Genomic DNA, 57,671 nt, shown 5'->3' on the forward strand with positions numbered 1-57,671 from the left:
TCGGCGTTGAGATCGATAAAGCGGTAGTCCTGGGCGATGCGGCACTGCGCATCCAGCGGATAGGTTTCGCCAATCCCCACGGTGCTGCCAAAAACAACGTTGCTGAGCATTGCCCCGGGATCCGGGCTCTGCTTCTGCAGGGCGTGCACCAGCTGGGCATAGGGCAGCTCGGCGTACGGCTTGGTCGCCTTATTAAACTGCCTGATCTGCGCCCAATAGGCGCTGAGCGTGGCGATGCTGCGCAGGTCGAAGAGATCCAGACGGGTATTGACGAAGCAGCCGAGCTGTCGCCGCATCGCTTTGCTGCGCCTGTCCATTGGCGAGCTGATGGCAATCATGCGCTGATTTGCCATGCGGCCGACGAGAAGGGCATATAGTCCTTTGAAGAACAGATTTGGCGTTAGTCCGCTGCGTCGGCAGTAGGCCTTGACCCGCTGGCTGAGCTCGGTGCCCAACGCGCATTTCTCTGTGCAGGCGCGGCGCTGCTCTGAGTTAATGGCGTGGTTAAAGTCGGTGCGCACGGGCTGCCCGTCGAGGGCGCGGGTCCAGAATGCCAATGCCTCCTGCTGCAGGGCGTCGGACAGCGGCGGCGCCTGCTCCTGGGCTAACGGGGCGGCGATGGGGGCCAGCGTCTCGCCCCGGCGCAGCCGGCGATAGCTCTGGGTTAACTCGTCGAAAAATCGCTGGAAGCCCGTACCGTCCAGGCAAATATGGTGAACCATGATAATCGCCCGGTGATGGGCCGGTGCGATTTGGCAGAGGCAGGCCTTAAAGAGCAGGGAATCTCCGAAGGTTAGCTTTTCACTGTAATAGGTCGTCAGTAATTGTTGGAACGCTGATTCGGGATCACGCTGTGTGGTTAAGTCAATGAGCGGTATGGTGTACTCTTGGCGATTGGCGAATTTATACAGATGTTCACCCTGCAGCTCGTAGCGCACATGGAATTCAGGGTGGCTGAATACATGGTGCATGGCCTGCTGCATTAATGCGGGGTCGCACGCGCCCTCAATGTCCAGGGTCAGGAAGGAGTTGGATATAACGTTATGGCTTTCGGTCAACGCTTCAATATAGAACGACTTCTCGTAGCGCGAAGCTAACAATTTCATAAGGGGAGCCTTCAAATAAAGAGATTATATTTTAAAAATATGCTGCAGCATCTGAGCGACGCCATCGTCAGCATTACTCTGCGCGATGGGTCGGGTCTCCAGCTGTATTTTTAATTCGTGCGGCGCATTGTCCATGACAATCCCTAAGCCCGCCTGACGTAGCATCTCCGTATCATTATGCCCATCGCCGAATGCGATGGCCTGACGCTGAAAGTCGATCCCTTTCTCTGCGAGTAGCGCCGTGACGGCGCTGGCTTTGGAGATACCTCTGGGGCCGATCTCCAACTGCTGCGCAGAGGTGCGATAACACGCTAAATGCTGCCCGAACTGCTGTTGCAGTCGCTGCTCCAGCGGCGCGATGTCGCTGGGACTCCACAGTAATAATTTATTAATTTTTAATGAAAAAATATCTGACGGTGCGATCTGCTGGTAGCGGAATCCGGAGAGCTTGACGTAGTCGTCGGCCATGTCGTTGACTTCGTAGAGCTTCCAGCCATGGCTATCGAACGCACTGAGATGAATGTGATATGGCGCGCTGCAGCGCATTATGTCGGCGATAATATCCTGCTCGATAATATGCTCGCAAAGGATGGCGTCGCTCTGCGGACATAGCGTCAGCGAGCCATTAAGTCCGACAATATGGGGGCGCGGCTCCAGCGCCTGCGCTATTTTTTGGGCATCCCGGGGATGGCGTCCCGTGGCGAATACCAGCGTTATTCCTAACGCGCTGAGCTTTTTTAATATGACGAGGGTATGCGTAGAAAGTTGGCCCTGCGGATTCAATAACGTACCATCTAAATCTGTAACGACAGCCTTATATTTCAATATGGGGTCCTCCATGACAATATTCGGCGCCTAGTATGCAAGCACTTCGCTGTTAAATCCATCGACTTTTGTCTTTTTAGTACCAACCAATAATTATTATTTATATTGATTCTATTACTAATAGATTTATAAGATGGGTTACGGCCACGTCCGTCATCGTGTCTTGCGGATGATATTTCCCCGCCGGTACGCTATTGGTGTGATAATAATTTGGCGCGCCGCTTCCGTGCGACGCCTATTGGCAGGTAAATGATGTCGGGCTCCTATACTGTCGCGGCAGAACGCTTTCTATTTAACCCTATATCGTCAGTGATTGAAATATTAATTGCGAATTTCGAAGCTAAATGAAAATAATTGGCGGCGAGGGCGTAGTTTATTCTATATTCCCCGCCATGGTCTATTTTTCCCAAACCGCGCCGGCCGCGGCGATGGCGAAGTGGATTGCGCCCGCGCGGGGTGGGCGTCCGGTGACGCTCCCCCTGCCGGCATACCCGCTTTGGGCCACCCGCTTTTTACGGTGTCCGTGGGTTTAGCCTCACTGGCGCGCCGCTTCCGGCGCCGATCTATTCAGTGATTTCTCATGGGATTATAGGTTACGGCTGGCTTTTGCGTTTGCTCGGTGTTCTCTTTCAACGCCCGATTTTCAGGGCCCTGAAAGGCAACCTGCTGTCTGAATCATCGCCTTTCATTCGCAGGCTCTTTCACGCTGTTGATCACCGCGGCCGCCATTCCCACGTATGCCCGCTGTCCGTGGATGAGCGATGGGCGCAGGCTATCATTCGCTCACGGATAGCGATACGGCTCCCGTAACGGTGCAAGCCTGATACAACCGGCTCGCCTCGGGTAGCGCCAGGCGTGGATTAACCTTATCGATGACAAAAGGGACCACCCATAAGCGCAAAGGCTGCTTACCTGACGTAGGGAACGCAAAATGCTGCGCGATAGGCGCGGTAAAATTGGCATGTGCCGGGTAGACCAGGAACATCTCCCGCACCGTAATGTGCTGATCAAAATAATGATGACCATAGGCAAACATCTGATAGAAATCGCCCTGCTGCAGCGCATATTTATCAGAGCCATTGGCCAAGGTGGGATCAAGCAGCTTCCACTTGGTATCCAGAACGGCGATCACCTGCTTATCCTGTATCATCACCATGTCGGGTTTAAGCCTGAACCACTGCGCATTCGCATGGGTGACCAGGCTCTTGCTCTGAACCTGTGCGTGAACCGCGACCTGCGGCGCATACTGCTCACGCAGGGTCTGCGCCACGTAGCTTTCAAATACCTTCTCCATGGGAAACAATAGTGAGAAGGCCCGGTTATCGCCTTTCATGGTTTGTGGTGAAAAGCCATCTAAAATCAGCTTTGCCCATGCTAACGGCGCCTGATAGTGGTTCATGCCTCTATCAATACGCAAACGCGAGAAATCGCGGTTGTAATCGAGGCTCAGTGGCACATTGTCGAAAAAATGGAGTAGCTCTTGCAGGCGCTTTTGATTCGCGGCATGCCGCGTGATCCTCACTACGCTATTGAGCGCCGAATGCAGCAAACGATTCGCCGGTCTGTCGGTCAGAAACGCATCATATTCGCAGAAGAAGCGCTGTTTATGGATGATGTTCTTGCGCAGGTGCCGGGTGGTGTTGAGCTTACCCTTTAAGTAGTTAATGTTATCTTCGCGGCACAGGTAATCGCTGCGGATCCCCTTTTTGACCAGCGTATTGACCGAGTCCAGAAACTGGCTGATAAACACATCGAGCAAAGGCATCTTCTGACGGCGGATATTGGCCGAGTCAGTCTGAATATGCGCAAACGCTTTTAGGGCCCGCAGCATGATCAGCAGGGCATTACGCGCATCAGCATAGCCCGCCTTGTCGCCGGAGGCGTGATTTAACGCACCGTTGGGCGAGGCGTCGGCGGGTGAGGGGAGACCCAGCTTGGGCAATACTTCAATCTGCGTACCGTCAGGGGTAAAAATCACTCCGGCGTAGTTCTGCGCCTGCAGGGCTTCTACGCCATATTTTGAGCATAAGCGAAATAATTGGCGCTCTTTTGTCGAGCTGAGCGCCATTTTCTTCAAGTAGGCAAAGGCCGCCGCTGATATCACGGCGATCTGATGCGGGGTTGGCGTGATATCACTCTCTTGGCTGACCAAATAGGCGTACTCAAACAGCGTAATATCTTTATACACGGATCGACACATTCTATTCTGCATCCGCTTGGTCGGGGGCGCCGGGTACTTGCTGCTGGCTGCGTTGGTTTGCCTCCTGCGGGGCGTAGATGGCCAGATACGCCAGCGCGTTATCCCACACGGCGGCGGCGTTATCCATCAGTACATATTGCTGCTCAGAGGTAACGTCATCCGCCTGATAATGGCGGCCGAATAACGCGAGGTAATCCACGCTCTGCTGGTGGATAAACTGCAGCGCCTCCGGCTTTTGATTATCGCCCAGCACCAGACGGATCTTGCTCCAATCGTCATAGAAGTACTCTTGCAGCAAGGGTAGAATTTTGGTCTGGAATGCCGCCTTTAGCGCGTGGAACGCCTGAGCATAATCGCCGCTTTGCGCTGCATGATATGCCGGAAAGAAGAAGGCGTGGCCCAGGGTGTGCTCCCGGTCATACAGCGCCGCAATCCGCGCATTTAGTGTGCTGAGCAGTCGCTGCAGATCGATCGTCACGCTATTATCGCACTCAATGCCGGGGGATTTGGCGAACAGCGCGGGGTCGGGCATCATCTCGATAAACTCAAAACGGCGACGTAGCGCGGTATCCATCAGCGCCAACGAACGATCGGCGGTATTCATCGTGCCGATAATATCGACATTCGACGGTACGCTGAATAATTGCTTACTGTAGGCCAGACTAATGGCCATCGGGTGTTTGCCCTGTGCCCGTTTATCAATCTCAATCAGCGAGATCAGCTCACCAAAAATTTTGGAGATGTTGCCCCGGTTAATTTCATCAATGAAGATAGCGTACTGATGCTCTGGATCCTGCTCTGCCCGGCGACACAGCGTTAAAAATGCCCCGGCCTCTAGCGAGTAATGGACATTCCCCTCATCATCCGTCGCCGCCTTTAAACCCTCGATAAACTCTTCATAGCCATATGACTGATGGAAGGTGAGCGTGCTGTAACGCTTAACCCGCATCCTCGATTGTGGGCCGCGCTCCAGCTCGGCATACAGCTGCACCAGATCGTCCACCAGCTCTAACTTATCATCGAGTAAAATCCATACAGAATCGGCCGTTTTGTCGAAAACCGCCGGCTCACCGTGGGTTTTATAATTAACGGTGGCGGAGTCTGGCACCGTGAATTTTTGCAAACAGCCCCATGCGATGGGGCCCAGTTTGCCTTCGCATCTGTTGATTGTGGCTTTCGTCTGAAAGTACTTGTTGTTCACGATGTCTGTAACCTTGGCCTGTCTGCCAAGGTCGAGTAATGACAGCACCAGCACCTGCATCCAGGTCAGGGGGGCTATTTTTTCCTGCAGCCACAGCGAATTATCAGAATGTGCCGGTGTACTGGTATATTGTTTCTGTAACGCTTGCAGTGTATAGGTTTTGCCGGTGCCCGGCGGGCCGTAGAAAATAATATTTCGGGGGCGCTGGGTCCGTTTCGGTTTCTCGTTTTGAGACGCTGGTGTGGTCTGATATTCAGCGTCATCTTCATTAACGTGATTCATGGCATGCGTAACCTGCCGTGGTATTTCCACAGACCACTCGTATAAATTCCATAGCAGAATATTGCGGGTAAATACATCCCACTCTGGTGGTATCAGAGGGTTCACGGCCTGGAGGAGATTCTGATTATCATGCAGCCAGTGCCCTGTTGACTGAACATCAATTTGAAACTGTGCTTGTAAACAGCGGCACAGGGAGGGCAGGCAAGAACCATTTGCAATACTGGTATAACGCTCGGGATCGGCGGCGCTAAATACACGGTTAATGACGACCTGACGAAAGCGTTTAAATGTTCCATCAACTTTCCAAATATCAAAAACATGCTGATAGGTCTCTACTGTCGGAGCCTGAATGATCTCCACGGTCAGCTGGCGCAGTAATTCAATATTGGTGTTGAACTCCTCGTTAGGTATCATCCCTTTCCCGGCACTGGCTACGCCGTTGGCTTTCATGCGCCATAACCGGTTGACATCATCATCAGTTATCGCTTTACCGCCCTTAATTTCAGCGGCTAACTGGCAGACCTCTTGATACTGGTGATACCACTGCTGATTAAAATTATGCTGCTGATCCCAGCGCATAAACTGTGTCAATGCATGTGTATTGGCGCCGTCACGCCATAAACTGGCCAAGGTGCTGGCATGGTCAGCCTCAATCACTATGCCTGAATATTGCGGGTGCCACTCCTGCTCCGGCAGCGCCGCATTCAGTAATAACAGCGGTAGCATACCCTCTGCGGCCGTTTTTCGGATGCTTTGTACTTGGAATTGAATATAAGTACTGGAATTTGCTTCGTCGTTCTCATTTGTGCCGACCAACGCTGACTGCGTCACTACCCCTTGAGCAACGATCCCTTGGGGATCATCGCCTAAACGCGTTACATAAACCGTGTCCCCCGATGTTGGCTGTTTACTCTGGCAAGGCCAGCGAATTTCATCGCCTACCTGGCAGTGTAACAAGCTGTCCTGACTGCCATCATTCTGTGTCGGAGACTGCGTTGTATTCCACGTTAATAAATAGGCTGACACCGTTCTTATCCTTTAAAGCTATCACTGATGATTAGCGGTTGAATATGAAGATCATACCTATCATTTTACGCGCTCAATATATAACTGTCGTTGTAACACGTCACGCCTGCTGATATTTCTTAAAATTCTCCGCCTGCTCCAGCACGCTTTTATACACCTCATCATTGGCGACGGGCGGGAAGCCGAAGCGGTGCAGCAGCAGGATCAAATCCACCTTCAGCTTGGCTTTGATGTCATCGCGGTTGCTCCAGTCCGGATACTGGGTGGAGTCATCGACGGTGACCTTCATGGCCTTGGCCAGCGCCAGCATCTTTGCCTCATCATAGGTGAATTGATACTTCTCACACATATGATTCAAGATATCGAGAAAGGCCTTCTCCTCCATATCGATGCCGAGATCGGTGAATGACAGCATTTCCGTTTTAATGTCATAGATCATATCGGTGACCTGCTGGGTAAAGGCATCAAACTCTGCGCCATTGAGCTCGTCATTTTCCTTGCGCTCATTGTACTGCTCCACCAGCGCGGCGAAGCGCTTGGAGAAGTTAATCCCCCGTAGCTGGTTTACTTTCTTGAACTCACTGATGGCCTTGGCCAGCATCTTTTGCAGCAGCTGCATTTTGGTGTTGGGCAGTTTGATTTTGTCGATGCGCGCCAGATAGTCATCATCAAAGATATCAATCGACTCGGCAGCGCTATCGCCCAGCGTAAAAATGGCCTCAACCCCATCGGCGCGGAGCGCCTCGGCAATCATTTCGCGTACCCGTTGGTTCATCTGCGCGGTGTCCGGCGCATCGCCTTTGGTGAGCTTGTAGACGATGGAGCGCACGGCAATATAGAAGTGAATATGGTCCCGCTGCGCTGCGCTGCGCTGATCGACTCACTGCCGACACAAATGTCATAAGCCGCTTTGAGGCGCTTCACCAGCCCCATATAGCGCCGCTCCCGCTGTTTGGTTTGCAGTACAAACTCCGCCGCGCGGTTGAGGCAGGCCAACTGCCGCGTCGGCTCACCGCTAAAGTAATCGCCGCTGTCAAAGGGGTGAAACAGCGTGGCCAACAGGTCGAGGTGATTACGCACTTCAATCAGGGATTGCCCAATATCTTCGATATTGGCCTCATCCGCCTTCGCGTACATCGCCAGCGCCATGTTCATGCGCGATTTAATCCCGATGTAATCCACCACCAGCCCTTTCTCTTTCCCTTCAAACTTGCGGTTGACCCGCGAGATGGTCTGGATCAGGTTATGCTTTTGCAGCGGTTTATCGATGTAAAGGGTATCGAGCTCCGGCACATCAAAGCCGGTCAGCCACATATCCACCACAATGGCGATTTTGAAGTTGGACTGCGGGTTCTTGAACTGCTTATCCAGCTCCTTGCGGTACTCTTTGCTGCCAACCAGGTTATACAGCTGCTCGTCGTCATCCTTGCCACGGGTCATCACCAGGTTGACCATCGGCAAGGCGAGCAGCTCTGCTTGCTCTTTGGCGCTAAGCTTAACCCCGTCCATGGCCTGTTTCTCTTCAAACCACGCCGGGCGCAGCGCCTTTATGCACTGGTAGAGGTCATAGGCAATTTCCCGGCTGGCACAGACAAACATCGCCTTGCCGGTCACGGTGGCGCCTTCGCGCACCCGCTCCTCGTAGTGGGCGACAACGTCATTGGCCAGCGCCGCCAGCCGGTCAGGATCGCCTAGAATGGCGTGCATACTGGCCGTGGCCTTCTTGCTCTCCTCTATCTGGTACTCGCTGGCCCCCTGTGCCTCGCACGCCTGGTAGTAACGCTCTATCTCCTCCAGCTTGCCGTTATCCAGCGCCACTTTGGCCGCGCGCCCTTCATAGACAATGCGCACCGTGATACCGTCATTGACCGATTCGGTCATGGTGTAGCTGTCGATGGCCGGGCCGAACACCTCCAGCGTGGCATCAATCGGGGTGCCGGTGAACCCCACATAGGTGGCGTTGGGCAGAGAGTCGTGCAGGTATTTGGCAAAGCCGTAGCTTTTTTTGTAGGTATTGGCGTTAAGGTCCAGGCGCACCTTCTGATCAAGGTTGACCTGGCTGCGGTGCGCCTCATCGGAGATACAGATGATATTGCTGCGCTCAGAAAGCCGTTGGATATCTTCGGTAAACTTATGAATGGTGGTGAGAAAGACCCCGCCGCTGGCCCGTCCGGCCAGCTGTTCGCGCAGATCCTGACGGCTTGCCACCTTCACGATGTGCGCATCGCCGATATAGCCGCTGGCGTTGCAGAATTGCCTGGCCAACTGATCATCCAGATCGGTACGATCGGTGATCAGAATTAAGGTGGGGCTTGAGAATTCGACGCTTTTCATCAGCAGGCGAGATAAAAATAGCATGGTGTAGCTCTTGCCACAGCCGGTGGCGCCAAAGTAGGTGCCGCCTTTACCGCTGCCGCCGAGATTGACGCCCTGCGCATTGAGCTGCTTACGCTCTTTCTTGATGTTGTAGTAGAGCTTACGGGCGGCGTAATACTGCGGATAGCGGCAGCAGATTTTGATCTCGCGCTTAGCGCTATCCGGGAAGAAGATAAAGTTTTTCAGCACATCCAGCAGGCGTAGGGGCTGGAACAGCCCCTGAATCAGGGTGTACAGGGCGTTAATCCCCTCTTTCTCGTTCGACTCGCTGCCGCTGATTTTGCGCCAGGCGTAGAAAAACGGATACGGGGCAAACAGGTTACCCTGCTTGGAGTTCACCCCGTCACTGACAATACACAGGGCGTTATAGACAAACAGCTGCGGGATATCGCGCCGGTAGCGCACGCACAGCTGCCGCCAGGCATCATGGGTGGTCGCCGCCGCTTCACGCACCGCCGATTTAAACTCAAACACCACCAATGGCAGTCCGTTGACATACAGAATCGCATCGGGGATGCGGGTCTGGGCACCGCCGTCGCGGCTCTGGCCCTCAATCTCCAGCTGATTCACCAAGCGGCAGCGGTTGTCGGGGCCGACGGGGGGCAGGGGCGCGCCACAGAACAGCGCCGCCAGCCCGGCCTCCAGCGCGCGGGTATTCAGCAGCTCGATATAGAGATCTTTTTGTTCAGCGTCATCGCGCTTAAACAGAAAGCCATTGCTGAGCCACTGGCAGAAGGTTTTGTTGCTGGCGTAGAGGTCACTGGCCGACAGGCTTTTAAGCTGCCTGAGGATGCGGGTGATTTCGCTGTCGCTGATGCCGTCATCCTGATAGCGGCAGGCCAGATAGTGACGCAGGTCGGCCTCAATCAGTACCTCTCTCTTGCTGCTGCGCGGCACCGTCTCACCAAGGTGATGCGGGTAATAGGCCTTACCCTGCGCATCCTGGTGCTCGCCGAGCAGGTCGATAATGGCCTGTTCCAGTTTTGCTTCCGTGAAAATATGGCTCATGGCGTTGTCTTTCTATCGTAAGGTCAGAAGGCTGCCATACGCTGGGGATGGCAGTCTGACAGGGTTAACAGTCGGTATCGCCGTCGGCAAGTGTGCCGTCATCACTGAGGCGCAGTTCGCCGGAGATCAGTTTAGGGAGTAGCGTGTCACGGATATTGGTTAATTCGGCATTTTGTTCATCATTTTGCTGTGATTTATGCTCATTGAGATCAATGAAATTATTGAATTTAGATAGCACTTCAATGTTAGGGAGAATAAACGATATGTTTCTAAGCACTTTAAGTGATAAATACCTTTGGGTTGTTCCTGCGGATCTTGATTCAAGGTACTCCTGCATTCCCTTTGACTTTAGCAGCTCAAAGAAATACATTTTTATCTGAGGTGTTTTAGATGTCTTAAATAACCCAACGTTTTTGATCGCAAAGCACACATTTTTTGTACTAACAAGACATGGAATGCCTAAAGTCCCAATCATTGTGAGCAAGATATCCCCTTGTTCAACATTACTGCGCTTATTTACCTCGTTATAATCCATCTCTGAAATAAGGTAAGCATTGGCCAAGTCAAGGCGACCAGATGTTAAATTTTTAGATGTGACTAATGGAAAACCAAATTCTGATTTCTTTGGCGAATCATGAGTGCCATCTCGGACATCAATTTGTTTACCTGATGATGTGATATTCCACCCCTTAGGCACCCATCCACCAAGCCCTAATGAGGGCTCGTCGCACGCTTCAAATGCGGCAGGGAATAACTGACGGGTTTCAGCCGGTAATGGCGTAAAATCAGGGTGCTCACACACAACTTTGCGCTGCTCGGCGCGGCGCAGCAGCGCTTCGGGCAGATCGCTGTTTTGCTCAAAGAAACCGGCATCCAGTGCGTTATCAATCACGGGGTCAAAGTCGACAAACCATGACTTAAACAGCGCCTGCGCCATTTGTTCAAGGGTTTGGTTGATTTGGCGATTGATGTGCGCTTTATCGTCAAGCCTTTTAATCACTTCCCCAATGACCTTTCGAACATTTTTGGGAGGAAGCCTGAACTCAAAGTTTTTAATTTGTTTACCACTAATGTGCGGAACTGCAGTACCTGTCTGAATTAGTTTTACATACTGAACAAAACTATAAGAAGAAATAATATATCGGATAAAATCCTGATCTGATGAATCTTCACAACGTAGACAAGCTACTCGTTGAACCAATAAGCAAGGTAAGTCATTTTCATTAATCTGAGCTGTTTTCAATCCAGCTTCTATCCAAGGGCGATCCATAGCTAAAATGACGTCACCAGTGCGAAGATAATAATTTCGCTCTTTAGAACCTATTTTATCGTCTGGAAGCATTTTGACGTTTTGCCAGTTCAATGTTCCTTGCGCAATATTATCTCCACGAAGAAGCTTGACACCATCAACCTCGGAGTAATCTTTACTTTTAAATGGATGCCCAGTAACGATTTGAACAAAATCACCAAGCTTAATTAAAGGCCACTTACTCCCCATAACCCAGCGCCTCCATATTGGCGCGGATCGCCGCATCCAGTGCCTGCGCCTCATTTATCTGGCGATACAGGGTTTGCGTCAGCTCTCGCATCTTGGTTTCAAAGGCGACGCCATCATCTGCCACCTCGGCGGCACCCACATAGCGCCCCGGGGTCAGCACAAAGTCATTGGCCTTTATCTCATCCAGGGTGGCGACCTTGCAAAAACCGGCGTGATCCTGGTATTCACTGATACTGATTTCGCCCGCCTTAACGCGACGATTCAGTTCACTTGCGGAGCAGCGCCAGGCATGGAAGGTATCGGCAATACGGGCGATATCGGCGGCGGTCAGCTCTTTGTTGGTGCGGCTCACCATGGTGCCCAGCTCGCGGGCATCGATAAACAGGGTTTCACCGCTGCGGGCACGGTAGCCGTAGCGGGGGTTGGCCTGTTTGCTTTTGCTGATAAACCACAGGCACACCGGAATCTGGGTGGTGTAGAACAGCTGCCCCGGCAGGGCGATCATGCATTCAATGCGGTCATCTTCAATCAGCTTTTGGCGGATTTCCCCTTCGCCGCTGGTGTTGGAGCTCATTGAGCCGTTGGCCAGCACAAAACCGGCGGTGCCGTCGACACTCAGCTTGGCGAGCATGTGCAAAATCCAGGCATAGTTGGCGTTGCCGGTCGGCGGGGTTCGAAAGCCGGCAAAACGCGGATCATCGGTTAGCTCGGACTCGCTGCGCCACTCCTTGAGGTTAAACGGCGGGTTGGCCATGATAAAGTCGGCCTTCAGATCGGGGTGCTGATCGGCAAAGAAGGTATCCGCCGGGCGTTCCCCCAGATTACCGATCAGCCCGCGGATCGCCAGGTTCATCTTGGCCAGCTTGTAGGTGGTGGTGGTCAGCTCTTGGCCATAGATGGCAATATCTTTGCTCTTGCCCTGATGGCTTTCGACAAACTTGAGCGACTGCACGAACATGCCGCCGGAGCCGCAGCAGGGGTCATAGATTTTGCCCTCATAGGGCTCCAGCATCTCCGCCAGCAGGGTGACCACCGACTTGGGCGTGTAGAATTCGCCGCCGCCTTTTCCCTCGCTGGCGGCAAAGCGGCCGAGGAAGTATTCATACACCCGGCCCACCAGGTCCTCTTCGCTTAGCTGGCATTCGCTGGCCAGCGTATCGATATTCTCGATGGTGTCGATCAGCGAGGCCAGCTTCTTCACCTCTAATCCCTGGCGGGAGAAGTAGTTATCCGGCAGTGCGCCGGTCAGCGCGCTGTTGCTTTTTTCAATGGTGGCAAGCGCGCTATCAATAATCACCGCGATATCGTCCTGCTTGGCGCGCGCCTTCACATAGGACTAGCGCGCCACCTCCGGCAGGAAAAACACGTTATCCTGCTGGTAGAACACATCCATATCGACAAAGGCTTCTTGCCCGTTGGCAATCAGCTGTTTCCGCTTGGCCTCAAACTTATCGGTGATAAATTTAAGGAACACCAGGCTGAGCACCACGTGCTTGTATTCGGAGGATTCAACGCTGCCGCGTAGCTGGTTAGCGGTATCCCACAGGGTCTCTTCAAAGCCTTTCTTATTGGCGTTTTTTTTGGCGTTGTTTGCTGAAGCTTTAGCCATCACTCAGTATCCACGATGAATCAGTCAATTTGCGGTTTATGATACCAGATAGCGCTCGCCTGTTGCAGGGGACGTGCAGGTAATCCATTGACAGATCACTCTATCTTGAACTAGGGCACGCTACGCCCCCGGCGCGGAGGCGCGGATAGCGCCGCCCCGGGCGGCCAATGGCGGCGGGCCGGTTAGGGGCAAGGGCGGGGGTAGGCTAGGGGCCGTGCTCTTGAAGCGTATGACCCTCTTGGCGGGGTGGCCCCGGGCCGCAGGGGGGGCGTTCTTTGGTGCGGCAATGTGCGGCCGCGGCGATGGCGGCGTGGGGCGCGCCTGCGCGGGGTGGGGGGCATCCAGGCTGAAGCGTGTCGCTGGCTGGGGGATAACGGGCAGGCCGATGGGCGCGCCGACGCGCGCCCGCTCCGGTTTTAGCCGATCCTCTCCACGATCAGGGCGATCCCCTGGCCGCCGCCGATGCACAGCGTCGCCAGCCCCAGGGTTTTGTCCCGGGCGGCGAGCGCGTGCAGCAGGGTGACCAGGATCCGGGCGCCGCTGGCGCCGATGGGGTGACCCAGCGCGATGGCGCCGCCGTTGACGTTGACCTTCTCGGCATCCAGCCCCAGCGTCTTGCCGACGGCCAGGAACTGCGCGGCAAAGGCTTCATTGGCCTCGATCAGATCGATGTCGGCTATCTGCAGCCCACACTGGCGCAGCGCCTTCTGGGCGGCGGGGACCGGCCCCATCCCCATCAGCGCCGGCGCGACGCCCGCGCTGGCATAGCCCTTAATCCGCGCCAGCGGCGTCAGCCCCGCCGCCCGGGCGGCGCTTTCCTCCATCACCACCAGCGCCGCCGCGCCGTCGTTGATCCCCGAGGCGTTGCCGGCGGTGACGCTGCCGGCTTTATCGAACGCCGGGCGCAGGGTGGAAAGCCCTTCCGCCGTGGAGTCGGCTTTAGGGAATTCGTCGCGCTCAAAGAGGGTGGTTTTTTTACGCGATGTCACGCTGACCGGGACGATCTCGGCTTGAAACGCGCCGCGCTGGAGGGCGCGGGCCGCCTTTTGCTGGGAGTGCAGGGCCAGCGCGTCCTGCATCTCACGGCTGATGCCGTATTCGCGGGCGATGTTTTCGGCGGTGATCCCCATCGGGTAGCCGTGGGTGGCGCACAGCAGACCATCCTGCAGGATGACGTCGGTCAGCGTGCCGTCGCCGAGGCGGTAGCCCCAGCGCGCCTTTGCACTCAGCAGGTACGGCGCCTGACTCATGTTTTCCATGCCGCCGGCGACCAGCGCCTGCGCTTGCCCCGCCTGAATGGCCTGGGCGGCCAGCGCCACGCTCTTAAGCCCCGATCCGCAGACCTTGTTGACGGTAAAACCGCAAACCGCCTCGCTGAGGCCGGCCCGCAGCAGCGCCTGGCGCGCCGGGTTTTGCCCCAGGCCGGCCTGCAGCACGTTGCCCATGATCACCTCATCCACCCGCTGCGGGTCGAGGCGGGCGCGTTCCAGGGCGGCCCTGATGACCGTGGCACCCAGATCGACGGCACCCATCTGAGACAGGGCGCCGTTGAAGCTGCCGATGGCGGTGCGTACCGCGCTGACGATGACACAATTTTTCATCTTCTGTTCCTTAAAAACGGGGAGAGGGCGCGGTCAGAACAGGGTCAGACCGATGACAAAAATGACGCCGGAGAACAGCAGGGCGGTGATGCAGTAGCCCATGATGTCGCGCACCCCGAGCCCGGCGATGGCCAGGGCGGGGAGCGCCCAGAAGGGCTGCGCCATGTTCATCCACTGCTCGCCGTAGGCGATGGCCATCACCGATTTACCGAGATCGGCCCCCAGGGTTTGCGCGGCGGGCAGGACGAACGGCCCCTGAATGACCCAGTGGCCGCCGCCGGAGGGCACGGCAAAGTTGATCAGCGCAGAGCTGAAGAAGGTCATCAGCGGGAAGGTGTCCTTATTGGCCACGTTGATGAAGAACTCGGTGATCAGGCCGCCGAGGCCGGAGTGCTCCATCATCAGCTGGATCCCGGCATAGAACGGGAACTGAATCAGAATGCCGGCGGTGCTACGCGCGGCGGCGCTGATGGCGCGCATATAGGCCATCGGCGTTTTGTGCAGCAGCAGACCGGCGATCATAAACATCATGTTGACGGTGTTGATGGTGATGTTGAACCCCTTCTCGACGAAGTAGATCCCCAGATAGGCGATGCCCAGCGCGCCGATGATCAGCGCCAGCGTCCGGCTCTCTTCCAGCTTCTCCGACGGGGGGGCGTCGGCCGGTAATCTTTTTTGGAAATCGGCCTCCTCCTGCAGCAGGGCCGGATCGATGCTGACGACCTCCGACGGCCTGGGGGTCATCAGGCGGGTAATAAAGGGCATCACCACGATCAGGGCGAGGGTGATAAACAGGTTAAAGCCGGTGAAGAGGGTATCGCTGACCGGAATTAACCCGGCGACGTGCTCCACCGGGTTACCCGGGGTGGCCGCCAGCAGGGGCATCGAGCCGGAAAAGCCGCCGCCCCAGGTCAGAAAGCCGATGTAGGCGCAGGCGATCAGCAGCGGGTAGTCGGAGCCCGGCACGCGGCGGGCGACTTCGCGGGCAAACATCGCCCCCACTACCAGCCCAAATCCCCAGTTGATGACGCAGGCTACGGAGCCGAAAAAGGTCACCAGCATCACGCCCTGGGCGGGAGTCTTGGCGGCCGACGCGGCGGTGCGCAGTAGGCTTTTCACCGGGGCGGAGCTCGCCAGCGCGTGGCCCGTCACGATGATCAGCGCCATCTGCATGCCGAACGCCAGCAGGTTCCAGAAGCCGTCGCCCCAGAAGCGCACCATGCTGAGCGGCGTTTGCGGCGTCAGCCACAGCGCGATGCCGAAGGTCAGCAGGGTCAGCAGCATGGCGAAAATCAGCGGATCGGGCAGCCAGCGGCTGACGAAGCGCGCCATAAAGCGTGAGATGCGGCCAATCATGCGTCACCTCGCATGATCAGCAGATCGGCGGCGACGTCAAAATGGGCCTCGGTCTTCGCGCGCAGGGTGGCCAGATCGCACCCTGCGGCGAGTTCGGTCAGCCACATTTTACCGTCCGTAAAGCGGAATACCGCCAGCTCGGTAACCAGCACATGCACCGCATGGCGGGCGGTGAGGGGCATGGTGCAGCGGCGGAGAATTTTGGCCGATCCATCCTTGGCGCAGTGCTCCATCGCGATGATCACCCTGCGTGCCCCGGTGACCAGATCCATCGCCCCCCCCATGCCCGGCACCATTTTGCCGGGAACTACCCAGTTGGCGAGGCTGGCCTGTTCATCGACCTGCAGCCCGCCCAGTACGCAGGCGTCCACGTGGCCGCCGCGGATCAGGGCGAACGACAGCGCGCTGTCGAACATGGCTGCGCCCGGCAGGATCCCGCAGGGCTGTCCCCCGGCGTTCACCAGGTCGGGGTGGGCGGCGGTGACCGGCCCCAGCCCCAGGAATCCGTTTTCCGATTGCAGGGTGATGTGGATGCCCTGCGGCAGATGGTTGGCGACCATTGTCGGCAGGCCAATGCCCAGATTGACGATGTCGCCATCGTGCAGCTCTCGCGCCACGCGGCGCGCAATACGCAGTTTCGCATCCATTATTTATTCTCCTGAGGCAGGACGATATGGTCGATGACCGCGCCGGGCGTCACGATGTGGTCAGGCAGCAGCGCGCCGGTTTCCACCAGCTCGTCCGGCTCAGCCAGGGTGACGTCGGCGGCGAGGGCGATCAGCGGGTTAAAGTTGCGGGCGCTGAGCTGATAGGTCAGGTTACCCAGGGGGTCGGCGCGATGGGCGCGGATCAGCGCCAGATCGGCGCGCAGCGGACGCTCCAGCAGCCAGGTTTTGCCGTCGAGCTCTAGGGCCTGTTTGCCCTCGGCGACGACGGTGCCGACGCCGGTGGGGGTCAGAAAACCGCCGAGTCCGGCGCCGCCGCAGCGGATCTGTTCAATCAGGGTGCCCTGTGGAACCAGCTGAACCGCCATCTCCCCGGCAATCATGCGCCGCCCGGTTTCCGGGTTGGTGCCGATGTGGGAGGCGATGACGCGGCTGACCCGCCCGTTGACGATCAGCGGGCCGATGCCCGTATCGACAAAGGCGGTATCGTTGGCGATCAGGGTCAGGTCCCTGACGCCGGACTCCAGCAGGGCCGAGATCAGGCGGGGTGGGCTGCCTACGCCCATAAAACCGCCCACCATAATGGTCATGCCGTCGCGAAACAGCGCGGCAGCACTCTGTAAGGTAATCAGCTTGGTTTTCATTATTGTTCCCTGTTACGTACTTTAATTTAGGTACCTAAAGGGAATAGCAAGCCGGATGCCAGAGTGGCCGGAGGAGAGGGTTATTGAATATCTTTTTGAATAATATGAATTATGTTTGATGTCGCCGCGCGGCGGTGAGCAGAGGTACTGTGCAGCGCTTTGCGCACTGTGCAAAATTCTGCATAGCAGATTCTGGTCGCGCTCGGCGCGCCGTCGCTATGGGCGGCGCCTAGGGCGAGTCCCGTAACGGGTCGTGAGCGTCGATGCCGCGCACAGTGACGGGTCACGTCCTAGCTCCCGGCCGGATCGATGCCGTACTCCTGCAGTTTGTACATCAGGGCGCGGCGGCTGATGCCAAGCATGAGGGCGGTGCGGGTGCGGTTTCCCTCCTGCTGCTCGAGCACTTCGCTGATGATGCGCCGCTCCTCGCGCTTGATCTCCTCTTTCAGATTGCGTTCGCCGGGCGGGGGAGTGTTGGTGCCGACGCCGATGCTGCTGACGCCGCTGAGGGGCCGCTGCAGCAGGGACGGCAGATCGTCGGCAAAAATGACCGCGCCGGTGCTCATCACCACCGCGCGCTCAATGACGTTGGAGAGCTCGCGGATATTGCCCGGCCAGAGCCAGTCGTTGAGCAGCGACAGGGCGGCAGGATCGATCTCAATCATGTCGCGCTGATTCTCCGCGCTGAACTTTTGTAAGAAATGGTTGGCGAGCAGGGCGATGTCCTGCCGCCGTTCGCGCAGCGGCGGCAGCTGCAGATGAATGACGTTCAGGCGATAGAAGAGATCGTTACGGAAGCTGCCCTCGCGCACCATTGCCTGCAAATCTCGGTTGGTGGCGGCCACGATGCGGATATCCACCTGAATGGTTTGATGTCCCCCCACGCGCTCGAACTCCCTTTCCTGCAGGATCCGCAGCAGCTTGGCCTGCAGCGGCAGCGGCATTTCGCCGATTTCATCCAGTAGCAGGGTACCCCGGTGGGCGCGCTCAAACAGGCCCTGGCGCAGGGCCTGTGCGCCGGTGAATGCCCCCTTCTCATGGCCGAACAGCTCGCTTTCCAGCAGCGACTCCGGCAGGGCGGCGCAGTTGATTTTGATAAAGGGGCCGTTTGCACGGCGCGAGCCATAGTGAATGGCGCGGGCAATCAGCTCCTTGCCGGTTCCGCTCTCTCCGCTGATCAGAACGTTGGCCTGCGAAAGGGCAATTTTCGCGGTGTCTTTGCAAATCTCCATCATGCGCGGGCTGTTGGTCAGGATATGCCCCCACTGCCAGTGGGTACTCAGGGCCTGATGCAGGCTGCGGATCTCCTGCTTCATCGCCTGCAGCTGCAGCGCGCGCTGGATCAGTAAGTTCAGCTCATCCAGATCGAAGGGTTTGATCACATAATCGAATGCGCCGCTGCGCAGCGCCTCGACGGCGGTCTCTACCTCGGCGTAGGCGGTCATCAGAATGACGGGCGTGCGCGGCTGCCGGGTGCGCATGACTTTCAGGGCGTCGATTCCGTTCATGGTCGGCATGCGGATATCCATCAGCACCACGTCCGGCGGCGCGTCGGCAAAGCGCTGCAGCGCCTCGGCGCCGTGGCTGGCGGTGAGTGCTTCATGTCCCTGGAGCGTCAACGCGGTGGTGAGCATGCGGCGCACATTATCTTCGTCATCCACGATGAGAATACGGTAGTGGGCTTTCATTCTGCTGGGCTCTCCGGTGGATTGAGCGGTAACGTGAGGATAAAGGTCGAACCGCCTCCCGGCGTGCTGACCACGTCAATATCCCCCCGGTGGGCGTTGATGATGCGCTGGCTCAGCGCCAGTCCCAGGCCGGTCCCCGAGGCCTTGGTGGTGAAGAAGGGATCGAAGATTTTCTTCTGTAGCGCGATATCGATGCCGCAGCCGCTGTCCTCTATCGCCACCGCCTGCTGCGCGGGGGTGGGTTGCCAGGTGCGTATGCGAATCTCGCCGCGCGCGCTGATGGCCTGCACCGCATTGATTAAGATGTTCAGCAGCACCTGCTTGAGCAGCTCGCGATCGGCCACGATCGCCGGCAGCGTCCTGTCTAGCGCGCAGTGGAAGGCGACCCGCGCCTGAACCCCGGAGGTTTGCACCAGGATCAGCGCCTCTTCGATCAGCGCATTGAGCGACACCCGCTGCCACTGGCTTTGCCGCGGCCGGGAGAAGTCGAGCAGCTGCTGAATGACTTTATTAATGGAGTCAATCTCTTTCAGTACCACGGACAGGTACTCCTGATGCGCAGGCAGGGCGGTCTGCGAACGGATGATCTGTACGTAGCCGCGGATGGCGGTCAGCGGATTGCGCACCTCATGGGCGACGCCGGCCATCAGCTCGCCCAGCGTGGCAAGCCTTTCGGTTTGCGCCAGGCGGCGCTGGGTCTCTTTGCGGGCGGTCAGGTCGGAAAAAATCACCAACGCCCCCATCAGTTCGCCATGGGGATTGTGGATGCGGCTGGTGGTAACGCTGAGTTCGATGGTTCGATGACGCGCCGGGAAGCTGACCTCTTGCGCCAGGTGTGCGGTACCGTGCGCCAGGGTATCCAGCACCGGACTGGCGAAATGAGAATCGGAGAACAGGGCGGCGTAGGGCTGCCCGACCAGCTCATCCAGCGTATAGCCGGTGATGGCCTCTGCCGCCGGATTGATGGTGGTGACCGCGCCCAGCCTGTCGATGGCGATCACCCCGTCGGCGGCGTTTTCAATGATCAGATCGTTAAGGGTCTTGGTCTCACGCAGCGTTTGCGCCAGCGCGTTGACGCTGCGACTGATTTGCCCCAGTTCGCCGGGCAGCTCGGGGAGCGGCGCCGGCGTTTTATGCGCCAGCGTCGAGAGCCCCTCGGTGATGATGTCGATATTGGCGCTGAAGCGCCGTGAAAAGAGGACGATCAGCAGCAGGCTACACAGCAGGCCCGTCGCCAGCGCCGCCATGATGCGCAGATCCATTTGCCTGGCCTGACGGTGAATATCCTGCGTCAGCTCGTTGGCCCAGATGTAGCCCGTCACCTCGCCGTCTCGCCGAATGGGACGCATCGAGTTGAGAATATCGCCGCGCACCTGGCGGCCGGAAAAGACGAGCGGTATATCGCTGCGCATCACTTCGCGCCCGGGGTGGTCGGCGGCAATGGTCACGCCGACGTTGCTTTGATACAGCGTGAACGGGGCATAGGTAATAATCGCATCCAGCGTTTTGCTGTAGTAGCCCGCGCCGATGCCGGGAAACGCCTGGGTGATGTGCTCGGTGATGGGGCTAAGCTCGACATTCAGCGCCCGGATACGCTCAGCGCGCGGCAGCGCCGCGAAAGAGTCTAGGCGTTCGCCCAGCGCCTGGTCGAGCAGCTGGACGACGGCGGCCAGCTTTTTCTCTTTTTCGGCCAGCACCGCGGAGCGCCCCTCGATCTCGACGATATAGCCAATCGACAGCGTCGGCACGATGACCATCAGGATCGCCATGAGTATCATTTGATTGCGTAATCGTCGTGGGTATAACCCTCTTAAAAAGCGCATGCAGGTATCCCGGTGGCTCGGCGTAGGCAAACCCCCATTATCGACGTTTGCGCCGGCGGTTTCTCAGCGGCGCATCATGTTCCGGCAAGTGCGGCACATATGTGCGGCGGCGCCGCGCCGCGGGGATGCCGCGATGGCAGGGGGAGAGAGGCGGCCCGCCGGCCGCTGGGGATTGCTGGGCGGGTGCGAGGCGCCGCAGCCGTCTCGGCGTCGGCGTCAAGTCTCTGAGCGATGGCCATCAGACGCTCAGCGTGGGGTGGCCTGTGTCCCGTAACGGGTCGTGAGCGTCGACGCCGCGCACAGTTACGGGACACGCCCTAGGTGGCGATCGTTAGAGCGCGCCCCGGCGCTCCCCCGAATTGATGAGCTCATCCATGGTGTCGATGACGTGTCGCAGCGCCGTTGCCGCCGGCGGCGTCTCGCCGGGGGGAGAGTAGAGCACGCAGAGGTCGGCGGGAATGGCTTGTTGGAGGCGGATAAAACGCACATGGGGCCATTTCTGGCGGCTGTAGCTGGCCGGTACCAGCGCCACCTGCTGGCTGGTGGCCACCACCGCCATCAGGGTGTTGGGTTCGACCACCTCCTGATTGAGCCGGGGGTAGAAGCCCTCCATCAGGCAAGAGTTGATGATGAGGTTGGTCGAGGCGGAGTTGGCGCGACTCATCAATACGAAGGCTTCCTCCGCGAGCTCGGTCAAGGAGACGCGCTTGCGATCGCGTAGGGGATGCTCGTCCGATACCACTACTATCATCGATTCGCGATAGAGGCTCTCGGCCAACAGCGGGTGAATATTGATGGTGTCGGCGAAACGGGCGAGGCCGAGATCGATCTCTCTGCTGAGCAGCGCCTGCTTTTGCCGCTCAGGAGAGAGCTCGGTAAAGCTGATCTGCAACTCGGGGTAGCGTTGGTGACACTGGCGGATCACCTCACCAAAGCCGGCCCAGAAAACGGTGCTGATCAGCCCGATGCGGATCTGGTTGCGCTCTCTGCGACCCGCCTGTACCACCCGGTTGAGGCTACTCTCCAGCATGTCGAACAACAGGGTGCATTCGGCCAGCAGCAGATGGCCGGTCGGCGTGAGGCTCACCTGGCGGGTATGGCGATCGAACAGCGCCGCCCCCAGCAGGGATTCGAGCTCCCGGATCTGGGCGCTAAGCGGCGACTTGGAGACATTGAGCCGCTCGGCGGCACGGCTGAAGTGGCCGTGGCTGGCCACCGCGTGAAAGTAGCGTAGCATCTTGAGGGAGACGCGATCGCGCCAGTGGTTGTCGAGGGACAATGGACGGCTCTCCTGCTCTCGTGGATGGGGGACGCCGGTGCGATCCCGGTCAAAGATCGCAGCGCCGAGGGCGTCGGTTCGCGGATCGGTGCGCGGGCGATTCCCGCTCCGCCTCACACCGTTGCCTGCGTTTTTTACTTAACTCTTTCTGCAATCCGGGGATAAATGGCCGCCAAACGGCCCCCATCAGCCCAACCTTGGCGTGTCAATCCCATTTTCGGCCGCTCTCCGTGGCTTTATTGTGCCGAAAATCAGGATAGTTAGACCGATTTTAGCGATTTTTATCTGCCAGTACCTCTCCTAGAGTGAGCTCAACGTCTCATTTACACCCTCAAGAGGTATAGCGCATGTCACACGATCCGGTTCTCAACGCCGTCGCCACCATTCTCGAGCATAAACCCGGCTTCGCCCCCCGCGCGGCCATGATCCTCGGCTCCGGCCTCGGCGTGCTAGCCGATGCGCTAGAGGAGAAGGTCGTCATCCCCTACGAGGCGCTGGATGGCTTCCCGGTCAGTACCGTCGCCGGACATAGCGGCGAACTGGTTCTGGGTAAGCTGCACGGGGTGGAGGTGATCTGCATGAAGGGGCGCGGCCATTACTACGAACACGAAACCATGAAGGTGATGACCAGCCCGGTGCGCACCTTTAAACGCCTCGGCTGCGAGTTACTGCTGGTGACCAACGCCGCCGGCTCTCTGCGGCCGGAGCGCATCGGCGTCGGTTCGCTGGTCATTTTTAACGATCATATCAATACCATGCCGGGAACCCCGATGACCGGCGCTAACGACGAGGCCTACGGTCCACGCTTTTTCAGCCTGGCTAACGCCTATGATAAGACCTTGCGCGGCGAGGCCTTGGCCCTGGCCGAGCGGGAGGGGATTGCCGTCAATCAGGGCGTGTTCGTCTCCTACAGTGGCCCCTGCTTCGAGACCGCCGCCGAGATCCGCATGATGCAGCGGATGGGCGGCGACGTGGTCGGCATGTCGGTGGTGCCCGAGGTGGTGAGCGCCGCCCATTGCGGTTTAGCGGTGTTGGCCATCTGCGCCATCACCAACATGGCGGAGGGGCTCGGCGACGTGCAGCTTTCCCATGAGCAGACCCTCAGGTGCGCCAAGCTGGCGGAAACGGATTTTATTCGCCTCATCGATGCGTTTATCCGCCACCATTTCCAGTAGGTAGAGCAAGACAAGGAGGCCAGCTATGTTTGCAGCAGGATTTCTCGGTATCGCGGCGCTAATCCTTATCGCCGTGCTCGCATCGACCAACCGCCGGGCCATTCGCCTGCGCACGGTGGGGCTGGCCCTGCTCTTGCAGGTCGCCATCGGTGCTCTGGTGCTGTACGTGCCGCAGGGACGGCGGGCGCTGGAGGGGATGGCGCATGGCGTCGAGGCGGTGTTGGCAAGCGGCAAGTCGGGCATTCACTTCCTGTTTGGCAACCTGGTCAACTTCTCGGTAGAGGGCATCGGCTTTGTCTTTGCCCTGAATGTGTTGCCGCTGGTGGTCTTCTTCTCGGCGCTGATTGCCGTGCTCTACTACCTGGGCGTCATGCAAATGGTGATCCGTTTCATCGGCGGCGCCATGGCTCGCCTGCTCGGCACCTCCCAGACCGAATCCATGTCGGCGGTGGCCAACGTCTTCGTCGGTCAGAGCGAGGCGCCGCTGGTGGTCAAGCCCTACATGTCCAAAATGAGCGACTCTGAGTTTTTCGCGGTGATGTGCGGCGGCATGGCCTCGGTCTCGGGTACCGTGCTGGCGGGTTACGCCATGATGGGCGTGAACATGCAATATCTGCTGGCCGCCTCCTTTATGGCGGCGCCGGGCGGGCTGCTGTTTGCCAAGCTGATCGTTCCCGAGACCACGCAGCCGAACTATGCCTTCGACAACAGCATCCAGTTTGATGGCCATAAGCCGGAGAACCTGCTGGCGGCGGCGGGCGAGGGGGCCAGCAGCGGCCTCAAGCTGGCGGCCGCCATCGGCGCCATGCTGATCGCGATGATCGGCTTGGTGACGCTGGTCAACACGCTGCTGGCGGGGGCGGGGGAGATGGTGGGTATGCCGCTCTCGCTTGAGCTGATCCTCGGCTGGATCTTCTCGCCGCTCGCGTTCCTGCTCGGGGTACCCTTGGCGGACATCGGCATCGCCGGGGCCATGATCGGCAAGAAGCTGGTGGTGAACGAGTTTGTGGCCTACAGCGATCTCGCCCCCTATCTCAAGGAGAGCAGTGTGGTGAGCGCGGCCGGCCTGCAGGTGCTGGAGGAGAAATCCAAGGTGATCATCAGTTTTGCCCTATGCGGCTTTGCCAACCTGGCCTCCATGGGGATCCTGATCGGCGGCCTCGGCACGCTTTGCCCCTCCCGATCCGCCTTTATCGCCCGTTACGGCCTGCGGACCGTGCTGGCCGCCACCTGCTCCAACCTGATGAGCGCCGTCATCGCCGGCATCTTCTTCTCCTTAAGCTAGGCGCGCCATCCTGGACTTTGGGGCGCCTCGGCGCCCCTGTTTATCCGCCGGCGGCGGCGGTCTGGGGGAGCGCGGCAGTATGGATCGCCGTGACCCTGCCGGAAGTGACGAAATGGTGGAAAGATAACGTCGGCACGCAGGATGAATCCGTATACACCCGCAATATCATCAGTCGTTTCGATAGTGATGATAAGCGTCACTTGCTGATCGTCGTTGATAAACTGCTCACCGGGTTTGATGAGCCGAAGAATAGCCTGCTGTATATCGACGGGCCGCTTAAGTCCCACAGCCTTGTTCAGGCGATTGCCCGGGTGAACCGGCTGCATCCCCTGAAAAAGTTTGGCCTGCTGATTGATTATTGCGGCATTTTGGCCGGGCTGGACACGACTATCGGTAAATATCAGGATCTCGCCTCCCGGACGCAGGGGGATACGACATCAAGGATATTGCCGGGCTGTACCGCGCCATGAGCTCTGAATATAAGCGGCTGCCGCATCTGTATCACCAGCGGTGAGCTATCTTTGCCGGTGTCAAAAACAATAATGATACTGAACAGCTGCGTGCGGTGCTGCGAGCGTAGGGGTCACGGGCAGGGCGGCGATCAATGCTCCGCGAGCCACCGCTCCGCTTTCTCTCTGACCAGCGCTAATACCTGCGCCACCGGCGTATAATGCTGTTGCTGCAGGTGCTGTTGACCGATCTCGGGGTGAGAGACGATGGCGTCGTAGGTGAGATCGCAGATGAGCGGCGTGATCTCCTTAGTTAAATAGTTGGTTTCCCGGCTGGTTAACGATAATTTTTGGCCGGCCAAGCTATTTATCTCGGCGGTTAGGCCGGGTCTGGCAAAGCTCAGTAATTTATCATCGCTTTTTTCTTCCGCGATTTTTTTGTAGCCGCCCTCGATCATCGCAGATCGCACGATCTCTGCGCGGGCGCTTTTGGGGATCTCTCTCTGTCGCTGGTGTCGCACGTCGTCGAGCACTGCATTGGCGCGTGAGCCGATATAGGAGTCAATATCCTGCTGCAGCCGGATATTCACCGCATGGCGGGCATGAGAGATAGACGTGGCCTCCATAATCAGCCTGTTAGCTAAATCGGTGCCGATATCGCAGAGCACCTGGATTTTATCCAGGGGCTTATGGAAGCCGAGCTTTAGCAGGTCATCGCACTGGCGCATGCTGAGATCGAATGTAATGCGAACATCATGGCTCTCTTCTGCTATTTTTCTAAAGCTGGCCAGATTCACCCCGTCGACGTGGCTGGGTTCATTTCCTTTTATATCATAACTATGGTTTTTCTGAAAAAAATGCAGCAGGCTGTTAATGTTCATTGCGTACACTCGTTATATGCCGAAAGTGAAAGGGAAATATTTTTTTTCGATATGACTATGATCTTCGTCAAATAGTCATGTATCGCTTCAGCGTTATCGCTTCAGCGTTATCGCTTTATATAGGTGATTGTATCTGTGTATTGCTTATTTGATAGCATGTATCGCTATTTGTTTAATTATTGTTGATAGAGACCGGACCATCTGTTTTTTGTGGCTGCTGCGCGTGGCGATGCGCTGTCAGAGAGCCCTAAGGAGGGAATGCGCACGGACGCGCGGTTTTCTGGTGCGTTCAGAAGGCGAGCGGCCTCGCACCGCCTATTACTGGTAGCTTATTGGCGCCGGCGCGGCGTGGCATAAATAGGATGATCCGATAAGCGATATATACGCATATTGCGTCGCAGGATAACGATAGGCTGCGTTTTTATTTTCTCACCAGTCAATGTGATATAATTCTATTAATATATATTATAAGATTATTCTGTACATGAATAAATCGCGCCGGCGGCCTCCATTTTTTATTGGTGGCGAAAATGTATGTCGTGGCAATCGGTATTATTAATCCCTTCGCGGCGGATCTGCGAATTTTATCCGAGGATAAGGAGATGAATAACGGAAAAGTTTGGCTCGTCGGCGCCGGCCCCTGCGATGCGTCGCTGACTACGGTAAAAGGTTTACGCTGTATTCGCCGGGCGGAGGTGATCGTTCGCGATCGCCAGGTCAACCCCGAGCTCCTTGAGCTGGCCCCCGCCGACGGTCTGGTTATCGACGTCGGCCAATCCGCGAACCTTCATCCGCTACCCCTGGCGCAAATTAATGCGCTGCTGGTCAATTACGCCGTCGCACCGTGAGGCCAGGGCAAGGTAGGGAGGGCGCCCGCTACAGTAGGGTGACCCCTCCCGGCACCGTGCTGAGCAGATGCTGGGTGGGCCAGTGGCGCGTTAACCCGTGCTGCATGAGGTGGCGCCTCAGCGCCTCGACATCGTGCCGGCGACGATCCAGCAGCAGTCCCACCACGCTGCCGCTGTGCGCCACGTTGACGCCAAATAGGCCAAACGTCTCCACCATGGCCAGCAGCGCGGGGAAATCCGCCTTCGGCAACAGCCGCTGGCTGGCGATGGCGCTGAGGGTGGCCGCCTCTCCCAGGCGGTAAGGATCTTGGCGCTGGCATCCCTCCTGCAGCCGTCGCCAGGCGCGTTGCAGCGCTGGCGCCTCCGCCAGTAACGCCCTCTGGCGCGCGCGGCGGTGGTAGTCGGCGGTGCGCAGGGTCAGCGGGCTTTCGAGCAGCAACACATCCAGTTCAGGCGCGCTGCCGCAGGCTACCTGGGTGGAGGCATCGTTATGATCGAACAGGGTCAGCTGGCGAAACAGGGTGCTGTCGGTGGGCTCCAGCGAGACACACAGCGCTGCCAGCGTCGGTTCGTCCAGCCGTCGCCCCAGATGGTGCGCGGCCGCTACGGCGGTGGCGGCGATGTCCGCCGTGCTGCTGGCCATTCCCTTGGCCTGGGGGATGGTCGAGTGAGTCTCGATGCGCAACGCTTGGCTCATCTGCGCCGGGTAGCCCCAGTGGTGCAGCAGGCGTTCGATCATCATTCGGGAGAGCGGGCGCTCCTGCGCCCGCGGCGCGCCGTCGCAGACTTCGACCGTGCTGTACCAGGCGACGGGGCAGGAGACCAACTTCTCGCTGCCTAAAATCCAGCCTTGAATGAGCTCTCCGCATGATGCGGGGCACTGCGCAACCGCCACGCCTTCACCTTTTGAACCGATAATTTCGCCGCATAGTGGCATGACGACGGCAGGAAAGCCACGCTTTTCACCCTAGCCCTGCCGCGCCGGAGGGATTGCGGGAGAAAAGCGTGCTATGGTGATAGTCTGATGATCGGTGGCGAATCTATTGGCATGATAATAACGGGTGGAATGACGTACCATCATGCTGTTTTTATGCTAAATTGCGCCGTCTTTTCTTCTGCGACGGGCGACGAGGGCCGCGCAGGAGTGAGTATGAATATCTATTTGTGATGATGGGCGAGCGTTGCCCGCTCATCATTTAAGCCGACAGGTTTGCCATATTAATGGTAGGGAAGGGGGTGTAAATCCCCCGCAGCCCCCGCTGCTGTGATGCTGACGACCCCGTGTACACCACTGATCGCAAGATTGGGAAGGACGGGCGAGGAGGACGCTAAGCCAGAAGACCTGCCCGTCGGTAACTACCAACAACTTCGGTGGGAAGTGGGTTGATCTGATGCATACAGTCGCAAGACTGGGTAGCGGTGTATCTATACCCTCCAACCACCCTGAACAGGATCAGGGGCATGGCGGCACAGCAGTACGCGTTCGTTCTGGCGGGCACCGGCAGCGGCTGTGGCAAAACCACGCTGACGCTGGGGTTGCTGAGTCTATTGAAACAGCGTGGGCTGCGCGTTCAGCCGTACAAAGTGGGGCCGGACTACCTCGATACCGGCTGGCATACGGCCGTGTGCGGCAGCGCCTCCTGCAACCTCGATAGCTTTATGCTACCCGAACCGCCGCTCAACGCGCTGTTTAGCGAACGGATGCAGCGGGCCGACGTCGCGGTCATCGAGGGGGTGATGGGGCTGTATGATGGCTACGGCACCGATCCGGACTACTGCAGCAGCGCGGGGATGGCCAAGCAGCTGCGCTGTCCGGTGATCCTCCTGGTGGATGGCAAGACGGTCTCCACCTCCATCGCCGCCACGGTGATGGGCTTTCAGCGCTTTGATCCCACGTTGAATATCGCGGGCGTGATGGTGAATCGCGTCAACAGCGAGGCGCATTTCGCGCTGCTTAAAACGGCCATCGAACGCTACTGCGCCATTCCCGTGCTCGGCTATATCCCGCAGATGGCGGGGATTTCCTTGCCCGAGCGCCACCTCGGCCTGGTGACGGCCCGAGAGTCCGTCGTGCGGACGCAGCCCTGGCAGGCGTTTGCCGCCGCGCTCGAACGTACCCTGGATATCGATCGTTTGCTCTCCCTGTGCCAGATGGCGTCGCTGCCGCCGGGCGCCTGGCCTGCGCTGCCCGCCGCCGACGCCGGCCGCGGCTTGACGCTGGCCATGGCCGAGGACGAGGCGTTCAACTTCTACTACCCGGACAACGTGGCGCTGCTCGAACGCACGGGCGTCGAGATCGTCCGCTTTAGCCCCCTGCATGACGCCCGGCTGCCCGACTGCCAGATGGTGTGGCTGGGCGGCGGCTACCCGGAGCTGTATGCCGGGAGGCTGGCGGCCAACGCACCGATGCTGGCGAGCCTGCGCGCGGCGCACCGGCGCGGCGCGGCGATCTACGCCGAGTGCGGCGGGCTGATGTATCTTGGCAGCACGCTGGAGGATGCCGACGGTGAGATCCACCCCATGGCCAATATTATTCCCGGTCACAGTAAAATGGGGCGGCGGCTGACCCGCTTTGGCTACTGCGAGGCTCAGGCGCGCCAGCCGACGCTGCTGGCGGAGCGCGGCGAAACGCTGCGCGGGCATGAATTCCACTACTCTGACTTTTCACCGCAAACCCCCGCGCTGCTGGCGTGCCGCAAAGTGCGCGATGGGGTGACCACCCAGGCGTGGGAGGGGGGATGGCAGGCAGGCAGCGCCTTTGCCAGCTATCTGCACGTTCATTTTGCCCAGCGCCCGCAGATGCTGAACCGCTGGCTGGCGGCCGCCAGGGCGGCCCTATGACGCTCCTGGCCTGGTGCCTCGCCTGGATCCTCGACGCCGCGATCGGCGATCCGCCGCGCTGGCCGCACCCGGTACGCTGGATGGGGCTGCTGATCACCACCCTGCAGCGGCGCGTACGCCGTCGCTGCCGCAGCGAGGGTGCGCTGCGCATCGGCGGCGGCCTGATGTGGCTGACGGTGGTGGGGGGACGTGGGGCGTGGCCTGGGGGGCGTGACGCTGGCGCGGGCGATCCATCCGTGGCTGGGGTGGGCGGTCGAGGTCTGGATGATCTTTACCACGCTGGCCGGCCGCTGCCTGGCGGACGCCGCCCGGGAGGTCGAACGGCCGCTGCGCGCCGGCGCGCTCGCCGAGAGCCGCGAAAAGCTCTCCTGGATCGTGGGCCGCGATACCTCGCAGCTGCAGCCGCCGCAGATCAACCGGGCGGTGGTGGAGACCGTTGCCGAGAATACGGTGGATGGCATCATCGCGCCGCTGTTCTTCCTGCTGCTGGGCGGCGCGCCGCTGGCGATGGCCTACAAGGCGGTCAATACCCTCGATTCGATGGTGGGCTACAAGCATGAGAAGTACCGAGCGATCGGCATGGTGAGCGCCCGGATGGATGATGCGGCGAACTACCTGCCCGCGCGGCTGAGCTGGCTGCTGCTGAGCGCGGCGGCGTGGCTGTGCCGCGACGATTTTTCCCGCGCGCTGCGCATCGGCTGGCGCGATCGCCGCTGCCACAGCAGCCCCAACTGCGCGTGGTCAGAGGCGACCGTGGCCGGCGCGTTGGGGATCCGGCTGGGGGGCCGAACGACTACTTTGGCCAGCGGGTGGAGAAGCCCTGGATCGGCGATGCGCGCCGCGCGGTTACCCCGGACGATATTTCCCGAACGATTCGACTGATGTGGGTCGCGTCAGCCCTGGCGCTGGCGCTGTTGATGGCGGTGCGCTGGCTGGTGGCCGGCGCGGCCTGAGGAGACGAGAGCATGCAATATATCCAGCAACCCCGGGCGATTGAGGCCAAAAGCTTCGACATCATCGGCGAGATCATCCGTGAGACGCGCCCGGCGTATCGGTTCGCCAGCCCGCTGCACGAGGCGATCGTCACGCGGGTTATCCACACCACCGCCGATTTTGACTGGCTGGATATCCTCTGGTTTTCCCCGGATGCGCTGACGCAGCTGTGCGCGGCGCTGAGCCGCCCGTCCGTCATCTACACCGATACGACGATGGCCCTCTCGGGGATCAACAAGCCCCTGCTGGCCACGTTTGGCGGCGAGTGCCGCTGCTATATCAGCGATGCGCGGGTGGTGGCGCAGGCGCAGGCGCAGGGGATCACCCGCTCCATGGCGGCGGTCGATCGGGCGGTGGCGGAGGCGGAGCGCCCGGTGTTCGTCTTTGGCAATGCGCCGACGGCGCTGTTCCGCCTGCTGGAGCACGATATCGCCGTCGGCGGCGTGGTGGGGGTGCCGGTGGGGTTTGTCGGCGCGGCGGAGTCGAAAGCGGCGCTGACGCACAGCGGCTTGCCCGCCATTGCGGCGCTGGGGCGCAAGGGCGGCAGCAACGTGGCGGCGGCGATCGTTAACGCCGTGCTGTACCACCTGCGGGGGGCAACATGAGCGATCGGGCCTTTGATACGCCGGTGTGGCACCACGGAAAGGCGCTGCGCAAGGGCTATACCACCGGCTCCTGCGCCACCGCGGCCGCCAAGGTCGCCGCGCTGATGGCGCTGCGCCAGCAGCTGATCCATCAGGTCGCCATCGTGACTCCCTCCGGCGTCACGCTGAACCTGAGCGTTGAATCCCCGCATATCGAGGGAGAGCAGGCCATCGCCGCCATTCGCAAAGACGGCGGCGATGATGTCGATGCGACCCACGGTATGCTGATTTTCGCGCGGGTCACGCTCAACGACAGCGGCGCGATCTCGCTGTCGGGGGGCGAGGGGATCGGCACCGTGACGCGCAAGGGCATTGGCCTGCCCATCGGCAGCGCGGCGATCAACCGCACGCCCCGCCACACCATTGAGTCGGCGGTGCGCGAGGCGATCGGCCCGACGCGCGGCGCCGCGGTCGAGATCTTTGCGCCGGAGGGCGTCGCGCGGGCGCAGAAAACCTATAACGCCCGCCTGGGTATCCTGGGCGGCATCTCGATTATCGGCACCACGGGCATCGTGACGCCGATGTCGGAGGAGAGCTGGAAGCGTTCGCTGGCGCTGACCCTGGAGATGAAGCGCGCCGCCGGGATGACGCGGGTGGTGCTGGTGCCGGGCAACCACGGCGAGCGCTTTGTGCGGGAGCAGATGGGGATCGCGGCCGATGCGGTGGTGACGATGAGCAACTTCGTCGGCTATATGGTCGAGGAGGCGGTGCGTCTGGGGTTTCGCCAGATCGTGCTGGTCGGCCACCCGGGCAAGCTGATCAAGGTCGCCGCCGGGATCTTCCACACCCACAGCCATATGGCCGATGCGCGCATGGAGACGCTGGTGGCGCATCTGGCGCTGCTGGGCGCGCCGCTGGCGCTGCTGACGCGGGTGCGCGACTGCGACACGACCGAGGCGGCGATGGAGCATATCGACGCCTACGGCTTTCAGTCGCTGTATGACCATCTCGCCGCTCGCATCTGCCAGCGCGTGATAGAGCGGCTGCGTTTTACCCAGAATCTGCCGATCTGCGACGCCATTCTGTTCTCGTTTGATAACCAGACGCTGGGCAGCAACCGCCCGGTCGCCGCCATCGTGGCGGATCTGCGGTGTTGACGGTCGTGGGGGTGGGCCCCGCGGGCGTCCATCTGATAACTCCCGCGGCGCGCGATGCGATCGCGCAGGCGGAGTGCCTGGTGGGCGGGGCGCGTCATTTACGGCAGTTTCCGGACTTTCGCGGCGAGATCTTCGCCCTCGGCGCCAACGTCGCGGCGCTGTTGGCCTGGCTCGAGGCCCGGCGCCTGCGCCGCGTGGTGATCATGGCCTCCGGCGATCCGCTGTTTTACGGCATCGGCACGCGGATCGTGGCGCACTTTGGCATTGAGCATGTGCGTATCATTCCCGGCATCAGCGCGGTGCAGTACCTCTGCGCGCAGGCGGGCATCGACATGAACGAGATGTGGCTCACCAGCAGCCACGGCCGCCGGGTCGATTTTGATCAGCTGGCGCGCCATGACAGGGTGGCGATGGTCACCGACGCGCGCTGTGGACCGAAAGAGATCGCCGCGCAGCTGGTGGCGCGGGGGAAGGGGCATCGCTGGATGGTGATCGGTGAAAACCTGGCGATGGAGAGAGAGCGGATCCACTGGCTGCCCGTCAGTGAGGTTCGCGCCGACTATGAGATGAACGCGGTGGTGATCCTCGATGAACGATGAGCTTTTTCTGCGCGGCGAAACGGTGCCGATGACCAAAGAGGCGGTGCGCGCGCTGGCCCTCAGCAAACTTGAGCTGCACCGTGCCAGCCATCTGATCGATATCGGGGCGGGAACCGGCAGCGTATCGATTGAGGCCGCGCTGCAGTTTCCCTCTCTGCGGGTGACCGCCATCGAGAAAAACCCCGCGGCGCTGCGCCTGCTCGAAGAGAACCGCCGGCGCTTTGCCTGCGGCAACGTCCGCATCCTGCCCGGCAGCGCGCCGATGCCGGTGGCGGAGCGGGCCGACGCCGTGTTTATGGGCGGCAGCGGCGGCCACCTGACGGCGCTGATGGACTGGTCGATGGCCCAGCTGCATCCCGGCGGGCGCCTGGTGATGACCTTTATCCTGATGGAGAACCTGCATAGCGCGCTGGCCCATCTGGCGCAGCGGGGAGCGCCGGGCGTGACGTGTCAGCAGATACAGACGGCGTCGTGGGTTCCGCTCGGTCAGGGCCACTACTTTAAACCGAATAATCCCGTTTTTGTTATCGCCTGTCAGAAGGAGGAACATCATGTCTGAGACCTTTGATGCCCGCTGCGTGTGGTTTGTCGGCGCGGGGCCCGGCGATCGTGAGCTGATTACCCTCAAGGGCTATCGGCTGCTGCAGCAGGCGCAGGTGGTCATCTATGCCGGCTCGCTGATCAATCCTGAGCTGCTGGCGTACTGTCCGCCCGGGGCCGAGTGCCACGACAGCGCGGCGCTGCATCTGGCGCAGATCCTCGATCTGATGGAGGCCGGGGTACGGGCCGGGAAAACCGTGGTGCGTCTGCAGACGGGCGATCTCTCCCTGTACGGATCCGTGCGTGAGCAGGGGGAGGCGCTGACCAAGCGCGGCATCGCCTGGCAGGTGGTGCCGGGGGTCAGCGCCTTTCTCGGCGCGGCGGCGGAGCTCGGCGTGGAGTACACCGTGCCCGACGTCGCGCAAAGCCTGATCATTACCCGCCTCGAGGGGCGTACGCCGGTGCCGGCGCGTGAGCAGCTGGAGTCGTTCGCCCGCCATCAGACCTCGATGGCGATTTACCTCTCCGTCCAGCGGATCCAGCGGGTGGCGGAGCGGCTGATCGCGGGGGGCTATCCGGCCACCACGCCGGTGGCGGTTATCTATAAGGCGACTTGGCCGGAGAGTCGCACCGTCCGCGGCACGCTGGCGGACATCGGCGACCGGGTCCGCGCTGCGGGGATCCGCAAAACGGCGCTGATCCTTGTCGGCAGCTTCCTCGGCGATGAGTATCACTACTCAAAGCTCTATGCGGCGGACTTTAGCCATGAATACCGTAAAGCCTGAATCCATCGCGCTGTTTTGCCTGACCCCCGGCGGCGTGCAGCTGGCCAAGCGGCTGGCGACGCGGCTGCCGCTGACCTGCTTTACCCGCGAGGCGCTGTGGGAGCCGGGGTTTACCCCGTTCGAGGGTGGCTTCGCCCAGACCGCCCGCCGTGCGTTCACCCGCTATTCGGCGCTGATTTTTATCGGTGCGACGGGGATCGCCGTGCGGGTGCTGGCGCCGCTGATCAATGACAAGTTCAGCGATCCGGCCGTGGTGGTGATCGATGAGCGCGGCCAGCACGTGATCAGCCTGCTCTCCGGACATGCGGGGGGGGCGAACGCCCTGACCCGCGATCTGGCGGGCATGCTGGGGGCCGATCCGGTGATCACCACCGCCACGGACGTGAACGGGATGGCCGCGCTGGATACGCTTGCGTTCCAGCTTGACGCTCGGATGAGCGACTTCCGCTCGGCGGTCAGGGAGGTCAATCAGATGCTGGTCAGTCAGCGGCGGGTCGGGCTGTGGTGGGATCCGGCGCTGGCGGCAGAGGTCAGCCGCTGCGATCGGCGGGGATTTATCACCGTGACCGACCTGCAGGATCTGCCCGCGCTGGATGCGCTGGTGTGCATTACCCTGCGCCGCGATCTGCCGGAAATTCCACTGCCGCACTGGAAGCTGGTGCCGCAGCGGGTGGTCGCCGGCATCGGCTGTCGGCGGGGTACCCCTTTCCCGCTGTTGGTCGCGCTGCTGGCGCGCCAGCTGGAGGCGCAGCGGCTCGATCCGCTGGCGCTGAGGGCGATCGGCAGCGCTGCGCTGAAGCGCGATGAGCCGGGGCTGATCCAGCTCGCCGCCCGCTGGTGCATCCCGTTTCACACCTTTACCACCGACGCGCTGCGCGCGCATGAGCACCGCTTTCCGATCTCACCCTTGGTACGCCGCACGGTCGGCGTCGGGAGCGTCTCGGGACCGGCGGCCTGGCTGCTGAGTCATGGACAGCTATTAGGCGACACCCTGCGGGAGCAGGGCGTCACGATTACCTTAGGAGTTTCATCCGCATGTTAACCGTTATTGGGATCGGCCCCGGCTCACAGGCCATGATGACGATGGAGGCCGTAGAGGCGCTGCAGACGGCAGAGATCATCGTCGGCTACAAAACCTATACCCACCTGGTGAAAGCCTTTACCGGCGACAAGCAGGTGATCAAGACCGGCATGTGCAAAGAGATCGAACGCTGCCAGACGGCGATTGACCTGGCGCAGGCGGGGCATAACGTCGCCCTGATCAGCAGCGGCGACGCGGGGATCTATGGCATGGCGGGGCTGGTGCTGGAGCTGGTCAGCCGGCAGGGACTGGGGGTCGAGGTGCGCCTGATCCCCGGGATGACCGCCAGCATCGCCGCCGCCTCGCTGCTCGGGGCGCCGCTGATGCATGATTTCTGTCATATCAGCCTGAGCGATCTGCTGACCCCTTGGCCGGTCATCGAAAAGCGCATCGTCGCCGCCGGCGAGGCCGACTTTGTGATCTGTTTCTACAACCCGCGCAGCCGCGGTCGCGAGGGGCATCTGGCGCGCGCCTTTGCGCTGCTGTCCGCCGTCAAAAGCGCGCAAACCCCGGTGGGGGTGGTGAAGTCCGCCGGGCGTAAAAAGCAGGAGAAGTGGCTGACCACCCTGGGCGGGATGGATTTTGCGCCGGTGGATATGACCAGCCTGGTGATCGTCGGCAATAAAGCCACCTACGTACAGGATGGCTTGATGATCACGCCGCGGGGCTACGCGCTGTGAACCAGGGCGAGGTGCTGGTGATCGGCGGTACCAGCGACGCCCGGGCGCTGTGCCAGCAGCTGGATGCGGCACAGGTGGCCTACACCCTGTCGGTGGCGACGCCGACCGGCGAGGCGCTCGCCGGCGCGATCCGCGGTCGGGTGCGCTGCGGGCGCATGACGCAGGCAGAGATGGTCGCCTGGCTTGTCGCGCACCGGACCCGCTGGGTAATCGACGCGTCGCATCCCTATGCCGAGCTGGTCAGCCGCAGCATCATGCAGGCCTGTCAAACGGCGGGGGTGCTGCTCAGCCGCTATCAGCGCCCGGAGCAGCTCGGCGATCTGACCCATCCGCTGCTCCACCGCGTCGCCGGTATTGAGGCGGCCAGCGCGCTTGCGCGGCGCTTTGGCGAGCGGGTATTGCTAACTACCGGCAGCAAGGATTTGGCGCGCTGGCGCGCGGCGCTGCCGGAGAAAACGCTGCTGGTGCGCGTGCTGCCGCTGGCGGAGGTGATGGCGCAGTGCGCCGAGCTCGGCTTTGGCGTCGGGCAGATCTTCGCGCTGTGCGGCCCCTTTAGCGCGGCGTTTAACGCGGCGTTTTATCGCCACTGTCGGGCTGACGTGGTGATAACCAAAGCCTCCGGCGCCGAGGGCGGCTATCAGGAAAAGGTGCAGTCCTGTCTGGATGCCGGTATTCCCTGCATCGTTATTACACGTCCGGCGCCGCTGGTGACGGGCGCGGAGTTACTGGAGAGTCTGGCCGACTTTCAACGGCGTCTGGCGCGCTGGCTGGCCACGGCTCAAGGAGAATGAGATGAAAAAGGCGCTTCTGGTGGTCAGCTTTGGCACCAGCTACCGCGAGACCGGCGAGAAGAATATCGCGGCCTGCGAACGTGAGCTGGCGGGCCACTGCCCCGATCGCGATCTGTTCCGGGCATTTACCTCCGGGATGATCATCCGCAAGCTCAGGCAGCGCGACGGCATTGAGATCGACACGCCGCTGCAGGCGCTGCAGCGGCTTGCGGAGCAGGGATATCAGGATGTTGCGGTTCAGTCGCTGCACATTATTAACGGCGATGAGTATGAGAAGGTGGTGCGCGAGGTGCAGAGCATGCGTCCGCTGTTCTCCCGCCTGACGCTGGGGGCACCGCTGCTGAGCAGCCATGATGACTACGTGCAGCTGATGCGGGCGCTGCGGCAGCAGATGCCGCCGCTCGGGGCGCAGGAGAGGGTGGTGTTTATGGGGCACGGCGCGACGCACCACGCCTTTGCGGCCTACGCCTGCCTCGATCACATGATGCGGGCGCAGGGCTTTCCGGCCTGCGTGGGCGCGGTGGAGAGCTACCCGCAGGTCGAGATTCTGATCGAGAGCCTCGGCCGGGAGGGGGTCAGCGCGGTGCATCTGATGCCGCTGATGCTGGTGGCCGGGGATCATGCGATCAATGACATGGCCTCAGAGGAGGCGGACTCCTGGCGAACGCGGTTCAACGCCGCCGGGATCCCGGCGACGCCGTGGCTGAACGGCCTGGGCGAGAATCCGGCCGTGCGGGCGATGTTCGTGGCGCACCTGCAGCAGGCGCTGCGCGGCGCCATGGAGGCGGCGGCATGAGCGGCACACTCTACGCCCTGAGCACGGGGCCGGGCGCCGCCGATCTGATCACCGTCCGCGCCGCGCGGATCCTCGGCTCGCTGGATATCCTCTACGCCCCGGCGGGACGCAAAGGCGGCGACAGCCTGGCGCTCTCCATCGTCCGCGACTATGTCGGCCCGCAGACGGAGGTGCGCTGCTGCCACTTTCCCATGAGCGGTGACGACGCGGAAAAGGAGGCGGTCTGGGATGCGGTCGCGGCGGCGCTGGCGGGCGCGGTGAAGGCCGGCAAGCGGGTTGGATTTATCACGCTCGGCGACGCCATGCTGTTCAGCACCTGGGTCTTCCTGCTCCAGCGTCTCGGCAACCCCGACTGGCTGGAGATCGTTCCGGGCGTGACCTCGTTTGCCGCCATCGCCGCGCGCGCCGGGACGCCCCTGGCGATGGAGCAGCAGTCGCTGGCGGTGATGGCGTGCACCGCGCCGGAGGCGGAGATCGCGCAGGCGCTCTTGCACCATGACACGCTGGTGCTGATGAAGGTCTATGGCCGGTTTGCGCGGATTAAGGCGCTGCTGGCGCAGGCCGGGCTGCTGGAGTGCGCGCTGATGATGTCCGACGCCACGCTGCCCGGCGAGCGGTGCTGGCGGCACCTGAATGAGGTCGACGATGGGCAGGCGCTGCCCTATTTTTCGACCATTTTAGTCAATAAACGCTGGGGGGATCGCGATGGCGCACGAACACCAGCTTAAGCGGCGGTCATTCAGTGGTCTGGCGGCGCAGCAGGCGTTTGCGATGCGCATCATGGAGGGGGGCTGCCGGTGGATTGGCTGACCGACTTGGTGACCCCGGCACAGCCGAGGCTGGCCTTTCCGGCTCGCGGCGCAGGGGAACCCTGTGGCGATCTCCAGCCATGACATCGATCTGATCGACGGCGTCAGCGATACCGTCCATGTGCTGCGCCAGGGCGAGGCGCTGGCGCAGGGGCGCCGGGCGAGGTCTTCGCCCGCGCCGATCGGATGAGGGAGGCCGGGCTGATGCAGCCCCGGCGGGTGAAGCGGCACACGCAGCTGGCGCTGCCGCGGTGTAAGCGTGAAGATACGTTTTTCCGACGTATGCGACACAACGCAATAGCAATAAAGGAGGCCCGATGACGCAGGCGATGGCGATTATGCTGCAGGGGACCGCCTCTGACGTAGGCAAAAGCGTACTGGTGGCGGGGCTGTGCCGCATTTTTTATCAGGACGGTCTGCGCACGGCACCCTTTAAGTCACAGAATATGGCGCTGAATTCCGGCATCACGCCGGATGGCAAAGAGATGGGGCGCGCGCAGATTTTTCAGGCGCAGGCGGCGGGCATCGCGCCGGACGTGCGGATGAACCCGGTGTTGCTCAAGCCGACCAGCGACCGCAAAGCGCAGGTGGTGCTGATGGGGGAGGTGGCGGCCGACATGGACGCCGTCAGCTACCACCAGTACAAGCCGCGTCTGCGCGAGCGCATTCTGGCGGTCTACCGGAGCCTGGCGCAGCAGTATGAGGCGCTGGTGCTGGAGGGGGCCGGCAGTCCGGCGGAGATAAACCTGCGCGATCGCGATATCGTCAACATGGGGATGGCCGAGATGGCACGCTGCCCGGTGATCCTGGTGGCGGATATCGACAAAGGGGGCGTCTTCGCCTCTATCTATGGCACGCTGGCGCTGCTGCGCCAGGACGAACGGACCCGGGTGAAAGGGGTGATTATCAATAAGTTTCGCGGCGATGTGGCGCTGCTGCGCTCCGGCATTGAACAGATTGAGGCGCTGACGGGGGTGCCGGTGCTGGGCGTGATGCCGTGGCTCGATGTGGATCTCGACGACGAGGATGGCGTCGCGCTGCAGAAAGGCAAATACCGGCAGACGGCGCCGCGCGATATCGATATCGCCGTGGTGCAGCTGCCGCATATCTCGAACTTTACCGACGTTAACGCCCTGGCGGCGCAGCCGGATGTTCGGGTGCGCTATGTCAGCCACCCGCAGGCGCTGGCCGGCGCCGATCTGGTGATTTTGCCGGGCAGTAAAAATACGCTGGGCGATCTGGGCTGGCTGCGTGAAAGCGGCATGGCCGCTGCGCTGCTGCAGGCCCATCGCCAGCGCGTGCCGGTGATGGGGATTTGCGGCGGCTACCAGATGCTGGGCCGCACCATTATCGACGAGGTGGAATCGGGGCTGGGGACGCAGCCGGGCCTCGGCCTGCTGAATATCGTCACCCGCTTCGCGCCGCGGAAAACCACCGCGCAGTGCGTGGCCCAGGTGACGATGACGCCGCCGGCGTGGCTGCACGCCGCCGCCGGTGTCACGGTGAAAGGCTATGAGATCCACATGGGGGAAACCCAGCGGGCGGCCGACTGCTGCCCGGCGCTGTTTATCGAGCGGGACGGCGGGCGGGTGGCGGATGGCGCCATCAGCGACGATGGGCTGGTGATCGGCACCTACCTGCATGGCGTGTTCGACAGCGATGCCTTTACGCACGCGGTGCTGGACAGTCTGCGTCATCGCAAGGGGCTGGCGCCGCTGGAAAGGACGCTGGACTATGCGGCCTACAAAGCCCAGCAGATCGATATTCTGGCCAGCGCTATGAGAGAGCATATTGATATTAAAGCAATTTATAAAATAATGCGCGAGCATAGGGAGGCGGAGGCATGATTTTGGTTACCGGAGGGGCGCGCAGCGGAAAGAGCGCGCACGTCGAGCGGCTGGCGGCTCAGCGCTGCGCGCGCATTCTGTATATTGCGACCTCCACCGTCACCGATGACGAGATGGCGGCGCGCATCGAGAAGCACCGCGCACAGCGGCCGGCGCACTGGCGCACCTGGGAGGGGTACCGCGATCTGGGCGAGGTGATTCGCCACCGGGTACGGCCCGGCGAGGGGGTGGTGCTGGAGTGCATCACCACCATGCTGGCCAACCTGCTCTATGAGGCCAGCGGCGGCGCATCGCCGGAGACCCTGGACTTCCCTGCGCTTGAGGCTGTGCTGCAGCGGCAGGTGGACGATCTGATCGCGGCGTGCCGGCAGTCGGCGGCGCCGGTGTATATCGTGACCAATGAGCTGGGCATGAGCATCACCCCGGAGAACCGACTGGCGCGCCACTTTGTCGATATCGCCGGCCGGGCGAACCAACGGCTGGCGCAGGCGGCGCAGGAGGTGTGGCTGGTGGTGTCCGGGATCGGCATGCAGATTAAAGCGGGATAGGGCCGCTCGTGGACAGCGTGGGCGCGGTGGAGAGACTCAGGGGGCAGGCGCTGTGGGATGGCGCGTGTGTAGGCGTTGACGGCGGCCATCAAACCGCTGAACACGCAAAAAGGGAGCGGCCGCCCGGCATATCGACGGGCTGGTGAGGCCGAGCAACAGCCTAGGTCGTCTGGCGCGTGGGGATCAGGGGGCTATCTGCAGCGTGAAGCGGTACGGCTTCACCTCTTTGCGCCGGGCCTCCGCGCGGCTTTGCAGTATCCGAAGCTCATACTTTCCGCTGGCGGGCAGGGTATAGCGCCCCTGGCTATCCAGCGCCGATGAGTATTTCCCCAAGTCGATCGCATCGTCGATCCCCGGGCCGAATAAAACCGCCGCGACCGTCTCTTTGGGCAGGGTGAGGCGCAGGCGCTGATCCCGGCTGGCCCGGAAGAAATAGGTGTCGTAATCGTACCCCCTGATGGTGCCGGAGTAGCGTGCGCTGTCATGCCCCTTGGGGAAGACGACGTCGATCTGCCTGCCGGCGGCGGTGGCGCTCGCGCTGAGCGCGGACAGCAGTAGGGCGATTGACGCGATGGCCGACCATGTCATGTTGATGTATCTCCTGATGCCGGTTAAGGCGTTGATTCTAACCTAGGATCGGCGCGGCGCTTAATCGGATTTCTCTTGCAATTCACGGCGTCGATGCCCCTGGGCGCGGCGTCCCATGAGCGGCAGGGCGCCCCCGCCCGCGCGGCTTCGGCCCGGTGGGCTCAGGATTGAATCCGCTGCCGCCACTGTTCCCCGAAGCGCCGGTCGAAGCTGGCCGGAAAGAAGCGCATCCGTCCGGCGCAGGGCGTAAAGGTGAACTCGCTGAAGTAAATATCATCGCCGACCAGGAACCAGTCCATCCGGCAATAATCGAAGTCGGCGCTGAGCTGGCGTGAGAGGGTCAGCATCGCATCGAGCCTGGCGGGCCTGCGGATGCGCTCATCGAGATTGTTGGGGTAGCGAGTCCCGATATAGCCGACAGCCACCTCCTGGCGTTGCCACTCCTGATCATAGATATTGACGGACTCCTCGCCGCGGGCGTCGGTAAAATCCACCTCGATAAATTTAGGCTGGCCCGCGAAGCAATGTACCCGCAATAGCTCCGGCGTAATATCCCGGTCAGCGCCGCCGAATACATCCAGGTACTGTTCACAGATGATTCTCGGAACTATATTTTTATAGTGTCTCTCGCGGGTAGTTACATACATGTTTCGAGATAAATAAAAGCTTATTTTTTCGCGCGCGCTGGCGATGTCAAATTTATCCTTGTCGGTACAAATAATGGCGCTGGCGCTATCGTGGGAGCACTTGATAACGAATTTCTGCGGCAGCGCAGCAAAGTCTATCTGATCGAAGGAGGAATAAATTCCTAGCGTTGGTACCACATATTTCTCGCCGATCTGTTGGGTGATAAATGCCCGGGCGCTGACCTTGTCCGCCAGCGTGGTAAAGCGCTGGTTGCGATCAAACAGCATGCGGAATATGATCTTTTCATTAAACGTCTGCGGCGGTGAGAGCTGAATTTCGCGGCCGAAGTCATATTGGAAACGCTTGGCTTTAAATCGTTTATCGCTGAGCAGCAGGGTACGTAGTATCTTTAATCGATACTCCACCCTTTTGAATAGCCATTTAGCCTTCATGGCGGCCTTCCCCTTAAATAAAGCTAATGCTGAATAGTGTTTTTTTTACTGCGCGCGAGTAATTGTGTTATTTATCTGTCAGGATAAATAATACATAATTTTTTCCGCCAAGAATAAATGCCAGGTAAACGGGATAGGCGTTAATGATAATTTTTATTTTGAACTATAACCGGGGTTATTAGCCATCGCGGCAAGGCCGGCCAGATTATTTGGCTGCGGCCTGCGGACGCGGCATAGGGGGAGTGTCACGATGCGGTGCGCCGGGGTACGGCCGGGAGGCGAGACATCCACCGGCCGCGGTGTCGCCGGTGGATGGCCACGCGCCGTTCGCGCAGGCTAGGAGAGGGAGAGTACCAGCATCAGCAGCAGCGCGGCGCAGATGATAACGGCGATCGGCAGCACGATAAGCTGCACAAACAGGCGCCGGCTCTCGGCCGCATCGTTCCCGACGCCGGCCAGCACCAACGCCCCGCCGCTGGAGAACGGCGAATAGCCGGTAAAGGTGGCGAACGCCGCGATCACCGAGAACAGCAGGGCGGTATGCTCAGTATGGATCTTGGCGGCGATGGGGAACATGGTCGGCATCACCGCCCCCATGCTGGAGGCAAACAGCGACATGGCGGAGGAGAGTCCCCCATGATATACACCACGCCATAGCCGCGGCTGTCCTCCCCCTGCATGCCGTTAACCCAATTGGCTATCTGATCAACGGCGCCGCGATCGACTGCCAGGTTGATCAGCATTCCCAGGCCACAGATCATGATAATGATCGACCAGGGAATATTTTCCATCGCCTTACGCTCATCGGCCACCTTCAGCAGCAGGCTGGCGACGATGCCGATAAAGGAGAGGAAGGTTGGGTTCAGCGCCTGGGTCGCCGCTTTGAGAGCCGTCGAGGCCGGCAGCAGCGATGACAGCAGCGCCGGAAGGATGATCAGCAGGAAGACCCCGCAGACCAGCCACAGCGTGCGCTTCTGCTCGGCGCTAAACGGCGCCGGCCGCGCCATGTTTTCCACGGCCTGAATCCGGTATCCCTTGAGCAGTACGTAGCTGACAGCAAAGATCGCCGTATGGGCCAAGAACATGCTCAGCCCGATGGCGTAGGTATAGTGCAGCGCCAGCGGGGCGGGAATGTTCAGGTTTTCCAGCATCCCGTTGACCACCCGTCCCCCCAGAGTAAAGGGGTTGAAGCCCCCGGCGCAGGCGCCGCTGTAGACGATCACCGCCGCCAGCATCTTGCTCATCCGGATCTGGGTAGCAATCAGCATGATCAGCGGCGAGAGAAAGGCAAAGGCGGCATAGTGTCCCGGCCCGATCCCGGAAAACACCACCACGCACAGGTAGAAGATCACCGGCATCAGCCAGGGAGAGTGGCGGCTCATGTATATCGCATGCTGGGCGCCGCGGTTCAGCGTGCCGTTGGCGATGGCAAAGCCATAAAAATAGGTGATAGAGAAGAGGATGAAAAAGAGATTTAGCGGCCATAGCGCCAGCTGCTTTCCGCCAGAGAGGCCCGCCATGTTGGCCAGGATAAAGGCGAAAATAATGGCGAATATGCCGATATTTATTTTAATAAAGTAGCCAAGGGCGATGGAGGCGACGATGGCTAGGATGATAAGGGTGTTGATGTCCAGCATGGTGTGTCCTCTTTTTTATGATTGATGAGAGAAAAGCAAGAGGTGTGCCAAGCTGGGAATGGGCTATTTTTGTGATATGAATCAAATGTATCCAAGTGATGTGTCGCGCTGCTGTTGCCCCGGTCACACTTTATTTTTCCCGGGGTAACAGGCGCGGCGTAGAGCGTCACAACTTTGTTATGGCTCGGACGCGTCGTGACGATCCTCCTCCGAGGATTGGCCGTGAATATGACGGTAGATACTCATTTTGCTGATATTCAATTGGCGCGCCGCCCTCTGCTGATTCTGCTGATTGCGCGCCAGATAATATTGCACGATCTGGCGTTGGCAATGGCCGGTCATGAGCTTGAAGTCATCCAGCAGCGGGATGCGGCAGGTCAGGACGCCGCGCTCGCCCGCCTCGCTGTCGGCCTCGTCTGGCAGGCAATAGCGCTGCAGGATCTGGGTCGGCGTCAGGGCGGGGAACACCCGGTAGAGGATGGCGAAGCGCTCGATGATGGCCCGTAGCTCGCGGACGTTGCCGTGAAACGGGTGGTGGCACAGCGCCGCCAGCAGCGCCGCCTCCTGAGCCCCGTCGAGGTAGCACTCCAGGGTTTGCAGAAAGTGGCACCCCAGCAGGCGGATGTCGTCGTCGCGGCTACGCAGCGGCGGCAGCAGGATGTGCAGCGTATTCAGCCGATAATACAGATCGCCGCGGAACAGCCGCTCATCGATCCGGCGCCGCAGATCCTGGTTGGTGGCGGTGATGATACGCACGTCGACCGGCAGCACCTCGCTGCCGCCGATGCGCATGATCTCCTTTTCCTGCAGGGCGCGCAGCAGCTTGGTCTGCATACTCAGCGGCAGCTCGCCGATCTCGTCCAGAAACAGGGTGCCGCCGTGCGCCAGCTCAAACAGCCCGGCCTTGCCCCTGCGATTGGCGCCGGTGAAGGCGCCGTCCACATAGCCAAACAGCTCACTCTCCAGCAGGTTCTCCGGGATCGCCGCGCAGTTAATCGCCACAAAGGGCTGGCTGCGCCGCGCGCTGCTGCGGTGCAGGCTCTGGGCAAACAGCTCTTTGCCCGTGCCCGACTCCCCCTGAATTAAGACGTTGGCCTGCGTGGCAGCATAGTGGCGCGCCAGCGTTTTGATATCCTGCATCGCCGGATCGGCGGTATAGATATCGTCAAAGTCATAGCGCGCGACGAACCCCTGCCGCCGTCCCTCCTGCTGGCGCAGGCGGTGCTCGGCGTGGCGGATCAGGCGCGAGGCCGACAGGGTACAGACGACCCCGAGGCTGCGTCCCTGGCTGATGATGGGTACCCGGTTAACGATAAAGGTATCGCCGTTGACCTCCACCACCTGTCCCAGCTGGCTGCGCTGACTCTTCAGCACATCCCGGGTGCGCGAATCCGGGATCAGCGTGCGGATCTCGCGGCCGATCACCGCCGGCAGCTCGCGCCGCAGGATGGTCAGCGCCGCCGGATTGACCTGGATGATGCGATCCTGCGCATCGGTGACGATCAGCGCCTCGGCGATGGTCGCCAGCATGGTATCCAGCTGCGCGGCCTTCTTGCGACTCTCATCCTCCGCGTGCGTCAGCAGCATCGCCTGATGCAGCGCCCGGTAAATGGCGTCGTCGTCGGCGGTCAGCAGCCGCGCGCTCACGCCGTGCCGCTGCGCTGCCCGCACCACCAGAATGCCGCCGATGACGACATCCAGGGCGCGAATCTCCTCGCTGAGCAGCAGCGCATCGATATCCTCGTGGGCATCGAACACATCCTGGCGGATCTCCATCGCCAGCGCCTGGGCGATCGGTGCCACCCCGGGCAGCGGCTGACGGTAGCTGATCACGCCGACCCGCGCGACCTCTCCCCGCAGCGGCAGTAGCAGCGTCAGCAGATCGAGGGCGCTGGTTTCGATAGAGACCACCGGCTTGAGCGTATACAGGCGGATTTTCTCGGCGGTGCCACCGCGGCTGATCACCGCCGAGATGTCGTCCGGCAGGCGCGCGATCTGGCGGGCGACGGCGTCAAAGGCGCCGTCGATCACCGTCAGGCGGCAGCCCAGCGCCGCCGCCTGCTGTCGCGCCAGGGTCGCCAGCTGGGGGTAGGGGGCGATAAAGGCAAAGTGAAATTCGGCGCTCATGGATACTCCTTGGTCAACGGTGTCGGGTGAGCCTGACAGCAGAGGGGCCGCGTGAGCGGCCCCCCGTGGCACAGCCCGGCGTGGGGCGCTATTGCCCGTCGGACGTCGGAGCCAACAGGCTGTTTCGCAGGTAAAATTGTCCGTCCAGCAGGATCCGGGCGGTGCGGGTCACCCGCGACTTACGCAGCCGGTATGTCTCCCCCTGCCGCTCGACGGCGCAGTCGGTCACGATCACTCCGCTGGGATGGCCGATGCGCAGGCGATCGCCGGCGTGCGCCGCCGGTGCCATCCGTTGGTATACCAGAGTGCCGGGAATGCGGGCGGCGGCGCCCAGCGCGACGGTGCCCGTCACCGGGTGGGCCTTGTGCAGCGCCTGCATAAACACCAGGCGCGAGACAATGTCGCACTGGCCCGCCTCAATGTGCTTACCGTTAAAGGTATCATGCGTATGCGGTGAACTGACAATGCTAAAAAAGGGCGCATAGGGGATCCGCTGCGCCGCCTCGCGCCAGTCATCGATCAGTCCAATCCGCTGCGCCGCCTTGGCGCGGATCTCTTCGATCAGCGCCATCCGCTGCGCATCGCCGCCGATCTCGGCCGGGGTCTCCGTGCCGCGCAGCCCCAGCGTTCCGGCGTCGATAAACACCGTGACGTTGCCCGCATCGATGATGGAAACCTGATACGTCCGCCCGCCTGCCTCAATGGTGTCGCAGGGCGCTCCGCTGGGCAGCAGCGCGCCGGTGGTCTCCCCGCCGCAGTCGGCCCAGTCGATCTCGATGCGGGCGCCGCTGCCCGGTACGCCGTCGATACAGCAGTCGCCCTCAACCCGCGGCATACCGTCGGCGACCGGCACATCGGCGATCAGAACCCGCCCGGTGTTCACCATATGGATACGTACCCGGGTCAGCGGTGCGTCGGCGGCGATCATTCCCTTCTGGATCGCGAAGGCGCCGACCGCCGCCGAGATGTTGCCGCAGTTGCCGCCGTAGTCGATGAAGGCCTCGCTGAGGCTGACCTGGCCGAAGATGTAATCCACGTCCGCGTCGGGCCGACTGGCGGGCGCGATGATGGCCAGCTTGCTGGTCAGCGGATCGGCGCCGCCCAGCCCATCGATCTGGCGTAGATCCGGGCTGCCAAAGACGGAGAGGATCACCCGATCGCGCAGGGCGGGATCGGCGGGGAGGGCGTTCTTCATGATGAAGATGCCCTTGCTGGTGCCCCCGCGTACGATAGAGACGGGGAGCGCGGTCACTTCAGTTTGCATCACAACCTCCGGTTTGTCTGAGATGGTTTACCAGTCCGCCGGCGCGGATCATCGCCATGATGTTATCCGGCAGGCGGGTGCAGGGATAGCTCTCTTGCTGGGTGATATTGTGGATGATGCCCTGGGCGATATCGATGGAGAGCGCATCGCCCTGGCGGATCTCGCCGGCGCGCGGCGCGCTGAGCGCCGGGATCCCCAGATTGATGCAGTTACGGTAGAAAATGCGGGCGAAGGAGCAGGCCACCACCGCCTGGATCCCCAGGTACCTGAGGGTGAGCGGCGAGGTTTCGCGCGACGAGCCGGAGCCCAGGTTATTGCCGGCCACCAGAATATCCCCGGGGCGCACCTGCGCGGCGAAGTGGGGATTGACGGCGGACATGCAGTAAGGGGCGGCCTCGGCGATGCTCAGCTCCATATACTGCGGCGGCGAGATGATATCGGTATTGATATTGTCGCCAAACTTCCAGACATTGCCGTGTAGCAGCGTATCCATCGGGGACCTCACAGGAGCGTTTGCGGTGAAATGATGCTGCCGGTCAGGGCAGCGGCGGCCACGGAGAGCGGAGAGGCCAGATAGACGCTGGCATCGCGGCTGCCCATGCGGCCGATGAAGTTGCGGTTGCTGGCCGAGATGCAGTTTTCGCCGCCCGCCAGCAGCCCGGAGTGCAGCCCGACGCACACCCCGCAGGTCGGCGCCAGAATGGTGGCCCCGGCCTCCGCCAGCTGGCTGAGAATGCCGCTGCGGCTGGCCTGCTGCCAGATCTGCTGCGAGGCGGGTGAGACCAGCAGGCGCACGCCGCGGGCGATCCGTTTGCCGCGCAGCACGCCGGCGGCGGCGACCAGATCGCTGTAGCGTCCGCCGGTGCAGGAGCCGAGGTAGGCCTGATCGATGCGGGTGCCGGCCACGTTGTCGATATCGGTCACGTTATCGACGTTGTGCGGACAGGCAATCTGCGGGGTCAGCGCCGGTGCTGCAAAGCGCAGCTGGCGTACGTAGCTGGCGTCATCGTCCGGGGGATAGACCGTATAGGCGTCACGGCCGATTCCCTGCGCGGCGAGGTAGGCCTCCGTCAGCGCGTCTACCGGCATCAGCCCGGCCTTGGCCCCCATCTCTACCGCCATGTTGGCGATGGCCATACGCTGATCGATAGGCATGTCGGCAAAGGTGGATCCGCAAAACTCCACGGCCTGATAGGTCGCCCCGGCGTGGCCGATGTGGCCGATGGTCTTCAGGGCGATATCCTTGGCCATCACCCCGGGGGGCAGCGGACCGCTCCACTCAACCCGCTGGCTCTCCGGCACCTTCAGCCAGGTTTTGCCGGTGGCCAGGATCCCCACCATCTCGGTGGAGCCGACGCCGGTGGCGAATGCCCCCAGCGCGCCGCCCATGCAGGTGTGGGAGTCGGTGCCCAGGATCAGGGTGCCGGGCAGCACGTGTCCCTGCTCCGCCATGATCTGGTGGCACGGTCCCTGAAACTCATAGTAGCGATCGATGCCCTGTTCGGCAGACCAGTCGCGGGTAAACTTGACGATCTCCGCCTGGCGCGCGTTGGCGGGCGGCGTATAGTGATCGGCGATGACCACCACCCGCTCGCGGTGGCGGATCGGCATCTTCAGGCTTTCCAGCTGCTCGGCGATCTGCACCCGCGGCCCCAGGATGTCATCCATCATCGCCTTATCGACATCGACCCAGACCACATCGCCGGCCGATACCTCAGCCAGCCCGGCCTTTGCGGCCAGGATCTTCTCTGCTACGGTTTTACCCATATCTCCTCCATTGAAAAGGGCGGGGGCGCGCCGCCCCCGCGCGGAAAGCCTACGGCTGGCTGAACTCGAATTCGTCGTAGCGCCGGGCGTGCGACAGCATGCCGCTCAGCGCCGCAGGTGCCAGCCCCTGCAGGCGATCCACCACCTGCAGCAGCCGCCCCAGATCGACGCCGTGGGCAATGCCCATGCGATTCAGCATGTTGACCAGATCCTCCGTCGCCGCGTTGCCGGCCGCGCCGGGGGCGAACGGGCAGCCCCCCAGCCCCCCGGCGGCGCTTTCGAAGCGGGTGACGCCCTGGCCGATGGCCGCATAGATACTGGCCAGCGCCATGCCGTGGGTGTTGTGCATGTGCAGAGCGGGATCGAGCTCCGGCAGCGCCAGACGCAGCTGCTGCAGTAGCTGTACGGTCTGGCGGGGCTTGGCCACGCCGATGGTGTCGCACAGCGTGAAGCGGCTGATCCCCATCTCGCGCCCGGCCCGCAGCAGCGCCGCCACGTCGGCGATCGGCACCGCCCCCTGGAACGGACAGCCGAAGGCGGTGGCGACGATCAGCGTCACCTCCAGCTCCGGCAGGGCGTGGCGCAGGGTCTGCAGCTCCGCCAGCGACGCCTGCGGCGTCCGGTTGATGTTCTTCAGGTTGTGCTGCGGGCTGGCGGAGATCACGTAGTTGACTCGGGTGATCCCGCAGGTCAGCGCCCGTTCGGCCCCTTTCAGGTTCGGCACCAGCGCCGCGATCTCCACCCCCAGCGAGCGGGCCTGCGCCACCGCATGGCGCGCGACGATGTCGGCATCCTTCATCTGCGGGATCGCCGCCGGATGCACAAACGAGGTCGCCTCGATCCGCTTCAGGCCGCTGGCCATCAGGCCGTCGATTAGCGCCAGCTTCTCCGGCGTCGGGATCCAGGCGGAGAGATTCTGCAGCCCGTCGCGCGGGCATACTTCGGTCAGGCTAACCTGAGTGGGCCAGCTACACATTCGCATTTCGGTCATCGTCAGCGTCTCCGTATCGCGTGGCTCATAGCGCCCCCTGGCGTGCCAGGCGCTCGATCTCCTGCGCGCTCAGCCCCAGGTAGCGCTGCAGGATCTCGGCGGTATGCTCCCCGAGCTGAGGAGAAGAGCGGGGGGGAAGGTAGCGATCGTCGCTGAGCTTGATGGGGTTGCCGGTGACGCGGACCTCGCCGGCAACGGGGTGGTGCATCGGGACGAACATCTGCCGCGCCCCGGCGATATGCGGATCGTTGACCACCCGGTCGATGGTGTTGATCGGCCCGGCGGGGATGCCGGCCTCCAGGATCATGGCGGTGGCCCGATCGATGGTTTTATCGCTCAGCCACTGTTCGACCCGCGCCTTGAGCTCGCGGTGGTGCTGGACGCGCAGCGGGTTGGTCAGGAAGCGCGCGTCGCTGATCAGTTCGGGCATCTCCATCAGTTCGCACAGCGCGTGGTACAGCTTGTCGTTGCCGGCGCCGATCACCATGCTGCCGTCCTGGCACTTAAACGAGTCGTAGGGATAAATGGATTCGTAGCGGTTGCCGTTGCGCCCCGGCAGCTGTCCGGTGCTGAGGTAGATCTGATTGATGATCTCCAGGCCGGCGACCACCGAGTCGACCAGCGCGACATCGACCTTCTGCCCCTGGCCGGTGATCTTGGCGCGGTGGTGAGCGGCCAGGACGCCGATGGTCATGAACATGCCGGCTAGCACGTCAGAGATCGCGGTGCCGCAGCGGGTCGGCTCGCCGTCCGGCCAGCCGGTGGTACTCATCAGCCCGCCCATCGCCTGGCCGATGATGTCGTAGCCGGCGCGCGCCGAATAGGGGCCGTAGTGGCCGAATCCCGATACGCAGCCATACACCAGACGCGGGTTGATCTCTTTTAGCTTCTCATAGCCGATGCCCAGCTTTTCCATGGTGTTGGGGCGAAAGTTCTCGATCAGAATGTCGGCTTTGGCCACCAGGCGCAGGAAGAGGGCGACGCCGTCGGGATCCTTCAGATTCAGGGTGATGCCCTGTTTATTACGGTTTAGGTTCATGTAATAGGCGCTTTCTCCGTTAATAAACGGGGCGAAGCTGCGGCTGTCATCGCCGTGCTCCGGCGTCTCAATTTTGATGACGTGCGCGCCCATATCCGCCAGCAGCATGCCGCTGAAGGGCCCGGCCAGCACGCGGGTCATGTCCAGTACCACTAAATCACCAAGGGTCTGATTCTTCATTGCAGTTACTCTCTCCGTTATGGCGTTAACTCAGTGTCGCCATAGCAGGAGCAGGTTGCGTGCCAGCTTTTACCTGGAGGGATATATTTTTAATTCAATGAAAAATAAGATGATTTATTTTTCGCCTCGGCGATCGCCGCGCGATGGGTAACAAATGTGTTGCTATGGTTTCATTTTTGAAGGGGGGAGAGGCACGCCATCGCATCGCCGCCCTCGGGGGCGGCCGCGTTTCGGGATGGCGTCCGGGCCTGGCCGCCATCCCGCCCGGATGGGGTTAGGAGGAGGGCATCAGCGATGAATGGTGGGTGGCTATCTTCCACGCCTGGCCGTTCCAGGCGTAGGTAAAGGTATAGCGGGCGGCGGCGCGCGACCGGTCTGCAAAGGTAAAGGTATAGGTGCCAATATCGGTGGCGGTATTGCAGTCTATTTTTATGGTGCGGCTATCGATGACGCCCACCGGCTTCTTGGCGAGAAAGTACTTGAAGTAGTCCAGCCGCTCCGCCTGGGTATAGCGCGTTTTATCGGATACGGTGGGCAGTAAAACCGCGTCAGGCAGATAGGTATCGACCACCTTTTGCGCATCTCCCGTCTTTAGCGCCGCATTCCACTGGTCAAACAGCGCGGCGATTTGCTGCGGATCTGCGCCGGCGCACTGTTCGGTCGCGGCGAACGCCGGGTTAACCATCCAGGCCGATACGGCGGCGATAAGGTAGATTTTCTTCATACGGCTTCCTTTTGTCAGGGGGTCGATGTCCCGGTATTAATAACATAAGTAAACTGTATAGTGATTATACCATCGCCTATCGTAGCGATAGCCGGATTTTCACCAGGTAGGGGCGGCGCGCGGGGCCTGGCGGTCATCGCTTGCCCAGAGCCGCCCGGGGCGGGACGGGTCGCGTGGGTGGGGAGAGCGGCGTCTGGCGTCGACGCCCGTTTTCCCTGTGCGCTACTGGAGCGGGGACTCCGCGTCGGAGTCCGGGGTAATGACCCGGATCCCGGCCGCCCGGCAGTATGAGGGGTACTCCCCGGGAAGGGCGCAGTCGCTGATCAGCACGTCAAAGGCGGAGAGCGGGGCGATATTGACCGGCGCGACGTCGTTGAACAGCCCGCCGCGGGCCAGCAGGATCCTGCGGATACCGTGGGCGATGGCCCGCCGCTTGGTCGCCGCGTCGTCCAGCTCGTGCCAGGTGACGCCATGGCGTTCATCTACGCCGGCGGCGGAGATAAAGACCTTGCGTGGGTTCAGCGTATCGAGCATGGAGGGGTTGGCGTTGTCGTAAAAGGTGTCGTTTTGCGGCCGATAACTGCCGCCGCAGAGGATGGCGGCGGCCTGGGGCTTGTCGCGCAGGGCCAGAAAGACGGCGTGTGAGCAGCAGATCCCGGTGAAGCGGATATCCTCCGGGATCAGGCTGACCACCAGCGGCATTTCCGGCCCGTTGTCAAAGAAGACCACGTCGCCGTCGGCGATCAGCCCGGCGGCCAGGATCGCGATGGGCAGATCGTCCTGATGATGCCGCGGGCTGTTTTGCCTGGGGTGGGTCGTCGGCGGATGCGGCGCGTTGACCGCCACAATATAGCCGCCGAGCAGGGTGAGGGGGAGCCCCTGCGGGTGGTTATCCGGGCTCAGATCGCGGCGGATGGTCATAACAGAAACTTCCAGCATGCGTGCGGCATCCTTTAAATGGATGCGGTCGGATTTTTGCAGCAGGGCCTGCAGACGACGGATGCGTTCTTTTTGCTTGGTTTCCATGGGTTTTCTCCGCTCCCGGCGATGAAAATGTTTCTTCTGTAACATTTTGCGCGTCTGGGAACATATAAAATATGTGCTTACTATACAGCCGGATAGGGAAAAAATAAAGCCTAGTTCGGCGCAATGTTAATTTATCGCATTGTTATTTATTGTTTTTATATGGCGATGCGGCCTGCGACCGATGGCATGACACGCCGCGCTGCGCTTTTCTGACCTGGCTCTCACTGTATACATTCTCTTCAACTCATAGTGATTAATCGCGATCATAATCACAAATGATGCTTTAGCAACATGATAATGTTACTTCAATATCATTATTGCATTGGCGTTACTAAGGAGTAAGGGCATGGATATTGCAGTTATCGGTTCTAATATGGTTGATCTCATTACCTATACCAATCAGATGCCCAAGGAGGGCGAGACGCTGGAGGCGCCGGCATTTAAAATTGGCTGCGGCGGCAAGGGCGCCAATCAGGCTGTGGCGGCGGCAAAGCTCAATTCAGACGTGATGATGTTGACTAAGGTCGGCGATGATATTTTTGCGGACAATACCATCCGTAACCTGGAGTCCTGGGGGATCAATACCACCTACGTGGAAAAGGTTCCCTGCACCAGCAGCGGCGTCGCGCCGATTTTTGTTAATGCCAACTCCAGTAACAGCATTCTGATTATCAAGGGCGCCAATAAGTTTCTCTCTCCGGAGGATATTGATCGGGCGGCGGAGGATTTAAAGAAATGCCAGCTGATCGTATTACAGCTGGAGGTTCAGCTGGAAACCGTCTATCACGCGATTGAGTTTGGCAAAAAGCATGGGATTAAGGTGTTGCTGAATCCGGCGCCGGCGCTGCGTGAGCTGGATATGACCTATGCCTGTAAATGTGATTTCTTTGTCCCCAATGAAACCGAGCTGGAGATCTTGACCGGGCTGCCGGTTGACTCCTATGAGCATACGCGGGCGGCGGCCAGGACGCTGATCGAGAAGGGACTGAATAATATCATTGTCACCATGGGAGAAAAGGGCGCGCTGTGGATGACGCGCGAGCAGGAGGTGCACGTGCCTGCATTCAAGGTGTGTGCGGTGGACACCAGCGGCGCCGGCGATGCCTTTATTGGCTGCTTTGCCCACTACTATGTGCAGGACGGCGATGTGGAGGCGGCGATGAAGAGGGCATCACTGTTCGCCGCATTCAGCGTAACGGGGAAAGGAACCCAATCTTCCTATCCCAGTATCGAACAGTTCAATGAGTTTTTGGCATTGAACGCATAATAAAACCATAGCAAGGTAGCATTCATTATGAATAATAAAAGCATCATTCAGATGCCAGATGGCTATCTGAATCGAACACCTCTGTTTCAATTTATTTTATTATCCTGTCTATTTCCACTCTGGGGATGCGCAGCGGCATTGAACGATATTCTGATCACGCAATTTAAAAGCGTATTCGAATTGAGTAACTTTGCCTCGGCATTAGTTCAAAGCGCCTTTTATGGCGGATATTTTCTGATTGCCATCCCCGCCTCTCTGGTGATTAAGAAAAGCAGCTATAAGATCGCCATTATGATGGGTCTGGCGCTGTATATCGCCGGCTGCTCGCTGTTTTTCCCCGCCTCACATATGGCCACCTATACGATGTTCTTGGCGGCGATATTCGCCATCGCCATCGGGCTGAGCTTTCTGGAGACCGCGGCGAACACCTACAGTTCGATGCTGGGGCCAAAGGCGCAGGCTACGCTGCGTCTGAATATCAGCCAGACCTTTTACCCGATCGGCGCGGCGGCGGGGATCCTGCTGGGGAAATACCTGGTGTTTTCCGAGGGCGATAGCCTGGAGAAGCAGATGGCCGGCATGAATGCCGAGCAGATCCATGCCTTTAAGCTGGCCATGCTGGAGAATACCCTGGAGCCGTATAAGTATATGATCATGGTGCTGCTGGTGGTGATGGCGCTGTTCTTACTGACCCGCTTCCCCACCTGTAAGGTGGCGCAGACGGCCGGTCGGCCGCGCCCTTCGGCAGGAGAGACGCTGCGTTATCTGGCGGCCAACGCCCGCTTCCGCCGCGGTATCGTCGCGCAGTTCCTGTACGTCGGTATGCAGGTCGCCGTCTGGTCATTCACCATTCGCCTGGCGCTGGAGCTGGGTGATATCAATGAGCGTGATGCCTCGACCTTTATGGTCTATAGCTTCGCCTGCTTCTTCATCGGGAAGTTTATTGCCAATATCCTGATGACCCGCTTTAACCCGCAGCGGGTGCTGGTGCTCTATTCGCTGATCGGCGCGCTGCTGTTGGCCTATGTCTCGCTGGCGCCGAGCTTCAGCGCGGTGTATGTCGCGGTTACCGTCAGCATCCTGTTTGGCCCCTGCTGGGCGACCATTTATGCCGGCACGCTGGATACCGTGGACAACGAACATACCGAGATGGCCGGCGCCGTCATCGTGATGGCGATTGTCGGGGCGGCGGTGGTGCCGGCGGTACAGGGGTATGTGGCCGATATGTTCCATTCGCTGCAGCTTTCCTTCCTGGTCTCTATGCTCTGCTTTATCTACGTTGGCCTCTATTTTTGGCGTGAGAGCCGCGAGGCGCAGGGGGATACGGCGCGCGACGCGGTGCAGGGGGAGGCATCATGAAGAGCAAAATCATGCTATGGCGGTCGCTGTTTGACGCACAGCCGCGCACGTTGTTGATCAATGATGATTTTCACGTAACGGCGCAGCGCTACGACAGCGGCGTGGAGGGGCTGCGGATCGAGAACCGCCGCGGGCATCTGGTGATCCTGCCCTGGATGGGGCAGATGATCTGGGAGGCCTGCTTCGACGGGCGCGATCTGACCATGCGCAACATGTTCCGCCAGCCGAAGGCGACGACGCAGGTGGTCGAGACCTACGGCTGTTTCGCCTTTCACTCTGGCCTGCTGGCCAACGGCTGTCCATCGCCGGAGGACAGCCACCCGCTGCACGGTGAGATGCCCTGTGCGCCGATGGATGAGGCCTGGCTGGAGCTGGACGGAGACAGCCTGAGTATCACGGGAAGCTATGAGTATGTGATGGGCTTCGGCCATCACTACCGGGCCCAGCCGACGGTGGTGCTGCGCGGGGAGAGTGCGCTGTTCGATATCGGGATGCGGGTGACCAACCTGGCATCGGTGCCGATGCCGCTGCAGTACATGTGCCACATGAACTACGCCTATGTTCCCGATGCGCTGTTTAGTCAGACGATCCCGGACGAGGCGCTGATCCTGCGCGAGTCGGTACCGGCCCACGTGGTACCGACGCCGCAGTGGCAGCGCTTCACCGAACGCCTGCGTCGGGGGAGGCGACGCTGACGCGTCTGGATGCGCCGCAGTGCTGCGATCCGGAGATCGTCTTCTTCGCCGATCGGCTGGATCGCTATGGCGAGCGGCAGGAGTTTCGGATGCAGGCGCCGGACGGGACGACCTTCGTGACCCGCTTCGCCAGCGATGACTTTAACTACGTGACGCGCTGGATCCTGTACAACGGCGATCAGCAGGTGGCCGCCTTTGCGCTGCCCGCGACCTGCCGTCCAGAGGGGCATCTGGCGGCGCAGCACAGCGGCACGCTGCTGCAGCTGGCACCGCAGCAGAGCCGCAGTTTCTGGCTGACCACGGGGATCGCCTGATCCCGCCCGCCGAGTAGCTACGCTCACCGCGGCGCCCCTCCAATGCGGGGCGCCGTTTTTACCGTTTTACCGCGCGCCGCGCGGGATTTAGAAGGTATAGTCGACGCCCAGCGTGACGGAGCGTCCCGGCGCCGGCTGGCGGCCCCATGGGCTGGTATCGATCCCGCGGTAATAATAGTCCTTGTTAAACAGGTTGTTCACTGTGATATAGCCGGAGAGCTGGCTGTCGCGATCGTGGTACAGCGCCTGGGTCACCTGTGCGTTCCATACGGTGTAGGAGGGCAGGCGCCCGGCATCCCCCTTCGCCGTTTCATCGCGGGTGTTCTCCTTGTCAGAGAAGGCGGCGCTGTAATAGTAGCCGGAGAGTGCAAAGGTGGTGTCGCGCCACTGGTAGCGGCCATCCAGCACCAGCTGGTGACGGGAGGCGTAGGGCATCTGACGCCCGGCGTTGGCCCCGATCAGCTGCTCGCTGTCGAGGTAGGCATAGCCCGCGTGCAGCGTCATCCCCTCCAGGAAAGCGGGGGAGTAGAAGGCCTCCATTTCGACGCCCTGATAGCGGGCGCGCCCCAGGTTGACGAAGCTGGCGCTGGCGTTGTCGTAGATGATTTTACTGTCCGTGTAGTCGATGCGGTAGTAGTCGGCCTGCAGGCTGAGCGCCGGCCAGGGGGTGTAGCGTACGCCGGACTCGTAGTTCCAGGCCAGTTCGGCGCCGCGCTGGTCGCCTTTGACGATTTGGGT

The 57,671-nt window shown here is 60.7% G+C and carries 45 protein-coding genes, 6 pseudogenes and 1 riboswitch (2 of these 52 only partly in view); of the genes and pseudogenes, 22 read left to right on the plus strand and 29 right to left on the minus strand.

Translation table 11 applies throughout. The features are described from left to right. From QY76_RS10135 to QY76_RS10205, 14 genes and pseudogenes are all read right to left on the minus strand, one after another. On the minus strand, positions 1-1,106 hold the 5' end (the start) of the coding sequence (locus QY76_RS10135; protein ID WP_045427279.1) for a condensation domain-containing protein. Its footprint begins 4,597 nt before the window's first position; the window shows 1,106 of its 5,703 coding nt (coding positions 1-1,106); its start codon is at positions 1,104-1,106; the stop codon falls past the left edge of the window. A gap of 24 nt (positions 1,107-1,130) precedes the next feature. After that, on the minus strand, positions 1,131-1,946 hold the full coding sequence (locus tag QY76_RS10140; protein ID WP_045427282.1) for an HAD family hydrolase: 816 nt from the start codon (positions 1,944-1,946) through the stop codon (positions 1,131-1,133). Between the two features lie 760 nt (positions 1,947-2,706). Beyond that, positions 2,707-4,119 carry an McrC family protein gene (locus QY76_RS10145; protein WP_235439373.1) on the minus strand — a complete coding sequence of 471 codons (1,413 nt, stop codon included), beginning with the start codon at positions 4,117-4,119 and terminating at the stop codon, positions 2,707-2,709. Positions 4,120-4,132: 13 nt separating this feature from the next. Next, the gene (locus QY76_RS10150; protein WP_235439374.1) at positions 4,133-6,640 is read right to left on the minus strand and encodes an AAA family ATPase; all 2,508 of its coding nucleotides are present in this window, start codon (positions 6,638-6,640) and stop codon (positions 4,133-4,135) included. Positions 6,641-6,740: 100 nt separating this feature from the next. Then, positions 6,741-10,024: pseudogene (locus QY76_RS10155) on the minus strand (type I restriction endonuclease subunit R). Positions 10,025-10,088: 64 nt separating this feature from the next. Further along, positions 10,089-11,522 carry a restriction endonuclease subunit S gene (locus tag QY76_RS10160; RefSeq protein WP_049648802.1) on the minus strand — a complete coding sequence of 478 codons (1,434 nt, stop codon included), beginning with the start codon at positions 11,520-11,522 and terminating at the stop codon, positions 10,089-10,091. After that, positions 11,512-13,131 (minus strand): annotated as a pseudogene (locus QY76_RS10165) (type I restriction-modification system subunit M). The gene QY76_RS10160 and the pseudogene QY76_RS10165 overlap by 11 nt, the downstream one beginning before the upstream one ends. A gap of 416 nt (positions 13,132-13,547) precedes the next feature. Next, positions 13,548-14,732, minus strand: coding sequence for an acetyl-CoA C-acetyltransferase (locus QY76_RS10175; protein WP_045427294.1), 1,185 nt, complete (start codon positions 14,730-14,732; stop codon positions 13,548-13,550). A gap of 33 nt (positions 14,733-14,765) precedes the next feature. Further along, positions 14,766-16,088 carry a TIGR00366 family protein gene (locus QY76_RS10180; protein WP_034164860.1) on the minus strand — a complete coding sequence of 441 codons (1,323 nt, stop codon included), beginning with the start codon at positions 16,086-16,088 and terminating at the stop codon, positions 14,766-14,768. Further along, a complete protein-coding gene (locus QY76_RS10185; protein ID WP_034164861.1) occupies positions 16,085-16,735 on the minus strand; it encodes a 3-oxoacid CoA-transferase subunit B in 651 nt (216 codons plus the stop codon). The genes QY76_RS10180 and QY76_RS10185 overlap by 4 nt, the downstream gene beginning before the upstream one ends. After that, complete coding sequence (atoD, locus tag QY76_RS10190; protein WP_034164862.1) at positions 16,735-17,397, minus strand: acetate CoA-transferase subunit alpha; 663 nt, start codon at positions 17,395-17,397, stop codon at positions 16,735-16,737. The genes QY76_RS10185 and atoD overlap by 1 nt, the downstream gene beginning before the upstream one ends. Positions 17,398-17,687: 290 nt before the next feature. Then, positions 17,688-19,085 carry an acetoacetate metabolism transcriptional regulator AtoC gene (gene atoC / locus QY76_RS10195; RefSeq protein WP_045427297.1) on the minus strand — a complete coding sequence of 466 codons (1,398 nt, stop codon included), beginning with the start codon at positions 19,083-19,085 and terminating at the stop codon, positions 17,688-17,690. Further along, the gene (gene atoS / locus QY76_RS10200; RefSeq protein ID WP_071844158.1) at positions 19,082-20,908 is read right to left on the minus strand and encodes a two-component system sensor histidine kinase AtoS; all 1,827 of its coding nucleotides are present in this window, start codon (positions 20,906-20,908) and stop codon (positions 19,082-19,084) included. The genes atoC and atoS overlap by 4 nt, the downstream gene beginning before the upstream one ends. Positions 20,909-21,239: 331 nt before the next feature. After that, positions 21,240-22,304, minus strand: a complete 1,065-nt coding sequence (locus tag QY76_RS10205; protein WP_235439375.1) for a LysR family transcriptional regulator — start codon at positions 22,302-22,304, stop codon at positions 21,240-21,242. Positions 22,305-22,534: 230 nt separating this feature from the next. Here QY76_RS10205 and xapA point away from each other — a divergent pair, with 230 nt between their 5' ends. From xapA to QY76_RS10220, 3 genes and pseudogenes are all read left to right on the plus strand, one after another. Further along, positions 22,535-23,362: a xanthosine phosphorylase gene (gene xapA / locus QY76_RS10210; protein ID WP_045427303.1), complete on the plus strand. Its 828-nt coding sequence runs from the start codon at positions 22,535-22,537 to the stop codon at positions 23,360-23,362. 25 nt (positions 23,363-23,387) lie between these two features. Beyond that, positions 23,388-24,647, plus strand: a complete 1,260-nt coding sequence (locus QY76_RS10215; RefSeq protein ID WP_034164868.1) for a NupC/NupG family nucleoside CNT transporter — start codon at positions 23,388-23,390, stop codon at positions 24,645-24,647. 95 nt (positions 24,648-24,742) lie between these two features. Further along, positions 24,743-25,158, plus strand: a pseudogene (locus QY76_RS10220) (type I restriction endonuclease subunit R); the annotation flags it as partial. Positions 25,159-25,248: 90 nt separating this feature from the next. Here QY76_RS10220 and QY76_RS10225 read toward each other — a convergent pair. Beyond that, the gene (locus tag QY76_RS10225; RefSeq protein WP_045427309.1) at positions 25,249-25,977 is read right to left on the minus strand and encodes a hypothetical protein; all 729 of its coding nucleotides are present in this window, start codon (positions 25,975-25,977) and stop codon (positions 25,249-25,251) included. A gap of 602 nt (positions 25,978-26,579) precedes the next feature. Between QY76_RS10225 and QY76_RS10230 the strand changes: the two genes are divergently transcribed. After that, a complete protein-coding gene (locus QY76_RS10230; RefSeq protein ID WP_081854125.1) occupies positions 26,580-26,825 on the plus strand; it encodes an SAM-dependent methyltransferase in 246 nt (81 codons plus the stop codon). A 28-nt stretch (positions 26,826-26,853) separates the two neighbouring features. Here the strand turns inward: QY76_RS10230 and QY76_RS10235 are convergent, their stop codons facing one another. Next, positions 26,854-27,720 carry a GHMP kinase gene (locus tag QY76_RS10235; RefSeq protein ID WP_045427483.1) on the minus strand — a complete coding sequence of 289 codons (867 nt, stop codon included), beginning with the start codon at positions 27,718-27,720 and terminating at the stop codon, positions 26,854-26,856. A gap of 294 nt (positions 27,721-28,014) precedes the next feature. Next, positions 28,015-28,190, plus strand: a riboswitch (cobalamin riboswitch). A gap of 96 nt (positions 28,191-28,286) precedes the next feature. On the opposite strand from QY76_RS10235, the gene QY76_RS10240 reads away from it, so the two are divergent. The 15 genes and pseudogenes from QY76_RS10240 to cobU all read left to right on the plus strand — a co-directional run bounded on the left by QY76_RS10240 (position 28,287) and on the right by cobU (position 40,876). Next, positions 28,287-29,666, plus strand: coding sequence for a cobyrinate a,c-diamide synthase (locus QY76_RS10240; RefSeq protein ID WP_049648804.1), 1,380 nt, complete (start codon positions 28,287-28,289; stop codon positions 29,664-29,666). Beyond that, positions 29,663-30,619: pseudogene (cbiB, locus tag QY76_RS10245) on the plus strand (adenosylcobinamide-phosphate synthase CbiB). The gene QY76_RS10240 and the pseudogene cbiB overlap by 4 nt, the downstream one beginning before the upstream one ends. A gap of 12 nt (positions 30,620-30,631) precedes the next feature. Continuing rightward, positions 30,632-31,264 carry a cobalt-precorrin-8 methylmutase gene (locus tag QY76_RS10250; RefSeq protein WP_034164873.1) on the plus strand — a complete coding sequence of 211 codons (633 nt, stop codon included), beginning with the start codon at positions 30,632-30,634 and terminating at the stop codon, positions 31,262-31,264. Beyond that, positions 31,261-32,400, plus strand: coding sequence for a cobalt-precorrin-5B (C(1))-methyltransferase CbiD (cbiD, locus tag QY76_RS10255; protein WP_045427324.1), 1,140 nt, complete (start codon positions 31,261-31,263; stop codon positions 32,398-32,400). The genes QY76_RS10250 and cbiD overlap by 4 nt, the downstream gene beginning before the upstream one ends. Then, positions 32,394-32,999, plus strand: coding sequence for a cobalt-precorrin-7 (C(5))-methyltransferase (locus QY76_RS10260; RefSeq protein WP_049648805.1), 606 nt, complete (start codon positions 32,394-32,396; stop codon positions 32,997-32,999). Before cbiD ends, QY76_RS10260 begins: the two co-directional genes overlap by 7 nt. Next, on the plus strand, positions 32,989-33,558 hold the full coding sequence (locus QY76_RS10265; protein WP_045427327.1) for a decarboxylating cobalt-precorrin-6B (C(15))-methyltransferase: 570 nt from the start codon (positions 32,989-32,991) through the stop codon (positions 33,556-33,558). Before QY76_RS10260 ends, QY76_RS10265 begins: the two co-directional genes overlap by 11 nt. Next, a complete protein-coding gene (locus QY76_RS10270) occupies positions 33,551-34,324 on the plus strand; it encodes a cobalt-precorrin-4 methyltransferase (protein WP_034164877.1) in 774 nt (257 codons plus the stop codon). The genes QY76_RS10265 and QY76_RS10270 overlap by 8 nt, the downstream gene beginning before the upstream one ends. After that, positions 34,305-35,366: a cobalt-precorrin 5A hydrolase gene (gene cbiG / locus QY76_RS10275; RefSeq protein ID WP_045427330.1), complete on the plus strand. Its 1,062-nt coding sequence runs from the start codon at positions 34,305-34,307 to the stop codon at positions 35,364-35,366. The genes QY76_RS10270 and cbiG overlap by 20 nt, the downstream gene beginning before the upstream one ends. After that, positions 35,360-36,085, plus strand: a complete 726-nt coding sequence (locus QY76_RS10280) for a precorrin-3B C(17)-methyltransferase (RefSeq protein WP_045427333.1) — start codon at positions 35,360-35,362, stop codon at positions 36,083-36,085. The genes cbiG and QY76_RS10280 overlap by 7 nt, the downstream gene beginning before the upstream one ends. Continuing rightward, positions 36,082-36,876, plus strand: coding sequence for a cobalt-precorrin-6A reductase (locus tag QY76_RS10285; protein WP_045427336.1), 795 nt, complete (start codon positions 36,082-36,084; stop codon positions 36,874-36,876). Before QY76_RS10280 ends, QY76_RS10285 begins: the two co-directional genes overlap by 4 nt. A 1-nt stretch (position 36,877) precedes the next feature. Then, on the plus strand, positions 36,878-37,672 hold the full coding sequence (locus QY76_RS10290; protein ID WP_045427339.1) for a sirohydrochlorin cobaltochelatase: 795 nt from the start codon (positions 36,878-36,880) through the stop codon (positions 37,670-37,672). After that, a complete protein-coding gene (locus tag QY76_RS10295; RefSeq protein ID WP_034164884.1) occupies positions 37,669-38,400 on the plus strand; it encodes a cobalt-factor II C(20)-methyltransferase in 732 nt (243 codons plus the stop codon). Before QY76_RS10290 ends, QY76_RS10295 begins: the two co-directional genes overlap by 4 nt. A 121-nt stretch (positions 38,401-38,521) precedes the next feature. Further along, positions 38,522-38,802: pseudogene (locus QY76_RS19285) on the plus strand (energy-coupling factor ABC transporter ATP-binding protein); the annotation flags it as partial. Further along, positions 38,799-40,328, plus strand: a complete 1,530-nt coding sequence (locus tag QY76_RS10300) for a cobyric acid synthase (RefSeq protein ID WP_045427343.1) — start codon at positions 38,799-38,801, stop codon at positions 40,326-40,328. The pseudogene QY76_RS19285 and the gene QY76_RS10300, both read left to right, overlap by 4 nt. Then, positions 40,325-40,876 (plus strand): bifunctional adenosylcobinamide kinase/adenosylcobinamide-phosphate guanylyltransferase, encoded by a 552-nt coding sequence (cobU, locus tag QY76_RS10305; RefSeq protein WP_034164886.1) that lies wholly within the window; start codon positions 40,325-40,327, stop codon positions 40,874-40,876. Before QY76_RS10300 ends, cobU begins: the two co-directional genes overlap by 4 nt. 183 nt (positions 40,877-41,059) lie before the next feature. Here cobU and QY76_RS10310 read toward each other — a convergent pair whose 3' ends face one another. The 12 genes from QY76_RS10310 to QY76_RS10360 all read right to left on the minus strand — a co-directional run bounded on the left by QY76_RS10310 (position 41,060) and on the right by QY76_RS10360 (position 53,298). Further along, positions 41,060-41,464: a PPC domain-containing protein gene (locus QY76_RS10310; RefSeq protein ID WP_034164888.1), complete on the minus strand. Its 405-nt coding sequence runs from the start codon at positions 41,462-41,464 to the stop codon at positions 41,060-41,062. A 161-nt stretch (positions 41,465-41,625) separates the two neighbouring features. Next, positions 41,626-42,543 (minus strand): ATP-grasp fold amidoligase family protein, encoded by a 918-nt coding sequence (locus tag QY76_RS10315; RefSeq protein WP_045427346.1) that lies wholly within the window; start codon positions 42,541-42,543, stop codon positions 41,626-41,628. Positions 42,544-42,879: 336 nt separating this feature from the next. Further along, positions 42,880-43,161, minus strand: coding sequence for a hypothetical protein (locus QY76_RS19290; RefSeq protein WP_235439376.1), 282 nt, complete (start codon positions 43,159-43,161; stop codon positions 42,880-42,882). Further along, complete coding sequence (locus QY76_RS10320) at positions 43,128-44,180, minus strand: SLC13 family permease (protein WP_235439377.1); 1,053 nt, start codon at positions 44,178-44,180, stop codon at positions 43,128-43,130. Before QY76_RS10320 ends, QY76_RS19290 begins: the two co-directional genes overlap by 34 nt. 177 nt (positions 44,181-44,357) lie before the next feature. Then, positions 44,358-46,307 carry a sigma 54-interacting transcriptional regulator gene (locus QY76_RS10325; RefSeq protein ID WP_045427349.1) on the minus strand — a complete coding sequence of 650 codons (1,950 nt, stop codon included), beginning with the start codon at positions 46,305-46,307 and terminating at the stop codon, positions 44,358-44,360. 88 nt (positions 46,308-46,395) lie between these two features. Continuing rightward, on the minus strand, positions 46,396-47,571 hold the full coding sequence (locus tag QY76_RS10330) for a 2-methylaconitate cis-trans isomerase PrpF family protein (RefSeq protein ID WP_045427352.1): 1,176 nt from the start codon (positions 47,569-47,571) through the stop codon (positions 46,396-46,398). After that, the gene (locus QY76_RS10335) at positions 47,561-48,064 is read right to left on the minus strand and encodes a 3-isopropylmalate dehydratase (protein WP_034164896.1); all 504 of its coding nucleotides are present in this window, start codon (positions 48,062-48,064) and stop codon (positions 47,561-47,563) included. The genes QY76_RS10330 and QY76_RS10335 overlap by 11 nt, the downstream gene beginning before the upstream one ends. 8 nt (positions 48,065-48,072) lie before the next feature. Continuing rightward, positions 48,073-49,338 carry a 3-isopropylmalate dehydratase large subunit gene (locus QY76_RS10340; RefSeq protein ID WP_034164897.1) on the minus strand — a complete coding sequence of 422 codons (1,266 nt, stop codon included), beginning with the start codon at positions 49,336-49,338 and terminating at the stop codon, positions 48,073-48,075. A 49-nt stretch (positions 49,339-49,387) separates the two neighbouring features. After that, complete coding sequence (locus QY76_RS10345; protein ID WP_117026477.1) at positions 49,388-50,329, minus strand: hydroxymethylglutaryl-CoA lyase; 942 nt, start codon at positions 50,327-50,329, stop codon at positions 49,388-49,390. Between the two features lie 25 nt (positions 50,330-50,354). Next, complete coding sequence (locus QY76_RS10350) at positions 50,355-51,548, minus strand: CaiB/BaiF CoA-transferase family protein (protein WP_034164898.1); 1,194 nt, start codon at positions 51,546-51,548, stop codon at positions 50,355-50,357. Positions 51,549-51,822: 274 nt separating this feature from the next. Next, positions 51,823-52,272, minus strand: coding sequence for an SgcJ/EcaC family oxidoreductase (locus QY76_RS10355; RefSeq protein ID WP_034164900.1), 450 nt, complete (start codon positions 52,270-52,272; stop codon positions 51,823-51,825). Between the two features lie 222 nt (positions 52,273-52,494). Next, positions 52,495-53,298 carry a DeoR family transcriptional regulator gene (locus tag QY76_RS10360; RefSeq protein WP_045427355.1) on the minus strand — a complete coding sequence of 268 codons (804 nt, stop codon included), beginning with the start codon at positions 53,296-53,298 and terminating at the stop codon, positions 52,495-52,497. A gap of 346 nt (positions 53,299-53,644) precedes the next feature. Here QY76_RS10360 and rbsK point away from each other — a divergent pair, with 346 nt between their 5' ends. The 3 genes and pseudogenes from rbsK to QY76_RS10375 all read left to right on the plus strand — a co-directional run bounded on the left by rbsK (position 53,645) and on the right by QY76_RS10375 (position 56,933). Beyond that, positions 53,645-54,565: a ribokinase gene (rbsK, locus tag QY76_RS10365; protein ID WP_034164903.1), complete on the plus strand. Its 921-nt coding sequence runs from the start codon at positions 53,645-53,647 to the stop codon at positions 54,563-54,565. 27 nt (positions 54,566-54,592) lie between these two features. Beyond that, entirely contained in the window at positions 54,593-55,924 is a 1,332-nt protein-coding gene (gene fucP, locus QY76_RS10370) for an L-fucose:H+ symporter permease (protein ID WP_045427358.1), read from the plus strand. Continuing rightward, positions 55,921-56,933, plus strand: a pseudogene (locus QY76_RS10375) (aldose 1-epimerase family protein). Before fucP ends, QY76_RS10375 begins: the two are co-directional and overlap by 4 nt. A gap of 87 nt (positions 56,934-57,020) precedes the next feature. On the opposite strand, the gene QY76_RS10380 reads toward QY76_RS10375, so the two are convergent. Then, positions 57,021-57,671, minus strand: partial view of a TonB-dependent siderophore receptor gene (locus tag QY76_RS10380; protein WP_034164907.1) — the 3' end only. It continues 1,431 nt past the right edge of the window; the window shows 651 of its 2,082 coding nt (coding positions 1,432-2,082); its start codon lies off the right edge, out of view; it ends in the stop codon at positions 57,021-57,023.

The organism is Edwardsiella sp. EA181011 (assembly GCF_000800725.1).
Taxonomy (GTDB): domain Bacteria; phylum Pseudomonadota; class Gammaproteobacteria; order Enterobacterales; family Enterobacteriaceae; genus Edwardsiella; species Edwardsiella anguillarum.

What these genes read in the sequence shown, in the direction of transcription:
- QY76_RS10140 (WP_045427282.1), bottom strand. Translation starts at nt 1,946, where the DNA reads ATGGAGGACCCCATATTGAAATATAAGGCTGTCGTTACAGATTTAGAT.
- QY76_RS10160 (WP_049648802.1), bottom strand. Translation starts at nt 11,522, where the DNA reads ATGGGGAGTAAGTGGCCTTTAATTAAGCTTGGTGATTTTGTTCAAATC.
- QY76_RS10175 (WP_045427294.1), bottom strand. Translation starts at nt 14,732, where the DNA reads ATGAAAAATTGTGTCATCGTCAGCGCGGTACGCACCGCCATCGGCAGC.
- QY76_RS10180 (WP_034164860.1), bottom strand. Translation starts at nt 16,088, where the DNA reads ATGATTGGCCGCATCTCACGCTTTATGGCGCGCTTCGTCAGCCGCTGG.
- QY76_RS10185 (WP_034164861.1), bottom strand. Translation starts at nt 16,735, where the DNA reads ATGGATGCGAAACTGCGTATTGCGCGCCGCGTGGCGCGAGAGCTGCAC.
- atoD (WP_034164862.1), bottom strand. Translation starts at nt 17,397, where the DNA reads ATGAAAACCAAGCTGATTACCTTACAGAGTGCTGCCGCGCTGTTTCGC.
- atoC (WP_045427297.1), bottom strand. Translation starts at nt 19,085, where the DNA reads ATGAAAGCCCACTACCGTATTCTCATCGTGGATGACGAAGATAATGTG.
- atoS (WP_071844158.1), bottom strand. Translation starts at nt 20,908, where the DNA reads ATGCGCTTTTTAAGAGGGTTATACCCACGACGATTACGCAATCAAATG.
- xapA (WP_045427303.1), top strand. Translation starts at nt 22,535, where the DNA reads ATGTCACACGATCCGGTTCTCAACGCCGTCGCCACCATTCTCGAGCAT.
- QY76_RS10215 (WP_034164868.1), top strand. Translation starts at nt 23,388, where the DNA reads ATGTTTGCAGCAGGATTTCTCGGTATCGCGGCGCTAATCCTTATCGCC.
- QY76_RS10225 (WP_045427309.1), bottom strand. Translation starts at nt 25,977, where the DNA reads ATGAACATTAACAGCCTGCTGCATTTTTTTCAGAAAAACCATAGTTAT.
- QY76_RS10230 (WP_081854125.1), top strand. Translation starts at nt 26,580, where the DNA reads ATGAATAACGGAAAAGTTTGGCTCGTCGGCGCCGGCCCCTGCGATGCG.
- QY76_RS10240 (WP_049648804.1), top strand. Translation starts at nt 28,287, where the DNA reads ATGGCGGCACAGCAGTACGCGTTCGTTCTGGCGGGCACCGGCAGCGGC.
- QY76_RS10250 (WP_034164873.1), top strand. Translation starts at nt 30,632, where the DNA reads ATGCAATATATCCAGCAACCCCGGGCGATTGAGGCCAAAAGCTTCGAC.
- cbiD (WP_045427324.1), top strand. Translation starts at nt 31,261, where the DNA reads ATGAGCGATCGGGCCTTTGATACGCCGGTGTGGCACCACGGAAAGGCG.
- QY76_RS10265 (WP_045427327.1), top strand. Translation starts at nt 32,989, where the DNA reads ATGAACGATGAGCTTTTTCTGCGCGGCGAAACGGTGCCGATGACCAAA.
- QY76_RS10270 (WP_034164877.1), top strand. Translation starts at nt 33,551, where the DNA reads ATGTCTGAGACCTTTGATGCCCGCTGCGTGTGGTTTGTCGGCGCGGGG.
- cbiG (WP_045427330.1), top strand. Translation starts at nt 34,305, where the DNA reads ATGAATACCGTAAAGCCTGAATCCATCGCGCTGTTTTGCCTGACCCCC.
- QY76_RS10280 (WP_045427333.1), top strand. Translation starts at nt 35,360, where the DNA reads ATGTTAACCGTTATTGGGATCGGCCCCGGCTCACAGGCCATGATGACG.
- QY76_RS10290 (WP_045427339.1), top strand. Translation starts at nt 36,878, where the DNA reads ATGAAAAAGGCGCTTCTGGTGGTCAGCTTTGGCACCAGCTACCGCGAG.
- QY76_RS10295 (WP_034164884.1), top strand. Translation starts at nt 37,669, where the DNA reads ATGAGCGGCACACTCTACGCCCTGAGCACGGGGCCGGGCGCCGCCGAT.
- QY76_RS10300 (WP_045427343.1), top strand. Translation starts at nt 38,799, where the DNA reads ATGACGCAGGCGATGGCGATTATGCTGCAGGGGACCGCCTCTGACGTA.
- cobU (WP_034164886.1), top strand. Translation starts at nt 40,325, where the DNA reads ATGATTTTGGTTACCGGAGGGGCGCGCAGCGGAAAGAGCGCGCACGTC.
- QY76_RS10310 (WP_034164888.1), bottom strand. Translation starts at nt 41,464, where the DNA reads ATGACATGGTCGGCCATCGCGTCAATCGCCCTACTGCTGTCCGCGCTC.
- QY76_RS10315 (WP_045427346.1), bottom strand. Translation starts at nt 42,543, where the DNA reads ATGAAGGCTAAATGGCTATTCAAAAGGGTGGAGTATCGATTAAAGATA.
- QY76_RS19290 (WP_235439376.1), bottom strand. Translation starts at nt 43,161, where the DNA reads ATGTCGCTGTTTGCCTCCAGCATGGGGGCGGTGATGCCGACCATGTTC.
- QY76_RS10320 (WP_235439377.1), bottom strand. Translation starts at nt 44,180, where the DNA reads ATGCTGGACATCAACACCCTTATCATCCTAGCCATCGTCGCCTCCATC.
- QY76_RS10325 (WP_045427349.1), bottom strand. Translation starts at nt 46,307, where the DNA reads ATGAGCGCCGAATTTCACTTTGCCTTTATCGCCCCCTACCCCCAGCTG.
- QY76_RS10330 (WP_045427352.1), bottom strand. Translation starts at nt 47,571, where the DNA reads ATGCAAACTGAAGTGACCGCGCTCCCCGTCTCTATCGTACGCGGGGGC.
- QY76_RS10335 (WP_034164896.1), bottom strand. Translation starts at nt 48,064, where the DNA reads ATGGATACGCTGCTACACGGCAATGTCTGGAAGTTTGGCGACAATATC.
- QY76_RS10340 (WP_034164897.1), bottom strand. Translation starts at nt 49,338, where the DNA reads ATGGGTAAAACCGTAGCAGAGAAGATCCTGGCCGCAAAGGCCGGGCTG.
- QY76_RS10345 (WP_117026477.1), bottom strand. Translation starts at nt 50,329, where the DNA reads ATGACCGAAATGCGAATGTGTAGCTGGCCCACTCAGGTTAGCCTGACC.
- QY76_RS10350 (WP_034164898.1), bottom strand. Translation starts at nt 51,548, where the DNA reads ATGAAGAATCAGACCCTTGGTGATTTAGTGGTACTGGACATGACCCGC.
- QY76_RS10355 (WP_034164900.1), bottom strand. Translation starts at nt 52,272, where the DNA reads ATGAAGAAAATCTACCTTATCGCCGCCGTATCGGCCTGGATGGTTAAC.
- QY76_RS10360 (WP_045427355.1), bottom strand. Translation starts at nt 53,298, where the DNA reads ATGGAAACCAAGCAAAAAGAACGCATCCGTCGTCTGCAGGCCCTGCTG.
- rbsK (WP_034164903.1), top strand. Translation starts at nt 53,645, where the DNA reads ATGGATATTGCAGTTATCGGTTCTAATATGGTTGATCTCATTACCTAT.
- fucP (WP_045427358.1), top strand. Translation starts at nt 54,593, where the DNA reads ATGAATAATAAAAGCATCATTCAGATGCCAGATGGCTATCTGAATCGA.